At 72.1% G+C, this 43,340-nt stretch carries 40 protein-coding genes, 2 tRNA genes and 2 pseudogenes (1 of these 44 running past the window's edge); 26 read left to right on the top strand and 18 right to left on the bottom strand.

From position 1 onward, the window contains the following. Window positions 1-158: 158 nt before the first annotated feature. Together MKK60_RS08945 and MKK60_RS08940 are read right to left on the bottom strand one after the other, a co-directional pair. A complete protein-coding gene (locus MKK60_RS08945; protein ID WP_243985156.1) occupies window positions 159-740 on the bottom strand; it encodes a PilZ domain-containing protein in 582 nt (193 codons plus the stop codon). Beyond that, window positions 737-1,789 (bottom strand): DUF2336 domain-containing protein, encoded by a 1,053-nt coding sequence (locus tag MKK60_RS08940; RefSeq protein ID WP_243985154.1) that lies wholly within the window; start codon window positions 1,787-1,789, stop codon window positions 737-739. The genes MKK60_RS08945 and MKK60_RS08940 overlap by 4 nt, the downstream gene beginning before the upstream one ends. 670 nt (window positions 1,790-2,459) lie before the next feature. Between MKK60_RS08940 and MKK60_RS08935 the strand changes: the two genes are divergently transcribed. Further along, window positions 2,460-2,891 (top strand): hypothetical protein, encoded by a 432-nt coding sequence (locus MKK60_RS08935; protein WP_243985152.1) that lies wholly within the window; start codon window positions 2,460-2,462, stop codon window positions 2,889-2,891. A 410-nt stretch (window positions 2,892-3,301) separates the two neighbouring features. Here MKK60_RS08935 and MKK60_RS08925 read toward each other — a convergent pair. From MKK60_RS08925 to MKK60_RS08910, 3 genes and pseudogenes are all read right to left on the bottom strand, one after another. Further along, a pseudogene (locus MKK60_RS08925) lies at window positions 3,302-3,517 on the bottom strand (porin family protein); the annotation flags it as partial. Window positions 3,518-4,179: 662 nt separating this feature from the next. Further along, window positions 4,180-4,458, bottom strand: a complete 279-nt coding sequence (locus MKK60_RS08915; protein WP_243933848.1) for a hypothetical protein — start codon at window positions 4,456-4,458, stop codon at window positions 4,180-4,182. Further along, on the bottom strand, window positions 4,458-4,667 hold the full coding sequence (locus MKK60_RS08910; protein ID WP_147728420.1) for a hypothetical protein: 210 nt from the start codon (window positions 4,665-4,667) through the stop codon (window positions 4,458-4,460). Before MKK60_RS08910 ends, MKK60_RS08915 begins: the two co-directional genes overlap by 1 nt. A gap of 805 nt (window positions 4,668-5,472) precedes the next feature. On the opposite strand from MKK60_RS08910, the gene MKK60_RS08905 reads away from it, so the two are divergent. Beyond that, on the top strand, window positions 5,473-5,967 hold the full coding sequence (locus MKK60_RS08905; protein WP_187274893.1) for a hypothetical protein: 495 nt from the start codon (window positions 5,473-5,475) through the stop codon (window positions 5,965-5,967). After that, the gene (locus MKK60_RS08900) at window positions 5,967-6,506 is read left to right on the top strand and encodes a hypothetical protein (protein WP_243985150.1); all 540 of its coding nucleotides are present in this window, start codon (window positions 5,967-5,969) and stop codon (window positions 6,504-6,506) included. Before MKK60_RS08905 ends, MKK60_RS08900 begins: the two co-directional genes overlap by 1 nt. 488 nt (window positions 6,507-6,994) lie before the next feature. On the opposite strand, the gene MKK60_RS08895 is transcribed toward MKK60_RS08900, so the two are convergent. The 4 genes from MKK60_RS08895 to rocF form a co-directional block, all read right to left on the bottom strand. Beyond that, window positions 6,995-7,070, bottom strand: a tRNA-Asn gene (locus MKK60_RS08895). A 240-nt stretch (window positions 7,071-7,310) separates the two neighbouring features. Continuing rightward, window positions 7,311-7,384: transfer RNA gene (locus MKK60_RS08890), tRNA-Cys, on the bottom strand. Window positions 7,385-7,571: 187 nt separating this feature from the next. Continuing rightward, a complete protein-coding gene (locus MKK60_RS08885; protein ID WP_147843661.1) occupies window positions 7,572-8,456 on the bottom strand; it encodes an urease accessory protein UreD in 885 nt (294 codons plus the stop codon). Then, window positions 8,453-9,400 (bottom strand): arginase, encoded by a 948-nt coding sequence (gene rocF / locus MKK60_RS08880; protein WP_243985148.1) that lies wholly within the window; start codon window positions 9,398-9,400, stop codon window positions 8,453-8,455. The genes MKK60_RS08885 and rocF overlap by 4 nt, the downstream gene beginning before the upstream one ends. Window positions 9,401-9,660: 260 nt before the next feature. Between rocF and MKK60_RS08875 the strand changes: the two genes are divergently transcribed. Next, window positions 9,661-10,011 (top strand): DUF2171 domain-containing protein, encoded by a 351-nt coding sequence (locus MKK60_RS08875; RefSeq protein ID WP_243985147.1) that lies wholly within the window; start codon window positions 9,661-9,663, stop codon window positions 10,009-10,011. Window positions 10,012-10,019: 8 nt separating this feature from the next. On the opposite strand, the gene MKK60_RS08870 is transcribed toward MKK60_RS08875, so the two are convergent. The 3 genes from MKK60_RS08870 to MKK60_RS08860 form a co-directional block, all read right to left on the bottom strand. Beyond that, window positions 10,020-10,844, bottom strand: coding sequence for an SGNH/GDSL hydrolase family protein (locus MKK60_RS08870; RefSeq protein WP_405042981.1), 825 nt, complete (start codon window positions 10,842-10,844; stop codon window positions 10,020-10,022). A gap of 180 nt (window positions 10,845-11,024) precedes the next feature. Further along, the gene (locus MKK60_RS08865) at window positions 11,025-11,480 is read right to left on the bottom strand and encodes an anaerobic typically selenocysteine-containing protein (RefSeq protein ID WP_147729670.1); all 456 of its coding nucleotides are present in this window, start codon (window positions 11,478-11,480) and stop codon (window positions 11,025-11,027) included. A 142-nt stretch (window positions 11,481-11,622) separates the two neighbouring features. After that, the gene (locus tag MKK60_RS08860) at window positions 11,623-13,074 is read right to left on the bottom strand and encodes a PLP-dependent aminotransferase family protein (RefSeq protein WP_147859825.1); all 1,452 of its coding nucleotides are present in this window, start codon (window positions 13,072-13,074) and stop codon (window positions 11,623-11,625) included. Window positions 13,075-13,441: 367 nt separating this feature from the next. Here MKK60_RS08860 and MKK60_RS08855 point away from each other — a divergent pair, with 367 nt between their 5' ends. From MKK60_RS08855 to MKK60_RS08820, 8 genes are all read left to right on the top strand, one after another. Continuing rightward, on the top strand, window positions 13,442-13,924 hold the full coding sequence (locus tag MKK60_RS08855; RefSeq protein ID WP_147729031.1) for an MSMEG_0572/Sll0783 family nitrogen starvation response protein: 483 nt from the start codon (window positions 13,442-13,444) through the stop codon (window positions 13,922-13,924). Window positions 13,925-13,966: 42 nt separating this feature from the next. Continuing rightward, a complete protein-coding gene (locus MKK60_RS08850; RefSeq protein ID WP_243985145.1) occupies window positions 13,967-15,073 on the top strand; it encodes a Nit6803 family nitrilase in 1,107 nt (368 codons plus the stop codon). Then, entirely contained in the window at window positions 14,958-16,112 is a 1,155-nt protein-coding gene (locus MKK60_RS08845) for an MSMEG_0568 family radical SAM protein (RefSeq protein WP_243985162.1), read from the top strand. The genes MKK60_RS08850 and MKK60_RS08845 overlap by 116 nt, the downstream gene beginning before the upstream one ends. Window position 16,113: 1 nt before the next feature. Beyond that, a complete protein-coding gene (locus tag MKK60_RS08840; RefSeq protein ID WP_243985143.1) occupies window positions 16,114-16,671 on the top strand; it encodes an MSMEG_0567/Sll0786 family nitrogen starvation N-acetyltransferase in 558 nt (185 codons plus the stop codon). Then, window positions 16,668-17,666, top strand: a complete 999-nt coding sequence (locus tag MKK60_RS08835) for a sll0787 family AIR synthase-like protein (RefSeq protein WP_243985140.1) — start codon at window positions 16,668-16,670, stop codon at window positions 17,664-17,666. Before MKK60_RS08840 ends, MKK60_RS08835 begins: the two co-directional genes overlap by 4 nt. A 4-nt stretch (window positions 17,667-17,670) precedes the next feature. After that, the gene (locus MKK60_RS08830) at window positions 17,671-18,849 is read left to right on the top strand and encodes an MSMEG_0565 family glycosyltransferase (protein ID WP_243985138.1); all 1,179 of its coding nucleotides are present in this window, start codon (window positions 17,671-17,673) and stop codon (window positions 18,847-18,849) included. After that, complete coding sequence (locus MKK60_RS08825) at window positions 18,842-19,120, top strand: MSMEG_0570 family nitrogen starvation response protein (protein ID WP_147729117.1); 279 nt, start codon at window positions 18,842-18,844, stop codon at window positions 19,118-19,120. Before MKK60_RS08830 ends, MKK60_RS08825 begins: the two co-directional genes overlap by 8 nt. 72 nt (window positions 19,121-19,192) lie before the next feature. Beyond that, window positions 19,193-20,491: an MSMEG_0569 family flavin-dependent oxidoreductase gene (locus tag MKK60_RS08820; RefSeq protein WP_243985136.1), complete on the top strand. Its 1,299-nt coding sequence runs from the start codon at window positions 19,193-19,195 to the stop codon at window positions 20,489-20,491. Window positions 20,492-20,512: 21 nt separating this feature from the next. Here MKK60_RS08820 and MKK60_RS08815 read toward each other — a convergent pair whose 3' ends face one another. Next, window positions 20,513-22,402, bottom strand: a complete 1,890-nt coding sequence (locus tag MKK60_RS08815; RefSeq protein WP_243985134.1) for a SelB C-terminal domain-containing protein — start codon at window positions 22,400-22,402, stop codon at window positions 20,513-20,515. 424 nt (window positions 22,403-22,826) lie between these two features. On the opposite strand from MKK60_RS08815, the gene MKK60_RS08810 reads away from it, so the two are divergent. From MKK60_RS08810 to MKK60_RS08790, 5 genes are all read left to right on the top strand, one after another. Continuing rightward, a complete protein-coding gene (locus tag MKK60_RS08810) occupies window positions 22,827-24,386 on the top strand; it encodes a CYTH and CHAD domain-containing protein (protein ID WP_243985132.1) in 1,560 nt (519 codons plus the stop codon). Between the two features lie 54 nt (window positions 24,387-24,440). Next, on the top strand, window positions 24,441-25,583 hold the full coding sequence (locus tag MKK60_RS08805) for a carboxylate-amine ligase (RefSeq protein ID WP_243985130.1): 1,143 nt from the start codon (window positions 24,441-24,443) through the stop codon (window positions 25,581-25,583). 215 nt (window positions 25,584-25,798) lie between these two features. Continuing rightward, a complete protein-coding gene (locus MKK60_RS08800) occupies window positions 25,799-26,260 on the top strand; it encodes a tellurite resistance TerB family protein (RefSeq protein ID WP_147859830.1) in 462 nt (153 codons plus the stop codon). A gap of 137 nt (window positions 26,261-26,397) precedes the next feature. Continuing rightward, window positions 26,398-27,657, top strand: coding sequence for a Zn-dependent hydrolase (locus tag MKK60_RS08795; protein WP_147843547.1), 1,260 nt, complete (start codon window positions 26,398-26,400; stop codon window positions 27,655-27,657). Between the two features lie 3 nt (window positions 27,658-27,660). Continuing rightward, the gene (locus tag MKK60_RS08790) at window positions 27,661-28,971 is read left to right on the top strand and encodes an allantoate amidohydrolase (protein WP_243985128.1); all 1,311 of its coding nucleotides are present in this window, start codon (window positions 27,661-27,663) and stop codon (window positions 28,969-28,971) included. Here MKK60_RS08790 and MKK60_RS08785 read toward each other — a convergent pair. From MKK60_RS08785 to puuE, 4 genes and pseudogenes are all read right to left on the bottom strand, one after another. Further along, on the bottom strand, window positions 28,899-30,101 hold the full coding sequence (locus MKK60_RS08785) for a DUF1501 domain-containing protein (RefSeq protein ID WP_243985126.1): 1,203 nt from the start codon (window positions 30,099-30,101) through the stop codon (window positions 28,899-28,901). The genes MKK60_RS08790 and MKK60_RS08785 overlap by 73 nt on opposite strands. A gap of 9 nt (window positions 30,102-30,110) precedes the next feature. Next, complete coding sequence (locus tag MKK60_RS08780; protein WP_243985124.1) at window positions 30,111-31,628, bottom strand: DUF1800 domain-containing protein; 1,518 nt, start codon at window positions 31,626-31,628, stop codon at window positions 30,111-30,113. Between the two features lie 72 nt (window positions 31,629-31,700). Then, window positions 31,701-33,335, bottom strand: coding sequence for a histidine ammonia-lyase (gene hutH, locus MKK60_RS08775; protein ID WP_243985122.1), 1,635 nt, complete (start codon window positions 33,333-33,335; stop codon window positions 31,701-31,703). Window positions 33,336-33,391: 56 nt separating this feature from the next. Beyond that, window positions 33,392-34,297, bottom strand: a pseudogene (puuE, locus tag MKK60_RS08770) (allantoinase PuuE); the annotation flags it as partial. 197 nt (window positions 34,298-34,494) lie between these two features. Between puuE and MKK60_RS08765 the strand changes: the two are divergent. From MKK60_RS08765 to MKK60_RS08725, 9 genes are all read left to right on the top strand, one after another. Further along, complete coding sequence (locus MKK60_RS08765; protein WP_147729046.1) at window positions 34,495-34,965, top strand: ureidoglycolate lyase; 471 nt, start codon at window positions 34,495-34,497, stop codon at window positions 34,963-34,965. A gap of 170 nt (window positions 34,966-35,135) precedes the next feature. Next, window positions 35,136-35,333, top strand: coding sequence for a DUF4089 domain-containing protein (locus MKK60_RS08760; protein ID WP_147729047.1), 198 nt, complete (start codon window positions 35,136-35,138; stop codon window positions 35,331-35,333). 4 nt (window positions 35,334-35,337) lie between these two features. Continuing rightward, window positions 35,338-36,747 carry an AtzE family amidohydrolase gene (locus MKK60_RS08755; RefSeq protein WP_243985121.1) on the top strand — a complete coding sequence of 470 codons (1,410 nt, stop codon included), beginning with the start codon at window positions 35,338-35,340 and terminating at the stop codon, window positions 36,745-36,747. Then, the gene (gene hpxZ / locus MKK60_RS08750; RefSeq protein WP_147727497.1) at window positions 36,747-37,127 is read left to right on the top strand and encodes an oxalurate catabolism protein HpxZ; all 381 of its coding nucleotides are present in this window, start codon (window positions 36,747-36,749) and stop codon (window positions 37,125-37,127) included. The genes MKK60_RS08755 and hpxZ overlap by 1 nt, the downstream gene beginning before the upstream one ends. Before the next feature lie 143 nt (window positions 37,128-37,270). Beyond that, window positions 37,271-38,902, top strand: a complete 1,632-nt coding sequence (locus tag MKK60_RS08745) for an ABC transporter substrate-binding protein (protein ID WP_243985119.1) — start codon at window positions 37,271-37,273, stop codon at window positions 38,900-38,902. An 81-nt stretch (window positions 38,903-38,983) separates the two neighbouring features. Next, window positions 38,984-39,937, top strand: coding sequence for an ABC transporter permease (locus tag MKK60_RS08740; RefSeq protein ID WP_147727495.1), 954 nt, complete (start codon window positions 38,984-38,986; stop codon window positions 39,935-39,937). Window positions 39,938-39,958: 21 nt separating this feature from the next. Continuing rightward, on the top strand, window positions 39,959-40,888 hold the full coding sequence (locus MKK60_RS08735; RefSeq protein ID WP_147727494.1) for an ABC transporter permease: 930 nt from the start codon (window positions 39,959-39,961) through the stop codon (window positions 40,886-40,888). A gap of 115 nt (window positions 40,889-41,003) precedes the next feature. Beyond that, complete coding sequence (locus MKK60_RS08730) at window positions 41,004-42,074, top strand: ABC transporter ATP-binding protein (protein ID WP_147727493.1); 1,071 nt, start codon at window positions 41,004-41,006, stop codon at window positions 42,072-42,074. Window positions 42,075-42,094: 20 nt separating this feature from the next. Beyond that, the gene (locus tag MKK60_RS08725; protein ID WP_243985160.1) at window positions 42,095-43,111 is read left to right on the top strand and encodes an ABC transporter ATP-binding protein; all 1,017 of its coding nucleotides are present in this window, start codon (window positions 42,095-42,097) and stop codon (window positions 43,109-43,111) included. Between the two features lie 26 nt (window positions 43,112-43,137). Here MKK60_RS08725 and MKK60_RS08720 read toward each other — a convergent pair whose 3' ends face one another. Then, window positions 43,138-43,340: the final stretch of a BrnA antitoxin family protein gene (locus tag MKK60_RS08720; RefSeq protein ID WP_243985117.1), read on the bottom strand. 250 nt of this gene lie beyond the right edge of the window; only the last 203 of its 453 coding nucleotides appear in the window; the start codon falls outside the window, past its right edge; it ends in the stop codon at window positions 43,138-43,140.

Raw genomic sequence — 43,340 nt, 5'->3', positions numbered from 1 at the left:
CTCGCGCGCAAGCTCGGCGCGGGCGGCGGGCGTCCACATCGGGGTTCCTGGGTGAGCGTCAGACACTCTCCCAACGCCCGCGATGCTCGCCGCTCACCCAATAGCTAAGCTGTTCTGCCCATTATGAAACGGGGTCTTACACAGTGCTGAAGCCGCGTTCAAAGCACCATGCCTTTGTGGATCGCACCTTGATCGAACGTCTCAACGAAGACCGCGCCAATGCCTTCCGGAAGATGCCGCGTCACAATCGCAGCGTGAGACCCAACCGTAATCGCTTGCCCTAACGCCAGGGGTACCTCCAAATGCAGCGCAATGCCCGAGGCCGATAGGTTCAGGACCGTCGCTGATACTGTCATGCCGGCTGCCAGCCGAACCTCGACCTTTGTTTGGGTCGGTACGATCCGGCGATTAATCCGAACCGAGTCGAACTCCCGCGCCTGCTGCTTCCCGAGTTCGATGAGGCGACGTACAACCTCCACGGGTGCCGGTGTTTGCCCCGTGAGCTTGATCAGAAAGTCGCACACGCCAACCGAGACAACGCGAGCTTGCATCGGCTCGAAGCCGCGGATCTGGCAGTTGATTGCTCGCTCGACCTGCGGCAGTCGAGATGCACGCAGCTTTATGCCGGCGGCGGAAAGATCGACCGTGACTGCATGATGCTCAGGACCCTCGTAGGTATGCCAAAGGGCCGGAAGAACGACCGGACAAAGCCGAGCAGGTGGCTTTCGGGACAAACTCATGACGCTGCGTTTGACCGTGCTGCCATCGAGGCCGGAACAGGCGCCTCCATTCGCTGCGCTACCTCCTGTGTTGCTGCAAAGCGCGCTACTCGTTGCGCCGTGGCAACGGCCAACGTCTGGAATGCCTCCACTAAGCCCTGCATCTCTCGCGGCTCGGGCCGCCGGCCCGTCTTCGCAGTCAGGAACAGCTTAAGGGTCCGCCAACCACACTTGCTCGCCCGGACAAGGATCAGAAGCGGCTCGTGGCTTTCGGTCTCGTAGGCCTGCAAGGCCGTCCGACTTGGTACACCCGCCAACCGCGCCAGCGCCACGAGGGCTTCGGTCTCATCCCCTCTTTCCAGCCATTCACACACAACGAACTCGTTGAGGTCGGTCTTGCGCGCCTTTGTGGCAACTGCGACCTCGGCGACCAGAAGTGCATCGTCTCTCACCGGTGCTCGCAGCAGGGAAGCTGCTCGGCTGACAGCGTCCGTCGCTGCTGCTTGGCCGTTGAACTCAGCGCCAAGGCTTTGTTGGGCGCGTGCTTGAGCCAGCTCGACGAGGCGTTTGCGATATGCGGGCGGGATGTCGGCACGCTTGGTCAAGCTCGCCTGCAGTACGCTGTCATGGCTCGCACGGGTCACCAACGTGCGATGGCCAACCTCCGAGAAGCGAGCGCCATCATTGTCGGCCACGGAGCGCACGACGTCGCGATCACCTCGCGTGACAAGCACGTCGGTGACACGTTCGCTAAGGCTGGTACGGCGCGTGATGGCCATGAGATGCCCTTGACCACGTTGTTCGGCCACAAGGACAAGGTCATTCTCGTCCAAGCGAGAAGAGCGTTCCAGCACCGGGCCAGCTACGACGACCGATGCGTCCAGGGCGAGGTCGCGCACAACGCTGCGAGGGGCGTTGGCGACATTAGCCAGGTGTTCGGCAAGTTCGGCCCGAGCAGTAGTCTCGATGTCCCGCGCTAGCCGAAGAATGACCGCATCGAAGGCTGCAACCTGATCCTCGCTCAGGTCGGCGGCTTGGCCAACGAACAAGCCCGCCACACTACGCAGCATCGTACGACGTCGTTCGGGGTCGCCCCCAACCACCGCGGCTTCAACGTCGGAGACTACAGCTTGGACGTTAGAGCGCATATCAAACCTTGATGCGAAAATTAATGGCATCAGAACGGTTTAAACTAAGCACAGACCGTCTTAATAAGCTGTCAATTCATACAATTAGAAGCCATAAGTGTAGCGAGGTTCATCGTAACCGAGAACATCGAACTGCGCGCGGCGCTGGCCGAGGCGCAGGAACACCTGGTCGAGACCGCCGTCGATGTCGGCGAGATTGCACGCCCGTGTCGAGGTCCTGCAGGCTGAAGTGACAGCGTTGCGAACGGAGCGGGATACAATCGCATCCAGTGGCCAACGACGTCCTATGGCTAGGTGCGGATAGGGGCGCTGCTGCTTAACGAAAAAAGGCCACCCCCGAAGGAGCGGCCCGAAGTCTTGGGAGGAAACGTCCAAGAAGGACAGCGGGACCGCGACACCATCGCCGTCCCGCACTGCGAACCTAGTCGCTGCGCTGCAGCGAACAACCTGCCAAGCGTTGCATTTTCGGTCTGGCAGACAGTTGCGATCGGAAAGCGGCTTGTCCCCGACGTGTGACGCTTTAGACACGGCACGGCGAACCGTTTCACTTCTAAGCTTCACGCGACGCCTGCGCCACTTCGAGGATCGCAAAATGCCGATCCGGCGAGAGCACCGCTTCTTCTACCCGATCGACTGGCGCGAATTGTCGGCCATGGTCCGGTTTCAGCGCGCTGGCAGCGCCTGTGAGGGCTGCGGACGGCCGCATGGGCGCATGGTCTACCATCTAGGTGATGGGCGCTGGTGGGATGCCAGCATCGGAGCCTGGCGCGACGGGCGGGGCAAAAGCCTCGCCGAACTGCCGACCCTGGATGACCTGACGGGAAGCCTGCGCACGACACGCGTCGTGCTCGCGACGGCGCATCGGGACCACGACACCGCCAACAACACGGGCGCCAACCTCGCCGCGTTCTGCCAGCGCTGCCATGTGAACCATGACCGGCCGGAGCATCAGCGGCGGCGGTGGCGAACGCTGTTTCGGCGCAGGGCGCTGGGAGACCTGTTTCGGGGGGCCTACCTGCCATGACGAGAGCCGACCCGGCGACCGCCTAAAACGAAGTCTAAATGCGCATGCCTCTCGGTCATCAGGCAGGGTGTTAACTCCGGGGGGAACGCCTGTGGCGCAGCCTGAGAAAGCCACGCCCGAGAGGCAAGCTCGCCTTCGCATCAAAGGCTTATAAGAAGACGCGCTCAAGAAGGACACGCCTCAACGATGAGAGAGCGTGTCTGGATAAGAATATAGGGATCGTCGGTGTGTCCTGAACGCTACATCTACTCGCTGAGAAAACGGTATTTTATCCGTCAACCAGACATACCGATCGGTACCCTAGATATGAACAAGATCCTTACGTCCCTCGCAGCCTTCACGGCTCTCACCGCTGCCGCTTCGGCCGCCGACCTTCCGCGTCGCGCTCCGCCGCCGGCCGGGCCGGCGAAGATCGCGTTGCCGGGCGAGACGCCGACGACGGTGGCGCCGCGGTTGTCGTTGGCATCGAAGCCGTAGCCGGCATTGATACCGAAGTACGCGCCCGTCCAGGTGAACACCGGAACCGGGGTGAACACCGGCGGCGGGGCGCGACGCGGAAGGTCGGCGGCGGACGCGGCAGCGGTGAGAGCCGTGAAGGCTGCGAGGGACGTAAGGATCTTGTTCATATGTCGGGTGCCGATCGGTGTGCCTAGTTGACTGCTAGATACCCTTTTCCCGCGCAGTTGCTGTAGCGACTAAGACACACCTGCAATCCCTCTATTCTGATCCAATCACGCCCTCGCATCATGAGGCGCGCCCCGCCATCCGCACGCTTTCACGTAAGTCCCTGGTGGGCAAACAGCCCTGCTGTCTCGGCCTGGCTTTCCTGGGTCGCACTACGCGCGTTACCCCCAAAGTTCACACCCTGACTGACTGCCGAAGGGATCCGCTTCGAGGGCGCTGCAGTCGGGCGCCTGGCTGGCCCGTGGGCGCAGTTCGGTGCCGCCGAATAGGTCGCCCAGCGCACGGCGCCGGAACGGCGTTCGCTGTCGCTGATGCTCGGGCCGGTCGTGGTTCACGCGGCAGCACGGTGAGGCTCTTGCCCTTCCCGTCACGCCAGGCGTTAACCTCGGCATTCCGCCACCGCCCGTCGCCCAGGTGGGAGACCATGTGCCCATGCGGTCATCCGCAGCCCTCGCAGGCGCCGCCGGCACGCCGGAACCGGACCATGGCCGACAGCTCGCGCCCGTCGATCGGGTAGGAACAGCGGTCTGGATAGCTCGGCGGCCATCGATCTGCCGGCTGTGGTCTGCGCCGCATTCGCGGTCGGCAAATCCGTCCCGAGCCGTCAGGTGGCGCTGGCCTCTGCTAAGGCCGCCAGGACGTCCGAGAGGTTCCTCTCGGCTCTCTCGTGGACACGGTCCAGGGCACGCTGGGCCGCGAGCGCGCCGGTGCCCCCGGCGGCGATCAGGGCCAGCATGTCCCGATACGTACCCTCGCCGCCCTCGCGATCGACGCGAAGCCTGGCCAGGTTGTGGATGGTGCGCGTTCGCAGGTTGTCGTCGAGCGCTCCCAGCAGGGTCCGAAATTCCGTATCGCGTGGCTGGCAGGTATAGGGGTCGATCATCAGGCCTGCCGCCTCGCGCGGATCATCCAGGCATCACGGTCCGCACGTGCCACGGCCAGCTCCATCTGCAATTCCTCGACACGGGCATGCATCTCGCCGGCATCGACGGCGGTCTCGATTAAGAGTTCCTGAGCCTCGGCGAGCGCCGCGCGCAATTCCGCGTTCTCGGTCGCGAGCGCCAGGACCAGAGCCGTCGTCTCATCGCTCATCCCTCAGCAACCCATCTGATCCACCGTGGGCGCCGCCGCATCCGCGGCCAGCAGGTCGCTCGATCTGTTGCGACGGTCCTGTTTGCCCCTTCGAGCAGGGCCGCCGCCTACATTCCAGCCGACAACCTGCTCTCGCACCCTCGTGACCCGACGTTGGGCGGACCCAGTGCGTACACGGGCCGACAGGGTCAGGCGCAACCCGATTCCGTCAGCGGCTGCCGAAAATTATTTTCGACCGCTGACCGCGCACGCCATTTCGACTTTCATACGCCGGCCGGATCGTAGGGGCTCCATTCAACGGAGCCACGCCGATGCCTCTCGCGAGGGACGGCGCCTGAAGGACAACCGCGGTCGCTACGTGCCGCCGGATCGGGGCGATCCGAACGGCGCGGAGGTTGGCTGGAAGGCCCCGGCCACGTTCCTGGAGCGGGCTGCCGAAGGATCGGCCGCCGACTGGGAGTAGCGGGGGAGCACGAGGGGTTGGGTGCCAGCGGCTGATTGTGCGACGACCGTGTCGGGAGTCCATACCCCCGAGAGCGAGCGGGCTTCCGGCACCGGTGGCAGATCTGAGCGCCGAGGTTATCGAGCATCTGACGCTACATATGTCAGCGCTCCTCGGCATGTTGTGTTTCAACCGCCACAACGGTCTCTCAATAAAGAACCGCCGCGCGGAAGCGATCTCAATTAAAGGCAATAAGAAGCGCGCCAGGTAGACACATCAGTATATTTTAGGCTTCTTGGACATGCTCACACCGTGAGCCCGGGATGGCGGTTCCGGAACGAAGCCAGGCGAAATGAAAGCGTCATGACGGGTCCGAGCAAGCGATACCCCTGGGAGAGCCCCTCCGAACTCGAAGCGCCTACGAATGTGACCTCCTCGACCGACACCCACCTGGCCAACGTGTTGAGGTTGGTCGGGCCTCTCGACGACATCGGTGGTGGAGGCGCTCCCACCCGTCGTTCCTCGCCACAAGATTGGTCGAAGCTGATCGAGCGGGTTCGGCATGCGGCCAATCACGCCCGCGAGGTCGAGGCGCAGGCTCAAGAACAGGAGCTGCGCGTCCAGGAGGTGCTCGACCGCGTCCGCGAAGATGTCCGCAACGCCGCCGAGCGGGTCCGAGTCGCTGAGGCGCGCACCGCTGAAATTCAGAGCCGTGCCGACGCCATGCTGAAGCTGGCCGACGAGAGGGTAAAGGCGGCCGAAGAGCGAGCGCGGATCGCGGAGGAGTGGCTCACACGCGTCTACGACACGATCGCGAGCGAGTTCACCCTTGAGCCAGATGTGAAGAGGACTGCGTGATGCCGAACTCAGCTCAGCGTCCTGCAATCACCGTCCGCCCGGCCGGACGTGATATCTCGGCCGACGATGCTTGGCGCAGCAGCTCCGAGTTGGCGGCCGGGCTGCCTTCCAACAGCAAGATCGTACCCCTCTTCGTGGAGCCGGGCATCTCACCGTCAAGGCTTGCGGATGTCGGTCCTGGCGAAACCGACTGGCCTGCCGCGCTCGACCTGATCCGCGACGTTGGAGACCGCGTGCGCCGGGCACGCGATTTCGCGCAGGAGGTGTCCCGCCAGTCTCAGTCGATCATTCGCCGTAGCCTCAAGCACACCGAAGAGGCCGAACGGCGCGCCGAGGCTGCCGAAGCTTCAGCGGCCGCGGCCATCGCACGTGCCGAGAGGGCTGAGGAACTGGCTCGGCTGTCGGAAGCCAGGGCGAAGCTTGCAGAGAAGCAGGCAGAGGCCGCCAAGGCTGAAGAGGCTGAAGCTCAGCTATGGCTCAGGCGCGTGCATGCTTGCCTCAAGGACGAGTTCAAAGACCTGACCGAAGATCCGACCTGACCGTATCAACTGCCGTGAGGTGGCAGGGCATCGAACCGAGCCTCCGGCCCACCGTGGGCATCGGCGGCCGAACGATGCGAATTCTCGCTGCCGCCCGGTCCAGTGGCGCCGAGCGCCCGCGCTCGTTCGAGACAGCGGGTTGTGAGCGGCCATGGTCGTCGCCGCGTCCTCGAGGAAGGCGGCGATGACCGCCCGGTCCGCCATATGCGCCGCGGTTCGGAGTGATGCTGCGAGCTGGCGCAGCGCACGGTCTGCGCAAGGCGGGCGCGCGGCGGAGGAGGGCGCCACGGAGGCCGAATGGAACGCCTGGTTCGGATGGGCTGAGGGGAGCCGCGAGCGCGCGACCTACCCGCGCGGAGCCGACCGAGCGAAACTCGCCGAGCGGGTCGCAGAGAGGGCAGCAGCTCGAATGTCCATCTCCGCTTCTCCTGAACCGGTGCGGGGTTCGGAGCGAAAAGATCAATCCGAAAAATGGCTTGGAGAAGTGATGGCTCCCCGAGCAGGACTCGAACCTGCGACAAGGCGATTAACAGTCGCCTGCTCTACCAACTGAGCTATCGGGGATCACGGGGGGTGATCTACACAGCGTCGGTACGGCGCGCAAGGGCCTCGGGTGGATGTTTTGCATTTCGCGCGGGCTGCCTCGGGCGGCGCGAATGGAACCTCGGCAGCAGGGTTGCGCCGGGGCCACGAGGCGGCCGCGCCACGAGGCGCAGGCTTCGCGTCGCGATGCCGGAGGACGCGCAACGCCTGCGATCGATCGCCGGGGATGGGTCAAGGAAAAGTAGATGGGAGGACGTGACGTGGAGGCCTCGCCCGGAATCGAACCGGGGTGCAAGGATTTGCAGTCCTCTGCGTAACCACTCCGCCACGAGGCCTCGTCGCTCCGGCGCGGCCGTCGAAACGGGGCGCCCGCAAGATCCCGTGCCGGGCGGCCGGCGCGGGGTGAGGGGTCTCTAGCAGACGAGGCGGGCGCTGAGCAACGGGCGCGAGGCCGTATCTCCGCAGGATCGTCGGGCATTCGCGCTTTCGAAGGACCGCCGGCCGTCGAAAGCCGCCGAGCCCTCAGGCCTGCCACACCCGCGGGAGCGCCACGCCGCGGTAGCGGACGAGCAGGCGGGCGGCGACGGCGCGAAGCGGCCCGAGATCGGTGGCGAGGAGGCGGATCGCGAGGTGGCCGTTCCAGGCGCTCGCGCCGGCCTCGACCCCCGAGCCGGCGTTCGCGCCGCATTCCGCCAGCAGGCCCCGGGCCTCGTCCAGGCGCGCCTCCGCCCCGGGGGAGAGGTCGAGCACCGTCGCGCAGGCCCTGGCGCCGCCGCCGATCGCGGGCCGCGCGAGGCGGGCGGCGATCGGTCCGTCGAGGCGCAGGCTGTCGGCGTAGACGAGGCGGCCGCCCCGCCGGATGCGCCAGACGTCCTCGAACAGCCCCGCCTCCACCCGCTCGCCGCGGGCGGCCCGGCCGAAGGCCACGGCCTCGAACACCAGGAGCCCGGCATCGGGGGCGAGATCGGCCTCGAAGCGCCGCCGCAGGCGGGCGCGGTCGAACACGATCGTCTCCTGCGGCAGCCAGGCCAGCCGGGCCCCCGGGCCGAGGGCGACGCGGTTCGCGATTTGGCTCACCGGCCCGTCCGAGCGGTAGATCTTCTCCGCCGCGGTCGTGGTGAGGACGAGGCCGGCCCCGGCCTCGAGCGCGAGCGAGACCGCGAAGTCGTCGCCGCAGGCGATCCCGCCGGCGGTGTTGACCAGGATCGCCTCCGCGGCGCCCCCATGCGCGCGCGGGAAGCGCAGGCGCGAGGGGCCGGATTCGGCGAGGTCCGCGATCCGCGTCGCCGTGCCGGCGCCGTCGGCGGCGACGCGCAGCATCACCCGGCCGACCGAGCGCTGGCGCGCCGGCGCGGTCTCGGGCGAGACGGCGTCGGTCCGGTCCGAAACGGCGAGCCGGTCGCTCATCCGCGCGTCGTGGGCGCAGGCACGGCGGCGATCGGCGGGGTCGGGCGGTCGAGGATGCGGCGGCCGAACAGGCTCGCGACCAGCTCCACCAGCACGCGGGCGCTGCGGCCGCGCTCGTCCAGGAACGGGTTGAGCTCGACCACGTCGAGCGAGCCGACGAGGCCGGAATCGTGCAGCATCTCCATGATCAGGTGCGCCTCGCGGAACGTCGCCCCGCCGGGCACCGTGGTGCCGACGGCCGGCGCGAGGCCGGGATCGAGGAAGTCGATGTCGAAGCTGACATGGAGGTGGCCCGAGACCTCGGCGACCCGCTCCAGGCTGCGCCGGAGCGGCGCCACGACGCCGAACTCGTCGATGTGGCGCATGTCGGTGACCTCGACGTTGCGCGCGGCCACGAGGGCCCGCTCGCCGGCATCGATCGAGCGCAGGCCGAACAGGTGGACGCGGGTCGGGTCGAGGGCCGGGCGGTCGGGGTCGGCGAACAGGTCGGACAGGCCCGGCTCGCCGCAGAGCGCCGCCAGCGGCATGCCGTGCAGGTTCCCCGAAGGCGAGGTCTCCGGGGTGTTGAAGTCGGCATGCGCGTCGAGCCAGAGCACGAAGAGCGGCCGGCCGGTCCGCGCGCAGTGGCGCATCGCCCCCTCGACGGTCCCGAGCGACAGGCTGTGATCCCCGCCGACGACCACGGGCAGGTCGCCCGCGTCGAGGGCGGCCTCGACCTGGCGGGCGAGCGCCCGGGTCCAGGCCGCGACCGCGGGCCTGCCGACCGCGTCGGCCGGCCCGTCGGGCACCGCATCGCCATGGTCGGCCACCGCGTGGCCGAGGTCGCGCAGGGTGCGGACGAGGCCCGCGGTGCGCAGGGCGGCCGGGCCCATCACGGAGCCGGGCTCGCTGGTGCCGACCTCCGTCGGCGCGCCGAGGATCGCGATACGTTCCGGGCCGTCCATCCCCACCTCGTCCGTACGGAACCGGGCCGGTTCCTGCGCCGTGCGGCGTGACACGCTTGCGCGACGAGCCCGTGTCGGGGCCGCCGCCTCGGGCCTCGGCCGGGAGCGGCCGGCGACACCAAGGCCTGCCATGCGAAGGCTCACGCCGCGATAGGGCATGCGCAAGCCGCGGGCCAGCGGCCGGCCCGGCGCGGGGAAACGGGCGGGGCCCCGGGCGGTTGGCAGGGACGCCGGCCGCGGCGCAGCGAGGGAGATCGCCCATGCCGAACCGTTTGCAGACCGTCGGGTGCCGCGCTTTCGCCTGCGCCGCGGCGATCCTGCTCGCGCCCGCGGCCGTGGCGCAGACCACGCCGGCGGCGGGCGCCGCCCGCATCGCCGAGCACATGGAGGTGGTCGGCGCCGACGGGGCGCATGTCGGCACCGTCGACAAGGTCGAGAACGGCACCATCGTCCTGGCCGAGACCGACCGGGATGCCGGCGGACGCCATCACGCCGTGCCGATCGCGTGGATCGGCACGGTGGACGGCAAGGTGCTGCTGACGAAGCCGGCGGCCGAGGCGAAGGCGCAGTGGGATCGGGCGGACAAGCCGACGGACGGGCCGAAGCGCTGAGCCGGGCGCTACTCGGCGACCGCCTCGGTGACCTGGACGCGGCCGGCATCCTCGATGATCGCGGCGGCGGCGGCCTTGGCGAGCATGGCGTAGCCGCGGTCGGCCATGTGCAGGCCGTCGGCGGAGAAGAGCTGGCTGTGGGTCAGCTTGCCGTCGCGGATCCAGCCGCGCATCAGGTCGGCGCGGCGGATCACCGGCACGTCGAGCGCGTCGCCGATCTCGCGCACCGCGTCGCGGAAGCGGTCGGAGCCGGGGGTGGCGTCGAGCTTCGGGCACCATTGCGGCTCCATCAGCACGACGTCGATGCCGGCCTCCTGCATCCGGCGCACGGCGCTGACCGTCGCCTCGCGGAAATGCTCGATGGTGACGCCGCGCAGCGGGTCGTTGCTGCCGGTCTGCCAGATCACGAGCTGCGGCTCGGCGGCGATCACGTCCCGCTCGAGCCGGCGCAGCATGTCGTCGACGTGCTCGCCGCCGATGCCGCGGTTCAGCACCGTGATGCTCGCGGCGACGCTCGGCAGGGCGGCGCGGAGATCCGCCTGCAGGCGGGCGGGATAGGCGTTGGCCGGCGTGCTGGCGCCGATGCCCTCGGTCGAGGACGAGCCGAAGGCGACGATGCGCAGCGGTGCGCCGATGGCGATCTGCCGGGCGACGTGCGGCAGGTCGATCTCGGCGACTGCATCGCCGAGGCCGAAATCGAACGGGGCCGGGAGGAGGTCGGCGTAGGCGAGCACCGCGCTCGGCAGGACGAACAACCCCGTGAGCAGGGCGACGCCGCGAATCAGCCCCCGCAGGGGTTTCGTGACGCGGCGGGCGGACGCGGTGTTCGGCACGGGCACCATCGGAGCGTTCGGGCTTGCAGGATCCGAATACGATCCTACGGGACCGACCGAAAGGTCCCGTCTGCAACACCTGTTGAATTCCGATTGAATTCGTAACGCAAAATTAAGGCTGAATTCCGGTGATACCTGTTCGGACGCCCGCGCCACGCCCCGGCTCGTGGGCGTCGCCGATCAGTTCGCCGGCGGCGTGAGCACGAGCTTGCCCACGAACGGTGCGTTCTTGTTGGCCGTGCTGGTGCAGGCGAAGTCGTGGTCGCCGGCCTCGAGCGTGCGCACGCGCAGGGTGCCCTGGCCGTCCCGCTTGATCAGGTAGCCCTTCTCGCTCGCCACGTGGACGAGGTCGCCGTCGGCATGGAGCACGTGGCCGTTCTCGAACAGCCCCGCCGCGGTGATCGTCACCGGCGTGTCGGCGTGGCTGACCACGTGCAGCGCGACGTCGGTGTTGGCGGGCAGGCGCAGCTCCGCCGGCGCGCAGACCGGCTTGCCGCCCTCGGCGGTGATCGTCAGCTCGACCGGCGGCATCACGGCGCTCGACGGCGCGGGCAGGGGCTTGCCCTGGGCATGGCCCGCGGCGGTCCCGAGGACGAGGAGGGCGGCCGCGGCGAGGTCGCGTCGAAGATGCTGCATGAAGGTCCGTCCGGAGAAGCGTGAGCGACGGGCATCGCGCGGGGTCGCGCGGCCTCGGGATAGGAGCGGAATGGCAGCAGGCGCCGGCGAGTTCCGGCACGCGACGCCGCACCGGCGGCTCGCGACGGGGTCGGGCAGGCGCTCAGATGTAGGCGGAGGCGAGCGTCGGCGCGCGCCCGAGCGCGTGAGCCAGCACCTCGAGCGCCTGGGCGACCTCGGCGCGGGCGCCGACGCCGCCGAGGCAGATCCGCACCGCCTCGGGGGCGGGGCCCGCGGCGCAGAAGGCGTCGCTCGCGACGACGCCGAGCCCGGCGGCGCGGCCCTGGCTGGCGAAGGCCGAGCGGGTCCAGCCCTCGGGCAGCCGCATCCAGAGATGGAAGCCGTTCGGATCGGAGCGGACCAGCTCCCCCGGCAGCAGGCGGGCGGCGATGGCCTGGCGCGCCTGCGACTCGGTGCGGACGAAGCCGAGCACCGCCTCGCCGGTGCCGTCGAGGATCCAGCGCGTGGCGAGCGCCGTGGTGAGCGGCGAGGCCATCACGGTCGCCGCGCGCAGGGTCGAGGCCAGCGGCAGCGCCGCGCGGGCGCTCGGCGCGACGCAGTAGGCGAGGCGCAGCCCGGCCCCGAGGCACTTGGCGAGGCCGGCGACGTAGTAGGTGATCTCGGGTGCCAGCTGCTGGAAGCTCGGGGGCGGGTCCGGGCAGACGAAGCCGTAGGCGTCGTCCTCGACGATCGCCACGTCGTAGCGGCGCGCCACCGCGAGGATCGCCTCGCGCCGGCCCCGGCCGATCGTCTGGGTGGTCGGGTTCTGCAGCGTCGGGTTGAGGTAGAGCGCCTTGGGCGCGAGCCGGGTGCAGGCGGCCGCGAAGGCGTCGGGCTCCAGCCCGTCCGCGTCCGTCGGCAGGCCGACGAGCCGCAGGCCGCGATGGGCCGCGAGCGAGCGGATGCCGGCATAGGTCAGCGCCTCGGTGCAGAGCACGTCGCCGGCCTGCGCCACCGAGCCGAGGATCGCATCGAGGGCGCTGTGCGCGCCGGGGCAGAGCAGGAGCCGGTCGTGGCCGGCGACGACCCCGCGCCGCGCGAGCCAGAGCCCGCCGGCCTCCTTGTCGGCGTCGGTGCCGCCGAAGCCCTGGTAGCGCAGGAGGTTGGGCAGGTCGTCGGCGATCGCCGCGACGCCGGCCCGCATCCGCGCCTGCAGCCGCGGGTCGTCGGGCTCGGGCGGCAGGTTCATCGAGAAGTCGACCGCGCCGCGGCGGCGCGGCAGGGCCGGGCGGGGCGCCTGGAGGCTGCGCGCCGGATCGCACACGAAGGTGCCCTGGCCGACCCGCGACTCGACGAGGCCGCGGCCTTGCGCCTCCACGTAGCCGCGGGCCACCGTGGTGAAGTTCAGGGCGAGGCGGGCCGCGAGCACCCGCTGCGGCGGCAGGCGCTCGGCGACCGCGAGCTTTCCCGTGCGGACGTCCTCGGCGATCGCCTCGACGATGGCGAGGTAGTGCGGCTTGCCGAAGCGCCGCAGGTCGGGGCACCAGCCGTCTTCCGGGCGCGATCCCGGAGCGGGCGCCCCGGAGACGCGTGATTTCGGCGTCGCGCGGCTCATGTTCGCCTCCCGACCGGTCAGGATGCAGTCAATCGTCGATTGATCGGGAGCAATCGGCGTGCCGCACGCCCGAGCGCTGCGAACCGCGCGAGCGATACGGTCAATCCGGTCAAGTACTCGCCAGAGAATTAACAATAATGGCGCCCATTTTATCGGCAGATGCCGCGTCGTTCGGCGCCGTTTCCAAACAGACGTCGATCGCGCCGCATTGACCATTGACCGCATGATTGACCGCATCCCGCACCGGGCGCCGAAACGGCACGTCGTCGGCGTCTCGCTGGCACGGGGATTGCCATCCTCGATTGAACCTGCGGCCGGGATCATTCGATCCGCCGCAGGTCGCGATGCACAAGAGGGAGTGCGGCCGATGCCTGCCGTCAGCACCGACAAGCACAAGAAGGGCGATTACTTCGTCGATTACGAGGAGAAGGTCTTCGAGGACGTGAAGGCCGAGCCGGGGCAGAAGGCCCTGGTGACCTTCCACACCGTCGCGTTCGAGGGCTCGATCGGCTTCGTGAACCTGCTCCAGGCCACGCGCCTCCAGCGCAAGGGCTTCGACACCTCGGTGCTGCTCTACGGCCCCGGCGTGACGCTGGGCATCCAGCGCGGCTTCCCGACGCTCGGCGACGAGGCGTTCCCGGGCCACCTCAACATGAACAACCAGATCGCGAAGTTCATCGCCGAGGGCGGCAAGGTCTATGCCTGCCGCTTCGCGCTCCAGGCGCTCTACGGCCACGGCGAGCCCTCGCTGATCGAGGGCATCCGCCCGATCGCGCCGACCGACGTCCTCGACATCGTGCTGCTGCACAAGCGCGACAACGCCGTGATCATCGACACCTGGACCGTCTGAGCGGCCGGCCGCCGGCACCCATCACGAGCGAGGAGGCGGACAATGGCGGAGCCGCGCATCGTCCGGGCCGCCGCGGTCCAGATCGCGCCGGACCTGGACCGGCCCGAGAACACCCTGGAGCGCGTGCTGAACGCGGTCGCGGACGCGGCGGGGAAGGGGGCGCGCTTCGTCGTCTTCCCCGAGACCTTCGTGCCGTACTACCCGTACTTCTCCTTCGTCAGCCCGCCGGCGATGCAGGGGGCGGAGCACCTGCGGCTCTACGCGCATGCGGTCGTGGTGCCCGGCCCCGTCACCGAGGCGGTCTCGGCCGTCGCCCGCCGCCACGGCATGGTGATCGTGCTCGGCGTCAACGAGCGCGACCACGGCACGCTCTACAACGCGCAGCTGATCTTCGACGCCGACGGCAGCCTGGCGCTCAAGCGCCGCAAGATCACGCCGACCTACCACGAGCGCATGATCTGGGGGCAGGGCGACGGGGCGGGTCTCGCCGTGGTCGACACCGCCGTCGGCCGCGTCGGCGCGCTCGCCTGCTGGGAGCACTACAACCCGCTCGCCCGCTACTGCCTGATGACCCAGCACGAGGAGATCCACGCGGCCCAGTTCCCGGGCTCGCTGGTCGGCCAGGTCTTCGCCGACCAGATGGAGGTGACCATCCGCCACCACGCGCTCGAAGCCGCCTGCTTCGTGGTCAACGCCACCGGATGGCTCTCCGAGGACCAGATCGCCAAGGCCTGCCCGGAGGAGGGCTTGCGGGGCGCGATGCGCGGCGGCTGCTTCACGGCGATCGTCTCGCCGGAAGGGCGGCTGCTCGCCGAGCCCCTGCGCGCGGGCGAGGGGCTCGTGATCGCCGACATGGACCTCGCGCTCGTGACCAAGCGCAAGCGGATGATGGACTCGGTCGGCCATTACGCCCGGCCCGAGCTGCTCAGCCTCAACCACGACGCGCGCCCGGCGCTTCCCGTGACGACGACGCCTCCCGCGACGAACCGCCTTCCCGCGACGACCCGGAGTTCAGACCATGGACAGCCCGCTCCTGACCGGTTCGACCGCCCCGTCGCCGGCCTCCCCGGCTCCGGGCCCGGCGGCGCCCGGCCTTCCGACCGAGCGGCTGATCAACGCGCTGCAATCCTACGGAGTCCGGCTGGCTGACAGCCGCCCCGGCGTCCAGAGCCGGCGCGGCGGGGCCGGCCCCTCCGACCACAAGGCGATGACGATCTCGGGCCGCACGGTGATGGTGCCGGTCCACACCGCCACCGCCTTCGAATCGCCCTTCCTCGTGCAGCGCCCGGGGCCGGACGGGTTCAGCCTGATCGAGCACGACGGCGCGGTGGTCGGGCGGGTGACCTTCCCGGACAAGCCGCGCTTCTACGCGCTCCAGACCTTCGACGGGGTGCCGTATTCCAAGATCGCGGTGCTGCACGGGCGCGACGTCCTCGCGACCACCGTGCTGCAGACCTGCATCCGCTACCAGAGCCGCACGAGGACCTGCCAGTTCTGCGCGATCGGCCAGTCGCTGGCGGCCGGCCGCACGGTCGCGCACAAGAGCCCGCAGCAGCTCGCCGAGGTGGCCCGCGCCGCGGTGCTGCTCGACGGCGTCAAGCACATGGTGATGACCACCGGCACGCCGAACGCCACCGACCGCGGCGCGGCGGTCCTGTGCGAGAGCGCCTTCGCGGTGAAGGCCGCGGTGGACCTGCCGATCCAGGCGCAGTGCGAGCCGCCCGACGACGACCGCTGGTTCACCCGCATGCGGGCCTCGGGCATCGACGCGCTGGGCATGCACCTCGAGGCGGTGACGCCGGAGGTCCGCAGCCGGATCATGCCCGGCAAGGCGAGCGTCCCGCTGGAGCGCTATCTCGAGGCCTTCGCCGCCGCGGTGCCGGTGTTCGGGCGGGGCCAGGTCTCGACCTACATCCTCGCCGGCCTCGGCGACGCGCCCGAGGCGATCCTCGGGATGGCCGAGCGGCTCGTGGCGCTGGGGGTCTACCCGTTCGTGGTGCCGTTCGTGCCGATCTCGGGCACGCCGCTGGAAAGCCACCCGGCCCCGTCCCCCGACTTCATGCACGCGATCCTGAAGCCGCTGGCCGGGATGCTGGCGCGGGCCGACCTCCGCTCGGCCGACATCAAGGCCGGCTGCGGCCGCTGCGGCGCCTGCTCGGCGCTCTCCGCCTACGAGCGGAGGCCTTGAGATGTTCGAGCCGGTCGCCCCGTATCGCGCGAGCCTGTTCCGGGTGAAGTTCGCCACCGCCCCCTGGGAGCGGCGCGCCTGCGCGCGCCTGCGCCACGCGGTGTTCTGCGCGGAGCAGGGCCTCTTCGCGGAAAGCGACGCGGATGCGCTCGATGCGCACGCGATCCCGATCTGCGCCCTGTCGACGCTCGGCGGCGACCCGGACGCGGTCGTCGGCACCGTCCGCATCCATGCGGCGCCGGAGACGCCCGGCGAGTGGTGGGGCTCGCGGCTCGCCGTCGAGCGCGGGCATCGCCGGGTCGGGGCGCTCGGCGCCGGGCTGATCCGGGTCGCGGTGTCCTCGGCCCATGCGCGCGGCTGCATGCGCTTCCTCGCCCACGTCCAGGCCGGCAACGCCGCCCTGTTCGCCGGCCTGCACTGGGACGACCTCGGCGCGGTCGACCTGCACGGCCGGCCGCACCGGCTGATGCGGGCCGACCTCGCCCACTACCCGCCGATGCACGATCCCGAGCACGGGCTCGTCACCCTGCCGCGCGGCCGGCCGGCGACGGCCGCGTGACGGCGCCCCCCAGCCTCGACGCCATCGCCCGCGCCGTCCGCGAAAGCCGCGGGCTGGCGCACAAGCGCGACATCGACGCGGTCGTCGGGAGGCTCGGGATCGGCCGGCTCGGCGCGTGCGGCCTCGCGGTCCCGGCCGGGGACGACTGCGCCGCGATCCCCGACGGCGACGGGCACCTCCTGCTGGCGATCGAGGGCTTCCTCGACGGGTTCGTCGCCGCCGACCCGTACTTCGCCGGATTCTGCGGCGTGATGGTCAACGTCAGTGACATCGCGGCGATGGGCGGGACGCCGGTCGCGGTGGTCGACGCCCTGTGGAGCCGCGACCAGGACCACGCCGACCCGGTGCTCGCGGGCCTGCGGGCCGGCGCCGAGGCCTACGGCGTGCCGGTGGTCGGCGGCCACACCAACACCCGCAACGGCGCCGAGCACCTCGCGGTGGCGATCCTCGGCCGGGCCGGCCGGCGCCTGCTCACCAGCTTCGACGCCGCCCCGGGGGACGTGCTGATCGCCGGCATCGACCTGCGCGGGCGCTTCCGCGAGCCCCATCCGTACTGGGACGCCGCGACCGGCGCGCCGCCGGAGCGCCTGCGCGGCGACGTCGCGATCCTGGCGGGGCTCGCGGCCGACGGCCTGGCGCGGGCCGCCAAGGACATCAGCATGGCCGGGCTCGTCGGCACCGCGCTGATGCTGATGGAATGCTCCGGCGTCGGCGGCCGGATCGACCTCGACCGGCTCCCGATCCCCGACGGCGTCGCGCTGGAGCGCTGGCTCACCGCCTTTCCGAGCTTCGGCTACCTCGTCGCGGCCGCCCCCGCCGAGGCGCCCGCGGTCGTCGGGCGCTTCACCGAACGCGGGATCGCGGCCGCCGCGATCGGCAGCCTCGACGCGAGCCGGGTCGCGCGGGTGGCGCGCGGGACGGAGGAGGCAGTGGTGTGGGATTTCGGCAGCTCGCCGCTGATCGGCTGCGGCGCGACCCGCGGCGAGGGAGCGTGAACCCATGCCGCGGCAGCTGCGCATCGCGATCCTGACGCATTCGACCAACCCGCGCGGCGGCGTGGTGCATGCCCTGGCGCTGGCGGAAGCGCTGTGCGGGCTCGGGCACGAGGCCAGCGTGCACGCCCCCGACCCCACCGGCGGCGGCTTCTTCCGCCCCGCGCGCTGCCCCACCGTCTCGGTCGCGGCCAAGCCCGCGGCCGGGACGACGGTCGAGCTCGTCCGGGCGCGGATCGCCGACTACCTCCGCCATTTCGCGACGCCGGCAGCCTGCGACTTCGACCTGTTCCACGCCCATTGCGGCATCGGCGGCAACGCGCTCGCGACCCTGGCCCGCCGCCGCCTGATCCCGGGCTTCGTCCGCACCGTCCACCACGTCGACGCGTTCAGCGATCCGCAGCTCGCACAGTGGCAGGACCGGGCGATCCTGGACGCGCAGGCGCTGCTCTGCGTCAGCGCCGGCTGGAAGGGCGTGCTCGCGAGCGATTACGGGGCCGAGGCGACGATCGTCGGCAACGGGATCGACACCGACGCCTACGCACCCGAGCCGGCCGACGACGACGCGGCGGTCGCGGCGCGCTTCGGCCTCGGGACCGGTCCGGTGCTGCTCGCCGTCGGCGGCTTCGAGGCGCGCAAGAACACGCTGGGCATCGTCGCGGCGTTCGCCGCGTTCCGGGCCTCGCACCCGGAGGCGCAGCTCGTGGTGGCGGGCGGCGCCTCGCTCCTCGACCACGCGGATTACCGGGCCCGCTGCCGGGACGCGCTGGCGCGGGCGGGTCTCGCCGTCGGGCCCGGGCAGGCGGTGGTCGAGACCGGGCCGGTGGCGCAGGCCGTCATGCCGGCCCTCTACCGCCGCGCCGACGCCCTGGTGTTCCCGTCGCTGAGCGAGGGGTTCGGCCTCTGCGTGCTCGAGGCGATGGCGAGCGGCACCCCGGCGATCGTCTCCGACTGCGCGCCGTTCACCGAGTATCTCGGGCCCCGCGACGCCCTGTTCGTCGATCCCGACGACGCCGCCGCGATCGCCCGCGCGATGAAGGCCACCCTCGACCCGGAGGTCCGGGCGCGCCTGATCCCGGCCGGGCTCGCGATCGCCAAGACCCATCCCTGGCGGCTCTGCGCCGAGCGGCACCTGCCGGCCTACGCCGCCTGCGCGCGCCGGCGCCCGGAGACGTTCCATGCCTGAGATGCGCTTCCACATCCGCTGGCCCGACGGCGCCCGCGAGGCCTGCTACTCGCCCTCCCTGGTGATCAAGGACCACCTCGCGGTCGGCCAGGACTATCCGCTGGCTGAGTTCGTCGCGCTGAGCCGCACCGCGCTCGGGATCGCGAGCGAACGGGTGCGCGAGCGCTACGGCTTCCCCTGCGGCCGGGCGCTCGCGCAGCTCGCCCGGATCGAGGAGGGCGCGCGCCGGCAGGCGCCGGGCACCGTCCACGTCGAGGCCTTCGAGGAATGACCGTTCGCGAGGAATGACCGTTCGCTCCGCCCGCACGCGGGCGGGCCTTCGCCAGAGACCAGGAGACGCGCCATGAGCCGCCAGCCCGAGCCGGACACCCATTCGCCCGCGCACTGGCCCGTGATCGTCGTCGGCGGCGGCCAGGCCGGGCTCGCGATGAGCCGGCAGCTCGCCAACCGCGACATCCGCCACGTGGTCTTCGAGAAGAACCGCATCGCGCACACTTGGCGGACCCAGCGCTGGGACAGCTTCTGCCTCGTCACCCCGAACTGGCAGTGCCGGTTGCCGGACTTCCCCTACGACGGGCCGTCCCATGACGGCCGGGACCCGCACGGCTTCATGCAGCGGGAGGAAATCGTCGGCTACATCGAGGCCTATGCCCGCCACATCGCGGCGCCCCTGCGCGAGGGCGTCGGCGTCGCGGCGATCCGCCCGCGGCCCGAGGGGGGATTCGCCGTCGCCACGGGGGAGGGGGTCCACACCGCCGACGCGGTGGTGCTGGCGATCAGCGGCTACCACCTGCCGGCGATCCCGGCGATGGCCGCGGGCCTGCCGGCGGAGGTGCGGCAGGTCCATTCCTCGGCCTACCGCAACCCGGCGCAGATGCCGGACGGGGCGGTGCTCGTCGTCGGCTCCGGCCAGTCCGGCTGCCAGATCGCGGAGGACCTGCACCTGGCCGGCCGGACGGTGCATCTCGTCACCGGTTCGGCGCCGCGCTGCCCGCGGGTCTACCGCGGGCGCGACGCCGTCGACTGGCTCGCCGAGATGGGCCAGTACGACCTCACAGTCGAGAAGCATCCGCTGAAGGACGAGGTCCGGCGCAAGGCCAACCACTACCTCACCGGCCGCGACGGCGGGCGCGACATCGACCTGCGCCGCTTCGCCCGGGAAGGCATGCGCCTGCACGGGCGGCTGACGGGCATCGACGGCCCCCGCCTCGCCTTCGCCGACGATCTTGCGAAGAACCTCGACGGGGCGGACGCGGTCCATGTCGGCATCCAGGCCGCCATCGACCGGCACATCGCGGCAGCCGGCATCGCGGCCCCGGAGGAGGCGCACTACGCCCCCGTCTGGCAGCCCGGCCCGTTCGAGCCCGTGCTCCACCTCGCGACGGCCGGAATCCGCAGCGTGATCTGGGCGACGGGGTTCCGTGCCGATTTCGGCTTCGTCGAGGCCGACATCTTCGACGGCCGCGGCCTGCCGGTGCACCGCCGCGGCGTCACCGCCCAGGACGGGCTCTACGTCGTCGGCATGCCCTGGCTCTGGACCTGGGGCTCGGGGCGCTTCTCCGGCATCGCGCAGGACACCGCCTACCTCGCCGACGCGATCGCTGGAGCCGCCGCCGCGCAGCCGCTTCCGATCGCCAGCTGAGACGGCGGCCTCCGCGAAGGCCTACCCGACGATCACCCGCCGGTCGCCGGCCCGGCGGGTGAAGCCGGTGGCGTCGAGGTGCTCGAGCAGCGGGATCGAGAATTTTCGCGAGATGCCCAAGGCCGCCCCCGCCTCGCGGGCGAGGAAGCCGGATTCGGGCTGGGTCGCCCCGGGGAAGGCGGTGCGGAGCTTGGCCCGGGCCTCCTCCACCGCCGCCTTGTGGAACAGTACGGCGCGGCGCTGCACCCGGTCGACGGCGCGGATCACCGTGCCGGCGCCGACGAGGTAGGTCAGCGCCTCGCGGCGGCGCACGTCGCGCCCGATCGCCTCCGCCTCGTCGGGCGGGTTGAGCCCGGCCTGGCGGAACACGGCTTCCAGGCGCCGGGCGACCTCGCTCTCGTTGCGGGCCGGGTTGAACGCCGCGCGGCGGAAGAGGGCGCCGCCTTGCGCGACGTCGCCGGTGGCGACGAGGTCGCGCAGGGCCGCGGCGGCGACCGGCTCGGCGAGGCCGAGCGCCTTGACGATGCGCTCGGCCGGCAGCCCGTGCTCCATCGGCTGGTCGCGATGGTGGCCGGCGAGCACCGCCAGGATCGCGTCGCGAAGGCTCGCGAAGGCCGGGCCGCCGAGGATGCGCTCGCCGACCTCGCGGGCGCCGAGCGCCGGCAGCAGCGCCCGCACCCGGTCCGGCGCCGTGCCGCTGACGCGGGCGAGGTCGCGCAGGCCGGCGCCGGCCGCGCCGGCCTGCGCGAGGCGGATCGCCAGCGCCTCGGCCGGCCCGCCGCCGGCGAGCCCGGCGAGGTCGGCGAGCACGCGCAGGTCGTGACGCTTGCGGCGGCGGCTGTCGGGATCGAGCACCCGGCCGCCGGCCACCGTGATCGCCGGCGAGTCGCGGCGCAGGATGAACGGCTCGCGCGCCGGCACGGTGACCGCCGCGTCGAGATGGAGCTGCGCCGGCGCCGTCGCGCCGGGCTCCAGCGCGTCGCGATCGAGGAGGCGCAGGCGGGCCGCGACCTCGCTGGTGCCGAACAGCAGGCGCAGGGCCGTGCCGCCGGGGAGCGGATCGCCGCCCGGGCTCGCGGTGAGCGACACGTCGAGCCAGCGCGACGGCACCAGGAGGTCCGGCGGCGCGAGCGCCTGCCCCCGGCTCAGGTCGGACAGGCCGACGCCGCGCAGGGCCACCGCCGTCCGGCGGCCGGGCTCGGCCGTCGCGACGGCGCGGCCGTGGATCTGCAGCCCGCGCACCGTCGCCGTCGGCCCGCCCGGCACGATCGCGACCGCGTCGCCGACGGAAAGGCGCCCGCGCCGGAGCGTGCCGGTGACCACCGTGCCGAAGCCGGCCCGCGAGAACACCCGGTCGACCGGCAGGTAGGGGAAGCCGTCGTCGGCCCGCGGCGGGCTCGCGTCGAGGAGGGCCGCCAGCGCCTCGGACAGGGCGGGAAGGCCGGCGCCGGTCAGCGTCGAGGTCGCGACGACGGCAGGCGCCTCGAGGCCCGCCCGCGCGGCCACCGCCGCGACCTCGGCCGCCCGCTCGGCGAGGGCGTCGGGCGCGACGAGGTCGGATTTCGTGAGCGCGACGACGCCGCGGCGGACGCCGATCAGCCGGGCGATCTCCAGGTGCTCGATCGTCTGGGGCTTGATGCCCTCGTTGGCGTCGACCGCCAGCAGCACCGCCCCCATGCCGGTGGCGCCCGAGATCATCGCGCGGACGAAGCGCTCGTGGCCGGGCAGGTCGACGAGGTCGATCTCCCCGTCGCGTCCCTCGGGCGCGAGGAGGGCGAAGCCCGGCACGATCGAGACGCCGCGGGCCTTCTCTTCCTTCAGCCGGTCGGTCTCGATGCCGGTGAGCGCCCGCACCAGCGCGGTCTTGCCGTGATCGACATGTCCGATCACGCCGACGAGGAGTGTCTTCATCGCTTATCGTCACCGTCCCGACCGGGCGTGCCTCCGAACCGTCGCCGCCGCGCGCCCGCCCCGGATGGCGGTCGTTCGGGGGCATGGCCGGGAGACGCACCGAACACGCGCACCGTTCCCGTGAACGAGGACGACGCGCAGCCCAATCCGCGACGCGACCGCCGGCTCGGCATCGAGCCGAGGCCCCGCCCGGATGCGGCGGGACCCGCGAGACGGTCGGGTCGATTGTGCACAACACGCTCTTGCGCCAAGCTTTTGCACGAAGCGTCGGTCGCGCAAAGGGCAAACTTTGCGGATGCGGCCGAGGGCGCCACCGCCGCCCTGCGCGTGCTACACGGCGGGCGATCCGGACGGATCGGAGGTGGCTCCGATGCGTTCTCGCGGTGACAGGGGCTGCGGCCCGGAACGGACGGACGAACGCTTCATGGACACGCCGCGGGAGATCGAGCTGAAGCTGGAATGCACGGGCCCAGACCTCGCCGCACTCGGTGCCCATCCGCTGCTGCAGGGGCAGGCCGACGGGGCCGCATCCGAGCCGAAGCTCCTCGCGGCGACCTATTTCGACACCGCCGACGGCGCGCTCCGCGAGGCCGACCTGACCTTGCGGGTGCGCCGGACGGGCGAGGCCTTCGTGCAGACCGTCAAGGCGGGCTCCGGCGCGGCCGGGCTGTTCGACCGGGCGGAATGGGAGAGCCCGGTCGCCGGCGATGCGCCGGAGCCGGCGGCCTTCGCCGACACGCCGGTGGCCGATCTCCTCGCGAAGGCCGAGGCGCCGGACCTGGCGGCCCAGTTCCGCACCGTGGTGATGCGCTCGGTCCGGCCCGTGACCTACGGCGCCTCGCGGATCGCGGCGACCCTCGACGAGGGCCGGGTCGAGACCGACCGGGGCGATGCCCCGCTGTGCGAGCTCGAGCTGGAGCTCGAATCCGGCGATCCGGCCGACCTGTTCGCGCTGGCCCAGGCGCTCGCCGAGACGGTGCCGCTGCGGATCGGCGTGCTGTCGAAGAGCGCCCGCGGGTTCGCGCTGCGCGACGGCAAGGCCGCGCGGCCGAGCAAGTCCGACATGGCGCCGTTGCCGAAGGACGCGACCGGCGGCGAGGCCTTCCGCCACATCGCGCTCGGGTGCCTGCGGCACCTGCGCCTCAACGAGGACGTCTGGGGCCACGCCCGCGACCCGGAGGCGCTGCACCAGATGCGGGTGGCGCTGCGGCGGCTGCGCACCGCGCTGTGGCTGTTCAGGCCGATGCTGGCGGGCGACGCCCGGGCGGCCACGCTCGGCGACGAGATCAAGCGCGTCACCGAGCCGTTCGGCCGGGCGCGCAACCTCGACGTCTTCCTCGAGACCACCCTGCCCGACGAGATCGCCCGGCGCCCGGACGAGCCGGGGCTCGCCGGCCTGCGCGAGCGCCTGGAGACCGAGCGCGACCGGGCGCACGACGCCGTCGGCGCGATCCTGACCTCGCCTGAATGGCGCAGCCTGCTCCTCGACCTCCTGGCCTGGATCGAGGCCGGCCCGTGGCGGGAGGGCGTGGGCAAGCTCCGCGACGCGCCCGCCCGCGACCTCGCCACGGAGGTGCTGGAGCGCCTGCGCCGGCGGATCGCCAAGCGCGGCCGCCACATCGAGCGGCTCGATCCCGAGGCGCGTCATCGCGTCCGCATCGCCGGCAAGAAGCTGCGCTACGGCGCCGAGTTCTTCGCCGGCCTCTATGGCGGCCGGAAGGCGCGGCGGCGCCACAAGGCGTTCGCCGCCGCCCTCTCCGACCTGCAGGACCACCTCGGCGGCCTCAACGACCTCGCCACCGCGCATGCGGTGATGGCCGGACTCGCCGATGCGTCCGGGCCCGCCTCGGACGCGCTCGACGGCCAGGCGCTGTTCGCGGCGGGCCTCGCCACCGCCGATTCGGAGGCGCAGGCGGACGAGCTGCTCGCGGGCGCGGCCGAGGCCCACGGCACGCTGGCCGACCTCAAGCCGTTCTGGCGCTGAACCGGGCGCCCGTCGGCGCGTAGACCCCTCGCGGACGGCGCGGGGGGAGGCGGCATGGCTCACGTCTACAGGTTCGGCATGGAGGAGGAGTTCTTCCTCGCCGACGCCGAGACCCGCAACACCCCCCGCAAGACGTCTCGCGGCCGGGTGAGGGCCTTCCATGCCGCCGTCCAGGCGCGGATGGAATCGGCCGAGCGGGAGATGCTGGAGAGCCAAGTCGAGACCTGCACCCCGCCCTCCGACAGCATCGCGGAGACGCGCGCGCGCCTGATCGCGATGCGGGCCGACCTCGCGACGATCGGGCGGGAGCACGGGTTGCGCGTCTTCGCCGCCGGCACCCACCCGGCCGCGACGTGGCGGCGCCAATCGACGACGCCGGCCGAGCGCTACCGCGGGATCATCGACGACCTGCAGATCGTCGGGCGGCGCTCGGTGGTCTGCGGGCTCCACGTCCACGTCGAGGTGCCGCGTCCCGACGCGCGCCTCGACCTGCAGAACCGGCTGATGCCGTTCCTGCCGATCCTGCTCGCGCTCTCGGTCTCCTCGCCGTTCTGGGAGGGGCAGCGGACCGGGCTCGCCGGCTACCGGCTCAGGGCCTATGCCGAGCTGCCGCGCACCGGCCTGCCGGAGCTGTTCGCGGACGCCGCCGACTACGACCGCTACGTCCGGGTGATGACCGCCTCGGGCGCGATCGCGGATGCGAGCTTCCTGTGGTGGCACCTGCGCGCGTCGGTGAAGTACCCGACGCTGGAACTGCGCATCGCCGACAGCTGCTCCGAGATCGAGGACGGGCTCTGCATCGCCGCCCTGTTCCGCTGCCTCGTGCGCCTGCTCGACCGCGATCCCGGCGTGAATGCCGGCCTCACCGGGGCGGCGCGCGGCTTCGCGATGGAGAACCTGTGGCGGGCCGAGCGCGACGGGGTGCGGGCCGAGCTGATCGACGCCACGCGGGAGCGGGCGGTGCCGATGGCCGAGATCGTCGAGGGGCTGCTCGCGCGCCTCGCGGAGGATGCCGACGCCCTCGATTGCCGGGCCGCCTGCGAGCGCGCCCGCACCATCGTCCGGCACGGCACGGGGGCCGACCGGCAGCTCGCCGCGTACGCGGCGGCGCGCGCGGCCGGATCGTCGGACCGCGCGAGCCTCGGAGCGGTGGTCGACGCCCTGGCCGACGAGACCGCGTCGCCGAAGCCCCGATGAGGCCGGACCATGCGGGCCGGGCGCGCCCGTTGGGGGTAGGCACGCCCGGCCCGACGGTCGGCCGGCATCCGGACCGAGAGGCCGGACGACGGGCCATCATCGCGCCCGCGTATTTCCCAAGCATGTCCGTTCGCCGCGGGGCATCGGCGCAACACGGACCGCCCGGGTTCTGTTATCTCCCCGACGCATCGGCGCCCCTCAACGACCCGGTTCCCATGAGCATCCTGAAAGACATCTTCGGCCGCCTGACCCAGGCGGTGACCGCCTATGCCGGCGACAAGGCACTGATGCTGGCGGCGGTCTCGGCCGCCGCCAACGTCATCGTCGCCGACGGGGAGGTGGCCGGCACCGAGTTCGAGACGGCGCTGGCCGGCCTCAGGGCCAACCCGATCCTCGAGAAGGGCTACGACACCCTGATGCTGGAGGCCGAGCTCTACGACGGGATCGCCCGCGCCCGGACGCGGGCGGGCCGGGCCGAGAACCTGCGCCACGCCGCCGCGCTCGCCGACCGGCCGCAGGCGCAGCGCGAGAACGTCTTCCTGATCGCGGCCGACGTCGCCGACCAGGACGGGATCAGCGGCATCGAGGCGGTGGCGCTGGCCGAGATCGCCGCCGCGCTCGGCGTCGACGGGAACGCGCTGCTCGGCGCCTCGCCGGTGCGCCGCCCGGCGCCGTGAGCCGCGCCTGCGGGGCCTGACGCGCCTGCGGGGGCTGGGCGGGCCTGCGGAACCTGGCCGGGCACGATCCTTGCCGGCCGCCGGGCCGTCACGTCGGCATCGTGACACGAGACACACACGCCACGACGGAGGCCAGGATGGCCGGCACGGCAAAGACCCACAACCTGCGCATCGACGGCTCGCGCCTGTGGGAGACGATCCAGGAGACGGCGCGGTTCGGTGCGACGCCGGCCGGCGGCCTGAACCGCCTCACCCTGTCGCCCGAGGACGGCGCGGTCCGCGACTGGTTCCGGGACGCCTGCACGGCGGCGGGGCTCGAGGTGCGGGTCGACGCCCTCGGCACCCAGTACGCCCTGCGGCCCGGGCGCGACGCGGCGCGCCCGCCGGTGGCCTTCGGCTCGCACCTCGACACCCAGCCGACCGGCGGCAAGTTCGACGGCATCCTTGGGGTGCTGGCCGGGCTGGAGGCGATGCGCGCCCTGAACGACGCCGGCATCGAGACCGAGGCGCCGCTTCTGCTGGTCAACTGGACCAACGAGGAGGGCTCGCGCTTCGCCCCCGCGATGATGGCGTCGGCGGCTTATGCCGGCGATTTCACCACCGACGAGATCCTGGAGAAGACCGACGCGGCCGGCATCAGCGTCGGCGCGGCGCTCGACGCGATCGGCTACCGCGGGACCGACACCGTGGGCGACCGGAAGATCGGCGCCTTCGTCGAGCTGCACATCGAGCAGGGCCCGATCCTGGAAGCCGAGGGCCGGACCATCGGCGTGGTCGAGGGCGGGCAGGGCATCGCCTGGTTCGACGGCACGATCACCGGCTTCGAGGCGCATGCCGGCACCACGCCGATGCCGCGCCGCCGCGACGCGCTGCTCGGGCTCGCGGAGGTCGCGCTCGCGGTCGAGCGGATCGCGCTGGCGCACGCGCCCACCGCCGTCGCCACCATCGGCGAGGCCGTGATCGGCGCGCCCTCCCGCAACGTGGTGCCGGGGCTGGTGCGCTTCACCCTCGACGTGCGCGACCCGAAGCCGGAGGTCCTCGACGCGATCGAGGCGGAGCTGCGCGCGAGCCTTCCCGCGATCGCGGACCGGCGCAAGCTCGCCATCGACCTCGCGCGGATCTGGCGCAAGGAGCCGGTGCCGTTCGACGCGGGCGTGATCGCGGCGGTCGATGCCGCCGCCGAGGGGCTGGGCCTGAGCCGCCGCCGCATGGTCTCGGGCGCCGGGCACGACGCCTGCAACCTCGCGGCCCGCGTCCCGACCGCGATGATCTTCGTGCCGTGCAAGGACGGCGTCAGCCACAACGAGTCGGAATCGGCGACCCCGTCCGACTGCGCCGCCGGCGCCGACGTGCTGCTGCAGACGGTGCTGACGCTCGCCAACGCGCCGAAGGCCTGATCCGTGGACGCCTTCGCCCCCCGCATCCAGCGGCGGCTCGACGCGCTGGCCCAGATCAGCGCCGAGCCCGGCGCGATCACCCGCCTCTACCTCACCCCCGAGCAGGCGCGGGCCGAGGCCCTGGTCGCCGGCTGGATGGGCGAGGCCGGGTTGCAGGTGCGCCGCGACGCCGTCGGCAACCTGATCGGCCGCGTCGAGGGCCGCGAGCCCGGCGGGCCGGCCCTGGTGATCGGCTCGCACCTCGACACCGTGCGCAACGCCGGCCGCTACGACGGGCCGCTCGGCGTCGTCGCCGCCATCAGTTGCGTCGAGGCCGTGCTGCGCGAAGGACCGCCACCGGTCGCGATCGAGGTGGTGGGCTTCGCCGACGAGGAGGGCGTGCGCTTCGCCGCGACGCTGACCGGCAGCCGGGCGTTCGCCGGCCATCTCGACCCGGCGGCGCTGCGCACCCTCGATGCCGCCGGCACGACGCTGGCCGCCGCGATGCGCGAATACGGCCTCGACCCGAAGGCCGTCCCGACCGCCGCCCGCACGCCGGATCAGATCCTCGGCTACGTCGAGCTCCACATCGAGCAGGGGCCGATGCTGGAGCGCGAGGGCCTGCCGGTCGGCCTCGTCACCGCGATCAGCGGGGCGAGCCGCCTGGAGATCACGCTGTCGGGGGAGGCGGGGCACGCCGGCACCGTCGCGATGACCGAGCGCCGCGACGCGCTCGCGGGCGCCGCCGAATGCATCCTGGCGATCGAGGCGCGCTGCCGCGGCGAGGAGCACCTCGTCGGCACGGTCGGGCGCATCCAGGCGCTGCCGGGGGCGGTCAACACCATCCCGGGCCAAGCCAAGTTCAGCCTGGACCTGCGGGCGCCCGACGACGCGCAGCGGCACGCCGCGCTCGCCGACATCGACCTCGCCTGCAAGCGCATCGCGCTCCGGCGCCGGCTCGGCTTCGGCATCGCCCTCCTGCACGAGGCGGAAGCCGTCCCCTGCGACCCCGGGATGACGGCCCTGGTCGAGGCGGCGATCGTCGCCGAGGGCCATCCCGTCCTGGCGCTGCCGAGCGGGGCCGGGCACGACGGCATGGCGGTGGCGGCGATCGCGCCGATCGCCATGGTGTTCGTGCGCTGCCGCGGCGGCATCAGCCACAACCCGGCCGAGTTCGCCAGCCTGCCCGACATCGAGGCCGGGACCCGGGTGCTGCTCGGGACGGTGCGCGGGTTCCTCGCGGCACGGGAGCGGTCGGCCGATCAGACCAGCCCGAGGTCGGCCGGCGCCGCATCCGCGAAGACCCGCCGGAGGCTCGCCAGATCGAGCCCGTAGAGGCGTTGCAGCAGCCCGGCGAGCAGGCTGCGGTAGTCGGTGAGCACGGGATAGTCGCGGTTCTGGAACAGGTGCGCCTCGTCGGCCCGCACCTGCGGCCCGGCGATGCGGCCGCCGCGCACGGCACCGCCCAGCACCCAGTAGACGCTGCCGTGCCCGTGATCGGTGCCGCGGTTGCCGTTCTCGCGGAAGGTGCGGCCGAACTCGGAGAGCACGACCACCACCGTGTCGTTCCAGGCGGGGCCGACCTCCTCGACGAAGCCGGCCAGCCCGCGGCCGAGCTCGCCGACCCGGTCGGCGAGGTAGCCGGTGGCGGCGCCCTGGTTCACGTGCGTGTCCCAGCCGCCGACGTCGACGAAGCCGAGGTTGAACGACTCGCGCATCAGCCGGCCGATGCGCCGGGCCGAGCGCGCGAAGCCCTTCGGCGAGACGGCGCCGCGGTCGGCCTCGGCCTGATGCTCCGAGACCGACTGGTAGACCGCGTCGCGCACGCGGAACCCCTCGGCCACCGAAGCGGCCAGCGGGGTGTCGCGGTACATCGCCATGATCAGCCCGGCCTGGCGCGCGTCGATCCCGGGCTTGGCGACCTCGTTGATCGCGATGTTGGGCACCGTCTCGGTGCCGCGGAAGATCAGCGGGATCTGCTCGGTGAAGGCGATCGGGCGCGTCCGCGTCAGCTCCGCGGCGAGCCGGGCCATGAAGCCCGAATTGTAGTCACGGGAGGCGCCGACCGTCTGCCCGAGCTCGATCGTGTCCTGGGTCTCGAAATGGCTGCGCGTGAGGTCGTCGGTGCCGGCGAACGGCACGAAGGCGGCCTGCCCCCGGGCGTAGAGCGGCAGGATCGTGTCGCGCAAGCTCGGGTGGAGGCTCCAGTCGGCGTCGAGCGCCAGCGCCGCCGCCGGGTCGGCCGCATCCGGCCGGGCGACCGCGAGGGTCGGCCGGGCGCGGTAGTAGAAGTCGCTGCCCGTCGGGATCACGACGTTGGCCGCGTCGTAGGCGCCGCGCAGGAATACCACGAGCAGGCGCGCATCCGCCTTCGGCGCGGCCCAGACCCGGCCGGCGACGGTGGACAGGCCGAGCGCGAGGGAGGCTCGGATCAGCGCGCGGCGGTGCGGGTCGCGCGGGTCCATGGGCGGCCTTCAGCGCATGAATTCGGGGGCGGACAGGAACAGGGTGTTCCAGTCCTGCGGGGAGACGGCGCGGGCCAGGGCGTCCCGGGTCGGGGCGCTCAGGGTCGCCGAGAGCGTCGAGAAGTAGAGCCCGTTCTGCAGCAGCGGGAAGGCCGGCTCGTCGGCCATGTCGGGGGCGGGCTTGAACAGGCCGGCGGAGCCCGACCCGATCTGCCGGGCGATCTCGAAGCGCGTCGTCATCTGTCCCGGCCCGTTCCAGGCGGCGGCGCCGAGCGGGTAGCCGTCCGGCGTCGATCGGTTGAACAGGCCCTCGCCGAGGCGGTTGAGCCAGCCCTGGATCGGCGCGGCGTTGCGGATCGTCCGCCCGTCGTAGGCGAGGCGCACGGCCGAGAGCACGTAGCGGGCCGGGTCCTTGAACCCGCCCCCGAGGGAGGCCGCGAAGTCGGGCGCGTGGAACAGCGCGTCGAGCACGGCCGCGATGTCGCCGTCGCTTTGGGTGAAGACCTGCGCCAGCCGCGCCACCAGGGCGTCCGAGGGCGGGGCGCCCAGGAAGTAGCGCGCGAGCGCGGCCGACACGGTTCGCGCGGTGGCGGGCTCGCGGGCGATCAGGTCGAGCGCCTCGACGATCTCGGGCCAGCCGCGGCCGCGGATCGCGTGGCCGAGGAAGACCTTGTCGCCGTAATCGTGGCGGTTCGGGTTGAATTCGAACAGGCCGGCGCGGACGAGGTCGGCCTGGCGCTCCGGCTTCAGCTTCTGGTCCTCGGGGCGGGCGTCGATGCCGACGCCGGTGAGGATGCGGGCCAGCGCCTCGACGTCGCCCTGCGTGTAGCCGGAGCCGACCCCGAGGGTGTGCAGCTCCATCAGCTCGCGGGCGTAGTTCTCGTTGAGGTGGCCGGCGGCGTTGTCGGCATTGTCGAGATAGCGCAGCATCGCCGGGTGCCGCAGCGTCGCCTCCAGCAGGTCGCGGAAGCGGCCGAGCGCGTGCGGGCGGATCGCCGCGTCGACGTAGTCGCCGACCATCGCGCGCAGGTTCGCCTTGCCCTGGTGGACGTTGAAGCGGTTGAGCCAGAACCAGGTCAGCCGCTCGCGCACCTGGTCCGGGCTGTCGAGCGCCCGCAGGAGCGTCGCCGCGGCGGCGTCCCGGGCGGCGGCCGAGAGCGCCCCCTGGTAGGCCTGCTGCGCGGCCTTCTTCGCATCCGGGTCGGGCTCGGCGCTGGCCGCCCGCGCCTGCGCGTCGAGGGCGGAGATCCGCTCGAGCAGCGTGCCCTTCGGCGTCAGCGCGTCGACCTGCGCCTGGGCGGCCTCCGGCAGGGCTGGGCCTGCCGGCGGATGGAGCTGCTCCCGGAGCCAGCGCTCGCGGCCCTTGGCGCGGAGCTCCGCGTGGCTGGCCGGCGAGACGCCCCAGGTCACGGCGTCGAGGAAGGCGGCGTCGGCCTCGGGCGTGGTCGCGGCCCGGGCCGCGGCGCCCGCGAAGGCGAGGCCCGTCGCGAGCGTCAGGCAGGACGAGCGGAGCGCGGGCCGCATCATCGGATCCCCCCCCTCGTGCCCGCACGATCCAGCCACCGGATTGTGGCGCCGGTGCGGTAAGGGGCGCCGCGCCTATTCCAGCGGGCCGATCGCGGCCTCCACCGCCGCGACCACCGCCCCCGAGCGCACCAGCGCGAGCGCGGCCTCCATCTCGGCCTGGTACCAGCGGTCGCCCGACAGCGCCGGGGCGATGACCTTGCGCACCGCGTCGAGGGCGGCCTGCGTGCCGGAGCCGAGGGGATGGTCCCGGGCCACGTCGGCGACCAGCGAGAGCGCCTGGCACGCCATCAGGATCTCGCCGGCGACGATGGTCTCGACGTTGGCGACGACGGTGCGGGCCTTGCGCGCGCACCAGGTCGAGTTCGAGACGTGGTCCTCGGCGTTCGACTTGCCGGGGATCGAGTCGACCGAGCCGGGCATCGACAGGGTCCGGTTCTCCATCACCAGGGCCGACATCGTGCACTGCACGGTGGCGAAGCCGGTGTTGAGGCCCTTCTTGCCGGCGAGCAGGTTGCGCGGCAGGCCGTAGCTCATGGTCGGGTCGATGAGGCGCGCGAGCCGCCGCTCCGAGATCGAGCCGAGGTCGGTGGCGGTGATGGCGAGCAGGTCCATCGCCTGCGCGACGTAGGCGCCGTGGAAGTGCCCGGCCGAGATGCAGATGTAGTGGTCGGCCCCGTCGGCGAAGATCAGCGGGTTGTCGGTGGCCGCGTTGATCTCGGTGCCCATGATGCCGTCGACGTAGGCCAGCGCCTCGCGCACCGGCCCGTGCACCTGCGGCGCGCAGCGCAGCGAGTACACGTCCTGCACTCGCGGCGGCGGGGCCTGGCCGGGGGCGCGGGCCTCGTCGGGGAACACCGTGACGCGGGCGCCCTCCGTGCAGCGCTCGGAATCGCCGATCATCCGCAGGACGTTGCGGGCCGAGGCCGCCTGGCCCTTGTGCGGGCGGGCGGCGTGGACGCGGGGATCGAAGGCGGCCTTCTCCGCACGCAGGGCCTCAAGCGTCAGGGCGAGGGCGATCTCGGCGGCCTTGAGGACCCGCTTCATGTCCTCCAGCGCCAGCACGCCGACGGCGAGCGACACGGTGGAGCCGTTGATCAGCGCCGAGGCGTCCTTGGCCTCCAGCGGAAACGCCTCGGGCAGGCCCGCCGCCTTCAGCGCCGCGCGGGCCGGCAGGCGGCGTCCCTCGTAGAACGCCTCGGCCTCCTCGAACCCGCAGATCGCGCCGGCCAGGTGCGCCAGCGGCGCGAGGTCGCCCGACGCCCCGACCGAGCCCTTCGACGGGATCACCGGCACGATCCCGGCGTTCAGGCAGGCGAGCAGGCGGTCGACGACCGCGACGCGCGGCCCGGAGAAGTTCGACGCGAAGGCGTTGGCGCGCAGCAGCATGGTGGCGCGCACCGCCTCCGCGTCGAACGGCTCGCCCATCCCGGTGGCGTGGGCGTAGACGGTCAGCCGCTGGTAGGCCTGCATCTCGTCCATGCGCACGCGCTGGTCCTTGAACAGGCCGACGCCGGTGTTGAACGAGTACATCAGCGGCGCGTCGTCGGTCATGAAATGCGCGTCGATGTAGTCCCGCGCGCCGACGAGGCTCCTGCGCGCGCCCTCGTCGAGCACCGCCTCGGCGCGGAGGCCCGCCGCGTCCGGCCGGGCGACGGCGAGCACGTCCGCGGCGGTGAGGGTGCGGCCGTCGATGGTGGTCGTCGTCATGGGCTGTCTCTCGAAAGGGGCTTTCCCGGAGCGGAGCACGAATCAGGCCGTCACGGCGCTGGGTGGCGGGCGATCCAGTGCCGGGCGATGTCGACGCGGCGGGCGAGCCAGACCCGGTCGTGCGCGGCGACGTGGTCGAGGAAGCGGGCCAGCGCCGCCATCCGTCCCGGGCGGCCGACGAGGCGGCAATGCAGGCCGACCGACATCATCTTGGGCGCCGTCGCGCCCTCGGCGTAGAGCACGTCGAAGCTGTCGCGCAGGTAGGCGAAGAACTGGTCGCCGGAATTGAAGCCCTGGGGGCTCGCGAAGCGCATGTCGTTGGCGTCGAGGGTGTAGGGCACCACGAGGCCGGTGCGCCCCGCGCCCGTCAGCCAGTAGGGCAGGTCGTCGGCGTAGGAATCCGACAGGTAGGTGAAGTCGCGCTCCAGGCCGAGCTCCAGCGTGTGGATCGAGGAGCGGCCGGTGTACCAGCCCTCGGGCGCCGAGCCCGTCACCGCCGCATGGATGCGGATCGCCTCGTCCATCGCGGCGGCCTCCTCCGCCCGGGAGGCGTCGCGCATGTCGATCCACTTGAGGCCGTGGCTGGCGATCTCCCACGCGGCCTCGCGCATCGCCGCGACGGCCTCCGGGTTGCGCATCAGCGCGTGCGCCACGCCGAACACGGTGACGGGAATCCCGCGGGCGGTGAACAGCCGCCACAGCCGCCAGAACCCGGCCCGCGCGCCGTACTCGTAGAGCGATTCCATGTTCATGTGGCGCTGCCCCGGCCAGGGCTGCGCGCCGACGATCTCGGACAGGAACGCCTCGGACGCGGGGTCGCCGTGCAGGATGCAGTTCTCGGCGCCCTCCTCGTAGTTCAGCACGATCTGCACCGCGATGCGGGCGCCGTCCGGCCAGTCGGCGGCCGGCGGGTTGCGGCCGTAGCCGACGAGGTCGCGGGGATAGGGGCGGGGATCGGTCAACGGGTCTGCTCGGGCGGTCTGAAGGCTCGGGGACGCAACGACGCAGCCGCCTCCGCCGTCAACCCCGCCGCGGCCCTCGGCCCCGCAAACCCGCCCTCGGCCATACGCAAGCCGGCCCGAATCCCGCTTGACCGCCGAGGCGAGCCGCGGAAGCTCGGCCCCGTGCCGCGAAGCCGGGCACGAAGCCAGGACGGACGATGCGCACGATCCCGATCGAACCGATGGACGAGGTTGCCTTGCGGCCCTTCGCCGACCTGCTCGCCGCGCCCGCGGCGGGGCCGCGGCAGGACCATGCGAGCCCGATCGAGAACCGGCGCGCGGGCGTCTCCGCCAACCTCGCCCTGATCCGCAGCGAGCCGTTCGCCGGCCTGATGCCGCTGACCCGCCTGGAGCGGCATCCGCATTCGAGCCAGGCCTTCCTGCCGCTCGCGGTGGATTCCTACCTCGTCGTGGTGGCGCCCGACCGCGACGGGCGGCCCGACGAGGCCGCGATCCGCGCCTTCCGGGTGCCGGGGCAGGCCGGCATCAACTACCGCGCCGGCGCCTGGCACGCGCACCTGATGACGGTCTCGGCGCCCGGCACCTTCGCGATGCTCGTGCACGAGGACGGCACGCCGGAGGATTGCGTCTTCGCCGCGATCGCGCCGGTGACGCTCGGCGCCGGTTGACCGGCCCTGCGTCCACGATGGGCGTGGCAGCCGCCGATTGCCTATCTCGTAGGCAGACGCGATTGACCGGATTATGCCTATTCGATGAGCAATTCAGGCGTCCGGCCCAGCGGGGCGGCTTGGCGCGGCCCTTGCCCGCTCGAGGTCCGATCGTTCGATGAGGATGCCCGATGACGACCCGCGATGCACCGCCGCCGGATCTCGACGCCTTCGCCGCCGCCGCGGCCCCGCTGCTCGGGCTGCGCCTCGATCCCGCCTGGGTCGCGCCGGTGATCGCCAACCTCCGGGTCCTGGCCGCCGCGGCGGACCTCGTCGGCGGCTTCCCGCTGCCCGACGAGGCCGAGGCGGCCCCGGTCTTCGAGGCCTGAGGCGATGGTGGAGCAGAGCACCGACTGGAGCCGCGCCGACGCCGCTTCGATCGCCGCCGGCGTCGCGGAGGGGCGCGTCCGGGCCCGCAGCGTGATCGAGGCGACGCTGGCGCGGATCGGCCGGGTCGACCCGGCGGTCAACGCCTTCACCGACGTGACGGCCGCGCGCGCCCTGGCCGCCGCCGACGCCGTGGATGCGCGGCGGGCCGCCGGCGCGGCGTCGGGGCCGCTCGCCGGCGTGCCCTTCGCGGTGAAGAACCTGATCGACTGCGCCGGCCTGCCGACGCGGGCGGGATCGACGATCAACCGCGAGCGGGCGCCGGCCGCGCGCGACGGCGCCCTGGTGCGCCGGCTGGAGGCGGCCGGCGCGGTCCTCGTCGGCGCGCTCAACATGGGCGAGTACGCCTACGACTTCACCGGCGAGAACGTGCACGACGGCGACAGCCGCAACCCGCACGGGGCCGGCCACATGACCGGCGGCTCGTCGGGCGGCTCGGGCGCGGCGATCGCCGCCGGCCTGGTGCCGCTGACGCTCGGCTCCGACACCAACGGCTCGATCCGGGTGCCCTCGGCCTTCTGCGGCTGCTTCGGGCTCAAGCCCACCTACGGCCGCCTGACCCGGGCCGGCAGCTTCCCCTTCGTGAACAGCCTCGACCATCTCGGGCCGATGGCGCGCAGCGTGACCGACCTGGCCCTCGCCTACGACGCGATGCAGGGTCCCGACCCGGACGACGCTGCGGCGACCGCGCGGGCCGCGGAGCCCGTCCTGCCGGGGCTGGATTCCGGCCTCGGCGACCTCCGCATCGCCGTGGCCGGCGGCTACTTCGCCCGCGGCGGCGACCCGGAGGCGTTCGCCGCGGTCCAGGTGGCGGCGCGGGCGCTCGCCGCGACGCGGGTCGTCGAGATCCCGGAAGCCGCCCGCGCCCGGGCGGCGGCCTACCTGATCACCGCGGCCGAGGGCGCCGCGCTCCACCTCGACCGTCTCCGGACCCGGCCGGAGGACTTCGATCCGGCGGTGCGCGACCGCCTCATCGCCGGCGCGATGCTGCCGGCGCCCTTCGTCGAGCGGGCGCAGCGCTTCCGGCGCTGGTACCGCGGCGCGGTGACCGACCTGTTCGCGGACGTCGACGTGATCCTGGCGCCGTCCACCCCCTGCCGGGCGCCGCCGCGCGGCCAGACGCACTTCACCCTCGACGGCGTCTCCCTGCCGGTGCGGGCCAATATCGGCGTGTTCACCCAGCCGATCTCGTTCATCGGCCTTCCGGTGGCGGCGGTGCCGGTCTGGCTCGACGGCGGGCTGCCCCTCGGCGTGCAGGTCATCGCCGCGCCCTGGCGCGAGGACGTGGCGCTGCGCGTGGCGCGGGTGCTGGAACGGCTCGGCATCGTCCGCGCCCCGATCGCGGAGCTGACGTGATGGTGGTCGACGATTTCGCGGTGAAGGCCGAGGTCGAGGCGGCGTTCCGCGCCTACGAGACCGCGCTGACGGAGAACGACGTGCCGGTGCTCGAGGCCTTGTTCCGCGACGATCCCCGCACAATCCGCTACGGCGGGGGCGAGAACCTCTACGGCATGGACGCGATCCGCGCCTTCCGCCGGGCACGCTCGCCCGTCGGCCTGGAGCGGACCCTGTCCGAGACGGTGATCACCACCTACGGGCGGGATTTCGCCACCGCGATGACCCTGTTCTTCCGCGAGAGCGCGCCGGGTCGGATCGGGCGCCAGAGCCAGACCTGGGTGCGGTTTCCCGAAGGCTGGCGCGTGGTCGCCGCGCATGTGAGCCTGATCGACGGGTAGGCCCCCCGCCGATCCGCGCCTCCGGTGCGATTGAATAAAGAATGACACCCCAGCGCCGGTCTGGCCGCGCGCTTGCATGGAGCCGGGCGTCCTCTCGGGCGCCCCGTCGCGGGGGCCCGCCTCACGGAGCAGACCCGCCCGACATGCCGTTTCGCTCGATGAAGACCTTCACCGCCCGTGCGGCGTTCGCCGGCGCCCTCGCGCTGTCGGCCCAGGCGCCCTCCGCCGCGATGGCGCAGGGCACGCTCCGGATCGGCATGACCGCCTCCGACATCCCGCTGACCACCGGCCAGGCCGACAACGGCGGCGAGGGCATGCGCTTCATGGGCTACACGGTCTACGACGGGCTCATCAACTGGGACCTGTCCTCGGCGACCAAGCCCTCCGACCTCGTGCCGGGGCTGGCCGAGAGCTGGGCGGTGGACGCCGCCGACAAGACCAAGTGGACGTTCAAGCTGCGCCCCGGCGTGACGTTCCACGACGGTTCCGACTTCACCGCCGACGCCGTGGTGTGGAACCTCAACAAGCTGCTGAAGAACGACAGCCCGCAATACGATCCGCGCCAGTCGGCTCAAGGCCGCACCCGCATCCCGGCGGTGGCGAGCTATCGCGTGGTCGACCCGCTGACCGTGGAGATCGTCACCAAGGCGCCGGACGCGACGCTGCCCTACCAGATCGCCTGGGTGATGATGTCCTCGCCCGCCCAGTGGGAGAAGCTCGGGCGGAGCTGGGACGCCTTCGCCAAGACCCCGTCCGGCACCGGCCCGTGGAAGCTGACCCTGTTCGCGCCGCGCGAGCGCGCCGAGATGGTCCCCTTCAAGGCGTACTGGGACAAGGCCCGCGTGCCCAAGCTCGACAAGCTCGTGCTGGTGCCGCTGCCCGAGGCCAACGCCCGCGTCGCGGCGCTCCGCTCCGGCCAGGTCGACTGGATCGAGGCGCCCGCGCCCGACGCCGTCGCCTCGCTGAAGGGCGCCGGCTTCACCATCGTCACCAACACCTATCCCCACAACTGGACCTGGCACCTGTCGCGGGTCGAGGGCTCGCCCTGGAACGACGTGCGCGTGCGCAAGGCCGCCAACCTCGCCATCGACCGCGAGGGCCTGAAGGAGCTGCTCGGCGGCCTCGCGGTGCCGGCCACCGGCTTCTTCCCGCCCGGCCACCAGTGGTTCGGCCACCCGACCTTCAAGGTGACCTACGATCCGGCCGCGGCCAAGAAGCTGCTCGCGGAAGCCGGCTACGGGCCGAACAAGCCCCTGAAGACCAAGATCGCGATCTCGGCCTCCGGCTCCGGCCAGATGCAGCCGCTGCCGATGAACGAGTTCGTGCAGCAGAACCTCGCCGAGGTCGGCATCCAGGTCGACTACGAGGTGGTCGAGTGGAACACGCTGATCAACATCTGGCGCGCCGGCGCCAAGGCCGACATCTCGCGCGGCGTGACGGGCATCAACTACTCGTACTTCATCCAGGACCCGTTCACCGGCTTCATCCGGCATCTCCAGAGCAACTTCGCGCCGCCGAACGGCACCAACTGGGGCTACTATTCCGACCCGGCGATGGACAAGCTGTTCGACCAGGTCCGCAACACCTTCGACAAGGCCGAGCAGACGGCGGTGCTGGAGAAGGTCCACGAGAAGTTCGTCGACGACGCGCTGTTCATCATGATCACGCACGACGTGAACCCGCGGGCGATGAGCCCGAAGGTGAAGGGCTTCGTCCAGGCGCAGAACTGGTTCCAGGACTTCTCGAACATCACCATCGCGACCGCGGGGCGCTGACGCGATCCCTCCCCCCGTCGCGGGGGAGGGGCCGGCCCACGCCCGCCCCCCCGGTCATCGGAACAAGGACACCCGGATCCGATGCTGCTCTACATCCTCAAGCGCCTCGTCGCCGTGACGCCCGTGGCGTTCGGGGTCAGCCTGGTCTGCTTCCTGCTGGTCCACCTCGCGCCGGGCGATCCCCTCAGCGCGATCCTGCCGGCGGACGCGACGCAGGCGACCATCGACGAGATGCGCGCCGCCTACGGCTTCGACAAGCCGCTGCCGGTGCAGTACGCGATCTGGCTCTGGCACGTGCTGCACGGCGACCTCGGCGTCTCGATCGCCACCGGCCGGCCGGTGCTCGGCGAGGTCTCGCGCGCGGTGGTCAACAGCCTGATCCTCGCCTCGGTCGCGACGCTGATCGGCTTCACCTTCGGCACCCTGTTCGGGTTCGTCGCCGGCTATCACCGCAACTCGATCCTCGACCGGGTCGCTTCCGCGATCTCGGTCTTCGGCGTCTCGGTGCCGCATTACTGGCTCGGCATGGTGATGGTGATCGTGTTCTCGGCCAACCTCGGCTGGCTGCCGCCGACCGGCGCCGGGCCCGACGGCTCCGGCAACTGGCGGCCCGATCTCGAGCATCTGCGCTTCATCATCCTGCCCGCCGTCACGATGTCGGTGATCCCGATGGGCATTATCGCCCGCACCGTGCGGGCGCTGGTGGCCGACATCCTCGCCCAGGACTTCGTCGAGGCCTTGCGCGCCAAGGGCCTCGACGAGGTCGGCGTGTTCAAGCACGTGGTCCGCAACGCCGCGCCGACGGCGCTCGCGATCATGGGCCTGCAGCTCGGCTACCTGCTCGGCGGCTCGATCCTGATCGAGACGGTGTTCGCCTGGCCCGGCACCGGCTTCCTCCTGAACGCCGCGATCTTCCAGCGCGACCTGCCCCTGCTCCAGGGCTCGATCCTGGTGCTGGCGATGTTCTTCGTCGCCCTCAACCTCCTCGTGGACGTGATGCAGACCGCACTCGATCCGCGCATCGAGCGGGCCTGAGCCCGAGGAAAGCATGACGTCATGACCGCACCCGTCACCGCCGCCACCATGGCCCTCGACGGCGGCATCGCCCCCGCGGCGTCCGAGGTCGAGCCCGACGCCTTCGTCGCCTCCCGCGGCTACTGGGGCCATGTCGGCCATCGCCTCGTGCGCGACCCCGTGGCGATCGCCGCCGGATTGGTGATCCTCGCCATCGTCGTCGTCGCGATCCTGTCGCCGTGGATCACGCCGATGGACCCGTATCGCGGCTCGATGCTGCGCCGCCTGAAGCCGGTCGGCGACGCGACCTACTGGCTCGGCTCGGACGAGCTCGGCCGCGACATGCTGAGCCGCCTGATGGTCGGCGCCCGGCTGTCGCTGTTCATGGGCGTGACGCCGGTGCTGATCGCCTTCGTGATCGGGTCGTCGATCGGCATCGTCGCCGGCTACGTCGGCGGCTGGACCAACACGATCCTGATGCGCACCATCGACGTGTTCTTCGCCTTCCCCTCGGTGCTGCTCGCCATCGCGCTCTCGGGCGCGCTCGGCGCCGGCATCTTCAACGCCATCGTCTCGCTCACCTGCGTGTTCGTGCCCCAGATCGCGCGGATCTCCGAAAGCGTCACCACCGGCATCCGCGCGCGCGACTACATCGACGCGGCGAGGCTGTCGGGCGCCTCGGCGCTGACGATCATGCGGGTGCAGGTGCTGGGCAACGTGGTCGGGCCGATCTTCGTCTATTCCACCGGCCTGATCTCGGTCTCGATGATCCTGGCCTCGGGCCTGTCCTTCCTCGGCCTCGGCGTGCGGCCGCCGGAGCCCGAATGGGGCCTGATGCTCAACACGCTGCGCACCGCGATCTACGTCAACCCGACGGTGGCGGCGCTGCCGGGGCTGGCGATCTTCATCGTCTCGATCTCGTTCAACCTGTTCTCGGACGGATTGCGCAGCGCCATGGAGATCCGCCAGTGATCCCCACGGCTCGGCACCGCCCCCCTCTCATCCGCCCGACGTCGGCGAGCGCGCCCGCGCGTCGCCGCCCACGCGGCGGATCGCCGTCGCGGCATCAGCGCCCAGGGCAACACTCATGAGCGTCATCGTCCAGCCTGCCGACCTCGCGACCGCTTCGCTACGCGACCGCGGCGGCCCGGCCCAGCCGCTCCTGTCGGTCTCCGGCCTCGTCAAGCACTTCCCGGTGCGCAAGGGCGTCGGCGGCAAGAAGTCGGTCGTGCGCGCCGTCGACGGCGTCGACTTCTCGGCGCTCAAGGGCGAGACCCTCGGGATCGTCGGCGAATCCGGCTGCGGCAAGTCGACGACGGCCAAGCTCCTGATGGGCCTGATCGAGCGCGACCAGGGCGAGATGCTGTTCGACGGCGAGGCGGTGGGCAGCCGCGCGATGCCGTGGCGGACCTATCGCCGCCAGGTGCAGATGGTGTTCCAGGACAGCTACGCCTCGCTCAACCCGCGGATGACGGTGGAGGCCTCGATCGCCTTCGGGCCGACGGTCAACGGGGTCGGCAGCCGCGAGGCGATCGAGCGTGCCCGCGGATTGCTGGCCCGCGTCGGCCTGGAGCCGAAGCGCTTCGCCGGCCGCTACCCGCACGAGCTGTCCGGCGGCCAGCGCCAGCGGGTCAACATCGCCCGCGCCCTCGCGCTGGAGCCGCGGCTGATCCTCCTCGACGAGGCGGTCTCGGCCCTCGACAAGTCGGTGGAGGCGCAGGTGCTCAACCTGCTCCTCGACCTCAAGGCGGAGTTCGGGCTGACCTACCTGTTCATCAGCCACGACCTCAACGTGGTGCGCTTCATCTGCGACCGGGTGATGGTGATGTATCTCGGCCGCGTCGCCGAGCTCGGCCCCTCGGACACGGTGCTGGCCGAGCCCGCCCACCCCTACACCCAGGCGCTGCTCGCCTCGATGCCGTCGCTCGATCCCGACAACCGCACCGAGGCCGCCCTGCTCACCGGCGATCCGCCGAACCCGATCGACCCGCCGGACGGCTGCCGCTTCCATCCGCGCTGCCGGCTCGCCGAGCCGGTCTGCTCCGGCGTGACGCCGCCGCTCGCCCCGATCGCGCCGCTGCATCAGGCCGCCTGCCTCGCGCGGCAGCCGGGCTCGGGCCATTCCCTTGCTCCTGCTGCCGAGCAGGTGGCGGCATGAGCGCGAAGATGAGCGCGGACATGAACGCGTCGCCCCCCGCGGTCGAGCTCACCGACCTCAAGGTCGGCTTCGGCAAGGTCGAGGTGGTCGACGGGGTCGACCTGCGGCTCGAGCGCGGCCAGGCCATGGCGCTGATCGGCGAGTCGGGCTCGGGCAAGAGCGTGACGCTGCGCGCGATCCTGCGCCTCTTCCCGGAAGGGCGCAGCCGCACGCGGGGCGGGATCTCGGTGGCGGGCCGCGACGTGCTCGCGCTGTCGAAGCGCGAGCTGGCGGATTTCCGCGGGCACGTCGCCTCGATGATCTTCCAGGAGCCGCTGCTCGCCTTCGACCCGGTCTACACCGTCGGCCGCCAGATCACGGAAGCGATCCGCCGCCACGAAAAGATCGATGCGGCGGGAGCCCGGCAGCGGGCGCTCGCGCTGTTCGAGCGCGTCCGCATCCCGAGCCCGGAGCGGCGCCTCGACGCCTACCCGCACGAGATGTCCGGCGGGATGCGCCAGCGCGCGATGATCGCGCTGGCGCTCGCCTGCCGGCCGCAGGTGCTGCTTGCCGACGAGCCGACCACGGCGCTCGACGCCACGGTGCAGATCCAGATCCTGCTGCTGCTGCGCGAGCTGCAGCGCGATCTCGGCCTGTCGATCATCCTGGTGACGCACGACCTCGGCGCCGCCGTCGAGGTCGCCGACCGGATCTCGGTGATGTATGCCGGCCGCATCGTCGAGACCGGCACCGCGCACCAGGTCGTGCTCGATCCGCATCACCCCTACACGATCGGCCTGCTGCGCAGCCGCGCGGAGGGGGCGCTGGCCAAAGGCGCGCGGCTCCAGACGATCCCGGGGAGCCCGCCGGACCTCGCCAACCGCCCGACCGGATGCCCGTTCGCCCCGCGCTGCTTCCTCGCGATCGACAAGTGCCGCGAGACGCCGCCCTCGCTCAGCGTCGGCGACGGGCACCTCGCCGCCTGCTGGCGCACGGAGGAGGCGTCGGCCGCCTACCGCGCCGGGCCGCAGCCGGTGAGGGCCGAGGCGGCGGCCTAAGGGGGAAACGCGGACGATCGGCCCGATCAGGCCTTCTTCCGGCCGGAGGGACCAGACTCGGCGTCCTGCGAAGGCGGAAACGGCTGACCGGCTGCGACGGCGCCCCCTCGGTCCGATCCCGTCCGCCGAGAAATCCCCGCCTCACGCGCCGTATCGGCTTCCGCATGCGGACCTGCGCCTGGATCATCCACGATGCGGGCCAGCACGTCATGCATGCGGGTCTGCCAAC

Origin of the sequence: Methylobacterium sp. J-092 (assembly GCF_022829325.1) — a bacterium.
In the GTDB taxonomy this organism is placed as follows: Bacteria; Pseudomonadota; Alphaproteobacteria; order Rhizobiales; family Beijerinckiaceae; genus Methylobacterium.
This window is presented reverse-complemented; position numbering and strand designations above follow the sequence as displayed.

What these genes read in the sequence shown, in the direction of transcription:
- MKK60_RS08945 (WP_243985156.1), bottom strand. Translation starts at nt 740, where the DNA reads ATGAGTTTGTCCCGAAAGCCACCTGCTCGGCTTTGTCCGGTCGTTCTT.
- MKK60_RS08940 (WP_243985154.1), bottom strand. Translation starts at nt 1,789, where the DNA reads ATGCTGCGTAGTGTGGCGGGCTTGTTCGTTGGCCAAGCCGCCGACCTG.
- MKK60_RS08935 (WP_243985152.1), top strand. Translation starts at nt 2,460, where the DNA reads ATGCCGATCCGGCGAGAGCACCGCTTCTTCTACCCGATCGACTGGCGC.
- MKK60_RS08915 (WP_243933848.1), bottom strand. Translation starts at nt 4,458, where the DNA reads ATGATCGACCCCTATACCTGCCAGCCACGCGATACGGAATTTCGGACC.
- MKK60_RS08910 (WP_147728420.1), bottom strand. Translation starts at nt 4,667, where the DNA reads ATGAGCGATGAGACGACGGCTCTGGTCCTGGCGCTCGCGACCGAGAAC.
- MKK60_RS08905 (WP_187274893.1), top strand. Translation starts at nt 5,473, where the DNA reads ATGACGGGTCCGAGCAAGCGATACCCCTGGGAGAGCCCCTCCGAACTC.
- MKK60_RS08900 (WP_243985150.1), top strand. Translation starts at nt 5,967, where the DNA reads ATGCCGAACTCAGCTCAGCGTCCTGCAATCACCGTCCGCCCGGCCGGA.
- MKK60_RS08885 (WP_147843661.1), bottom strand. Translation starts at nt 8,456, where the DNA reads ATGAGCGACCGGCTCGCCGTTTCGGACCGGACCGACGCCGTCTCGCCC.
- rocF (WP_243985148.1), bottom strand. Translation starts at nt 9,400, where the DNA reads ATGGACGGCCCGGAACGTATCGCGATCCTCGGCGCGCCGACGGAGGTC.
- MKK60_RS08875 (WP_243985147.1), top strand. Translation starts at nt 9,661, where the DNA reads ATGCCGAACCGTTTGCAGACCGTCGGGTGCCGCGCTTTCGCCTGCGCC.
- MKK60_RS08865 (WP_147729670.1), bottom strand. Translation starts at nt 11,480, where the DNA reads ATGCAGCATCTTCGACGCGACCTCGCCGCGGCCGCCCTCCTCGTCCTC.
- MKK60_RS08860 (WP_147859825.1), bottom strand. Translation starts at nt 13,074, where the DNA reads ATGAGCCGCGCGACGCCGAAATCACGCGTCTCCGGGGCGCCCGCTCCG.
- MKK60_RS08855 (WP_147729031.1), top strand. Translation starts at nt 13,442, where the DNA reads ATGCCTGCCGTCAGCACCGACAAGCACAAGAAGGGCGATTACTTCGTC.
- MKK60_RS08850 (WP_243985145.1), top strand. Translation starts at nt 13,967, where the DNA reads ATGGCGGAGCCGCGCATCGTCCGGGCCGCCGCGGTCCAGATCGCGCCG.
- MKK60_RS08840 (WP_243985143.1), top strand. Translation starts at nt 16,114, where the DNA reads ATGTTCGAGCCGGTCGCCCCGTATCGCGCGAGCCTGTTCCGGGTGAAG.
- MKK60_RS08830 (WP_243985138.1), top strand. Translation starts at nt 17,671, where the DNA reads ATGCCGCGGCAGCTGCGCATCGCGATCCTGACGCATTCGACCAACCCG.
- MKK60_RS08825 (WP_147729117.1), top strand. Translation starts at nt 18,842, where the DNA reads ATGCCTGAGATGCGCTTCCACATCCGCTGGCCCGACGGCGCCCGCGAG.
- MKK60_RS08820 (WP_243985136.1), top strand. Translation starts at nt 19,193, where the DNA reads ATGAGCCGCCAGCCCGAGCCGGACACCCATTCGCCCGCGCACTGGCCC.
- MKK60_RS08815 (WP_243985134.1), bottom strand. Translation starts at nt 22,402, where the DNA reads ATGAAGACACTCCTCGTCGGCGTGATCGGACATGTCGATCACGGCAAG.
- MKK60_RS08810 (WP_243985132.1), top strand. Translation starts at nt 22,827, where the DNA reads ATGGACACGCCGCGGGAGATCGAGCTGAAGCTGGAATGCACGGGCCCA.
- MKK60_RS08805 (WP_243985130.1), top strand. Translation starts at nt 24,441, where the DNA reads ATGGCTCACGTCTACAGGTTCGGCATGGAGGAGGAGTTCTTCCTCGCC.
- MKK60_RS08800 (WP_147859830.1), top strand. Translation starts at nt 25,799, where the DNA reads ATGAGCATCCTGAAAGACATCTTCGGCCGCCTGACCCAGGCGGTGACC.
- MKK60_RS08795 (WP_147843547.1), top strand. Translation starts at nt 26,398, where the DNA reads ATGGCCGGCACGGCAAAGACCCACAACCTGCGCATCGACGGCTCGCGC.
- MKK60_RS08785 (WP_243985126.1), bottom strand. Translation starts at nt 30,101, where the DNA reads ATGGACCCGCGCGACCCGCACCGCCGCGCGCTGATCCGAGCCTCCCTC.
- MKK60_RS08780 (WP_243985124.1), bottom strand. Translation starts at nt 31,628, where the DNA reads ATGATGCGGCCCGCGCTCCGCTCGTCCTGCCTGACGCTCGCGACGGGC.
- hutH (WP_243985122.1), bottom strand. Translation starts at nt 33,335, where the DNA reads ATGACGACGACCACCATCGACGGCCGCACCCTCACCGCCGCGGACGTG.
- MKK60_RS08765 (WP_147729046.1), top strand. Translation starts at nt 34,495, where the DNA reads ATGCGCACGATCCCGATCGAACCGATGGACGAGGTTGCCTTGCGGCCC.
- MKK60_RS08760 (WP_147729047.1), top strand. Translation starts at nt 35,136, where the DNA reads ATGACGACCCGCGATGCACCGCCGCCGGATCTCGACGCCTTCGCCGCC.
- MKK60_RS08755 (WP_243985121.1), top strand. Translation starts at nt 35,338, where the DNA reads ATGGTGGAGCAGAGCACCGACTGGAGCCGCGCCGACGCCGCTTCGATC.
- hpxZ (WP_147727497.1), top strand. Translation starts at nt 36,747, where the DNA reads ATGGTGGTCGACGATTTCGCGGTGAAGGCCGAGGTCGAGGCGGCGTTC.
- MKK60_RS08745 (WP_243985119.1), top strand. Translation starts at nt 37,271, where the DNA reads ATGCCGTTTCGCTCGATGAAGACCTTCACCGCCCGTGCGGCGTTCGCC.
- MKK60_RS08740 (WP_147727495.1), top strand. Translation starts at nt 38,984, where the DNA reads ATGCTGCTCTACATCCTCAAGCGCCTCGTCGCCGTGACGCCCGTGGCG.
- MKK60_RS08735 (WP_147727494.1), top strand. Translation starts at nt 39,959, where the DNA reads ATGACCGCACCCGTCACCGCCGCCACCATGGCCCTCGACGGCGGCATC.
- MKK60_RS08730 (WP_147727493.1), top strand. Translation starts at nt 41,004, where the DNA reads ATGAGCGTCATCGTCCAGCCTGCCGACCTCGCGACCGCTTCGCTACGC.
- MKK60_RS08725 (WP_243985160.1), top strand. Translation starts at nt 42,095, where the DNA reads ATGAACGCGTCGCCCCCCGCGGTCGAGCTCACCGACCTCAAGGTCGGC.